45 protein-coding genes and 1 other annotated feature (1 of these 46 running past the window's edge) are annotated in these 40,911 nt (G+C 56.4%); of the genes, 24 read left to right on the top strand and 21 right to left on the bottom strand.

Going from position 1 to position 40,911, the window contains the following annotated elements; all coding sequences use genetic code 11:
- Positions 1-642 carry the start of a citrate synthase gene (locus ABWQ15_RS01435; protein WP_353907088.1) on the bottom strand. The gene continues 732 nt to the left of window position 1, outside the view, so the window shows 642 of its 1,374 coding nt (coding positions 1-642); the start codon lies at positions 640-642; the stop codon falls past the left edge of the window.
- 238 nt (positions 643-880) lie between these two features.
- Positions 881-1,600 carry an NAD-dependent protein deacylase gene (locus tag ABWQ15_RS01440; protein WP_353907041.1) on the bottom strand — a complete coding sequence of 240 codons (720 nt, stop codon included), beginning with the start codon at positions 1,598-1,600 and terminating at the stop codon, positions 881-883.
- Positions 1,601-1,648: 48 nt separating this feature from the next.
- Here ABWQ15_RS01440 and ABWQ15_RS01445 point away from each other — a divergent pair, with 48 nt between their 5' ends.
- From ABWQ15_RS01445 to ABWQ15_RS01455, 3 genes are all read left to right on the top strand, one after another.
- Positions 1,649-1,984, top strand: a complete 336-nt coding sequence (locus tag ABWQ15_RS01445; RefSeq protein ID WP_353907042.1) for an arsenate reductase family protein — start codon at positions 1,649-1,651, stop codon at positions 1,982-1,984.
- 295 nt (positions 1,985-2,279) lie between these two features.
- Positions 2,280-3,542: a putative DNA modification/repair radical SAM protein gene (locus ABWQ15_RS01450; RefSeq protein ID WP_353907043.1), complete on the top strand. Its 1,263-nt coding sequence runs from the start codon at positions 2,280-2,282 to the stop codon at positions 3,540-3,542.
- Between the two features lie 15 nt (positions 3,543-3,557).
- Positions 3,558-4,373, top strand: coding sequence for a TIGR03915 family putative DNA repair protein (locus ABWQ15_RS01455; RefSeq protein ID WP_353907044.1), 816 nt, complete (start codon positions 3,558-3,560; stop codon positions 4,371-4,373).
- Positions 4,374-4,487: 114 nt separating this feature from the next.
- On the opposite strand, the gene ABWQ15_RS01460 is transcribed toward ABWQ15_RS01455, so the two are convergent.
- From ABWQ15_RS01460 to ABWQ15_RS01470, 3 genes are read right to left on the bottom strand one after another with little or no spacing between them, the layout of a single operon-like run.
- Positions 4,488-5,198, bottom strand: coding sequence for a sigma-70 family RNA polymerase sigma factor (locus ABWQ15_RS01460; protein WP_353907045.1), 711 nt, complete (start codon positions 5,196-5,198; stop codon positions 4,488-4,490).
- Positions 5,195-5,641, bottom strand: coding sequence for an anti-sigma F factor (spoIIAB, locus tag ABWQ15_RS01465; protein WP_353907046.1), 447 nt, complete (start codon positions 5,639-5,641; stop codon positions 5,195-5,197). The genes ABWQ15_RS01460 and spoIIAB overlap by 4 nt, the downstream gene beginning before the upstream one ends.
- A complete protein-coding gene (locus ABWQ15_RS01470; RefSeq protein WP_353907047.1) occupies positions 5,638-5,958 on the bottom strand; it encodes an anti-sigma factor antagonist in 321 nt (106 codons plus the stop codon). The genes spoIIAB and ABWQ15_RS01470 overlap by 4 nt, the downstream gene beginning before the upstream one ends.
- A 635-nt stretch (positions 5,959-6,593) precedes the next feature.
- Here ABWQ15_RS01470 and ABWQ15_RS01475 point away from each other — a divergent pair.
- Positions 6,594-7,562 carry a carbohydrate kinase family protein gene (locus ABWQ15_RS01475; protein ID WP_353907048.1) on the top strand — a complete coding sequence of 323 codons (969 nt, stop codon included), beginning with the start codon at positions 6,594-6,596 and terminating at the stop codon, positions 7,560-7,562.
- Positions 7,563-7,892: 330 nt separating this feature from the next.
- Here the strand turns inward: ABWQ15_RS01475 and ABWQ15_RS01480 are convergent, their stop codons facing one another.
- The 4 genes from ABWQ15_RS01480 to ABWQ15_RS01495 all read right to left on the bottom strand — a co-directional run bounded on the left by ABWQ15_RS01480 (position 7,893) and on the right by ABWQ15_RS01495 (position 10,668).
- Entirely contained in the window at positions 7,893-8,135 is a 243-nt protein-coding gene (locus ABWQ15_RS01480) for a putative Se/S carrier protein (RefSeq protein WP_353907049.1), read from the bottom strand.
- Positions 8,132-8,335 (bottom strand): sulfurtransferase TusA family protein, encoded by a 204-nt coding sequence (locus ABWQ15_RS01485; protein ID WP_353907050.1) that lies wholly within the window; start codon positions 8,333-8,335, stop codon positions 8,132-8,134. The genes ABWQ15_RS01480 and ABWQ15_RS01485 overlap by 4 nt, the downstream gene beginning before the upstream one ends.
- A gap of 17 nt (positions 8,336-8,352) precedes the next feature.
- Positions 8,353-9,465, bottom strand: a complete 1,113-nt coding sequence (gene yedE / locus ABWQ15_RS01490) for a YedE family putative selenium transporter (RefSeq protein WP_353907051.1) — start codon at positions 9,463-9,465, stop codon at positions 8,353-8,355.
- Between the two features lie 300 nt (positions 9,466-9,765).
- Positions 9,766-10,668 (bottom strand): selenium metabolism-associated LysR family transcriptional regulator, encoded by a 903-nt coding sequence (locus tag ABWQ15_RS01495; protein WP_353907052.1) that lies wholly within the window; start codon positions 10,666-10,668, stop codon positions 9,766-9,768.
- A 392-nt stretch (positions 10,669-11,060) separates the two neighbouring features.
- On the opposite strand from ABWQ15_RS01495, the gene ABWQ15_RS01500 reads away from it, so the two are divergent.
- Entirely contained in the window at positions 11,061-11,183 is a 123-nt protein-coding gene (locus ABWQ15_RS01500) for a hypothetical protein (RefSeq protein WP_353907053.1), read from the top strand.
- A gap of 241 nt (positions 11,184-11,424) precedes the next feature.
- A complete protein-coding gene (locus ABWQ15_RS01505) occupies positions 11,425-12,123 on the top strand; it encodes a hypothetical protein (protein WP_353907054.1) in 699 nt (232 codons plus the stop codon).
- Positions 12,124-12,198: 75 nt separating this feature from the next.
- On the opposite strand, the gene ABWQ15_RS01510 is transcribed toward ABWQ15_RS01505, so the two are convergent.
- A complete protein-coding gene (locus tag ABWQ15_RS01510) occupies positions 12,199-14,547 on the bottom strand; it encodes a M13-type metalloendopeptidase (protein WP_353907089.1) in 2,349 nt (782 codons plus the stop codon).
- A gap of 260 nt (positions 14,548-14,807) precedes the next feature.
- Between ABWQ15_RS01510 and ABWQ15_RS01515 the strand changes: the two genes are divergently transcribed.
- Positions 14,808-14,987 (top strand): hypothetical protein, encoded by a 180-nt coding sequence (locus tag ABWQ15_RS01515; RefSeq protein WP_353907055.1) that lies wholly within the window; start codon positions 14,808-14,810, stop codon positions 14,985-14,987.
- Between the two features lie 9 nt (positions 14,988-14,996).
- Positions 14,997-15,254 carry a hypothetical protein gene (locus tag ABWQ15_RS01520; RefSeq protein ID WP_353907056.1) on the top strand — a complete coding sequence of 86 codons (258 nt, stop codon included), beginning with the start codon at positions 14,997-14,999 and terminating at the stop codon, positions 15,252-15,254.
- An 82-nt stretch (positions 15,255-15,336) separates the two neighbouring features.
- On the opposite strand, the gene ABWQ15_RS01525 is transcribed toward ABWQ15_RS01520, so the two are convergent.
- The 3 genes from ABWQ15_RS01525 to ABWQ15_RS01535 form a co-directional block, all read right to left on the bottom strand.
- Entirely contained in the window at positions 15,337-16,203 is an 867-nt protein-coding gene (locus ABWQ15_RS01525) for a tRNA lysidine(34) synthetase (RefSeq protein WP_353907057.1), read from the bottom strand.
- Between the two features lie 57 nt (positions 16,204-16,260).
- Positions 16,261-17,829 carry a cardiolipin synthase gene (cls, locus tag ABWQ15_RS01530; protein WP_353907058.1) on the bottom strand — a complete coding sequence of 523 codons (1,569 nt, stop codon included), beginning with the start codon at positions 17,827-17,829 and terminating at the stop codon, positions 16,261-16,263.
- 77 nt (positions 17,830-17,906) lie between these two features.
- A complete protein-coding gene (locus ABWQ15_RS01535; RefSeq protein ID WP_353907059.1) occupies positions 17,907-19,355 on the bottom strand; it encodes a nicotinate phosphoribosyltransferase in 1,449 nt (482 codons plus the stop codon).
- A 220-nt stretch (positions 19,356-19,575) separates the two neighbouring features.
- On the opposite strand from ABWQ15_RS01535, the gene ABWQ15_RS01540 reads away from it, so the two are divergent.
- The 4 genes from ABWQ15_RS01540 to ABWQ15_RS01555 all read left to right on the top strand — a co-directional run bounded on the left by ABWQ15_RS01540 (position 19,576) and on the right by ABWQ15_RS01555 (position 22,989).
- Positions 19,576-20,424, top strand: coding sequence for a BadF/BadG/BcrA/BcrD ATPase family protein (locus ABWQ15_RS01540; protein ID WP_353907060.1), 849 nt, complete (start codon positions 19,576-19,578; stop codon positions 20,422-20,424).
- 196 nt (positions 20,425-20,620) lie between these two features.
- The gene (locus ABWQ15_RS01545) at positions 20,621-20,848 is read left to right on the top strand and encodes a FeoA family protein (RefSeq protein WP_353907061.1); all 228 of its coding nucleotides are present in this window, start codon (positions 20,621-20,623) and stop codon (positions 20,846-20,848) included.
- On the top strand, positions 20,845-22,845 hold the full coding sequence (gene feoB, locus ABWQ15_RS01550; RefSeq protein ID WP_353907062.1) for a ferrous iron transport protein B: 2,001 nt from the start codon (positions 20,845-20,847) through the stop codon (positions 22,843-22,845). Before ABWQ15_RS01545 ends, feoB begins: the two co-directional genes overlap by 4 nt.
- A 12-nt stretch (positions 22,846-22,857) precedes the next feature.
- A complete protein-coding gene (locus ABWQ15_RS01555; RefSeq protein ID WP_353907063.1) occupies positions 22,858-22,989 on the top strand; it encodes a hypothetical protein in 132 nt (43 codons plus the stop codon).
- A gap of 113 nt (positions 22,990-23,102) precedes the next feature.
- Here ABWQ15_RS01555 and ABWQ15_RS01560 read toward each other — a convergent pair whose 3' ends face one another.
- The 3 genes from ABWQ15_RS01560 to ABWQ15_RS01570 all read right to left on the bottom strand — a co-directional run bounded on the left by ABWQ15_RS01560 (position 23,103) and on the right by ABWQ15_RS01570 (position 24,845).
- The gene (locus ABWQ15_RS01560) at positions 23,103-23,282 is read right to left on the bottom strand and encodes a hypothetical protein (protein ID WP_353907064.1); all 180 of its coding nucleotides are present in this window, start codon (positions 23,280-23,282) and stop codon (positions 23,103-23,105) included.
- A gap of 94 nt (positions 23,283-23,376) precedes the next feature.
- Positions 23,377-24,372 (bottom strand): tRNA dihydrouridine synthase, encoded by a 996-nt coding sequence (locus ABWQ15_RS01565; RefSeq protein ID WP_353907065.1) that lies wholly within the window; start codon positions 24,370-24,372, stop codon positions 23,377-23,379.
- Positions 24,372-24,845, bottom strand: a complete 474-nt coding sequence (locus ABWQ15_RS01570) for a pyridoxamine 5'-phosphate oxidase family protein (RefSeq protein WP_353907066.1) — start codon at positions 24,843-24,845, stop codon at positions 24,372-24,374. Before ABWQ15_RS01570 ends, ABWQ15_RS01565 begins: the two co-directional genes overlap by 1 nt.
- Positions 24,846-25,087: 242 nt before the next feature.
- Here ABWQ15_RS01570 and ABWQ15_RS01575 point away from each other — a divergent pair, with 242 nt between their 5' ends.
- From ABWQ15_RS01575 to ABWQ15_RS01605, 7 genes are all read left to right on the top strand, one after another.
- Positions 25,088-25,600, top strand: coding sequence for an RNA polymerase sigma factor (locus ABWQ15_RS01575; RefSeq protein WP_353907090.1), 513 nt, complete (start codon positions 25,088-25,090; stop codon positions 25,598-25,600).
- A complete protein-coding gene (locus ABWQ15_RS01580; protein ID WP_353907067.1) occupies positions 25,587-26,093 on the top strand; it encodes a hypothetical protein in 507 nt (168 codons plus the stop codon). Before ABWQ15_RS01575 ends, ABWQ15_RS01580 begins: the two co-directional genes overlap by 14 nt.
- A complete protein-coding gene (locus ABWQ15_RS01585) occupies positions 26,090-26,821 on the top strand; it encodes a hypothetical protein (RefSeq protein ID WP_353907068.1) in 732 nt (243 codons plus the stop codon). The genes ABWQ15_RS01580 and ABWQ15_RS01585 overlap by 4 nt, the downstream gene beginning before the upstream one ends.
- Positions 26,808-27,179: a hypothetical protein gene (locus ABWQ15_RS01590; RefSeq protein ID WP_353907069.1), complete on the top strand. Its 372-nt coding sequence runs from the start codon at positions 26,808-26,810 to the stop codon at positions 27,177-27,179. The genes ABWQ15_RS01585 and ABWQ15_RS01590 overlap by 14 nt, the downstream gene beginning before the upstream one ends.
- 158 nt (positions 27,180-27,337) lie before the next feature.
- Positions 27,338-27,784 (top strand): helix-turn-helix domain-containing protein, encoded by a 447-nt coding sequence (locus tag ABWQ15_RS01595; protein ID WP_353907070.1) that lies wholly within the window; start codon positions 27,338-27,340, stop codon positions 27,782-27,784.
- A gap of 22 nt (positions 27,785-27,806) precedes the next feature.
- Positions 27,807-28,640 carry a magnesium transporter CorA family protein gene (locus ABWQ15_RS01600; RefSeq protein WP_353907071.1) on the top strand — a complete coding sequence of 278 codons (834 nt, stop codon included), beginning with the start codon at positions 27,807-27,809 and terminating at the stop codon, positions 28,638-28,640.
- A gap of 130 nt (positions 28,641-28,770) precedes the next feature.
- Positions 28,771-29,898, top strand: a complete 1,128-nt coding sequence (locus tag ABWQ15_RS01605) for a hypothetical protein (RefSeq protein WP_353907072.1) — start codon at positions 28,771-28,773, stop codon at positions 29,896-29,898.
- Here ABWQ15_RS01605 and ABWQ15_RS01610 read toward each other — a convergent pair.
- Entirely contained in the window at positions 29,864-30,703 is an 840-nt protein-coding gene (locus tag ABWQ15_RS01610; RefSeq protein WP_353907073.1) for a DUF368 domain-containing protein, read from the bottom strand. The two genes, ABWQ15_RS01605 and ABWQ15_RS01610, sit on opposite strands and share 35 nt — an antisense overlap.
- Before the next feature lie 222 nt (positions 30,704-30,925).
- Positions 30,926-31,170: a binding site (T-box leader), on the top strand.
- Between the two features lie 64 nt (positions 31,171-31,234).
- Here ABWQ15_RS01610 and ABWQ15_RS01615 point away from each other — a divergent pair.
- From ABWQ15_RS01615 to ABWQ15_RS01630, 4 genes are all read left to right on the top strand, one after another.
- Positions 31,235-32,239 carry a methionine ABC transporter ATP-binding protein gene (locus ABWQ15_RS01615; protein WP_353907091.1) on the top strand — a complete coding sequence of 335 codons (1,005 nt, stop codon included), beginning with the start codon at positions 31,235-31,237 and terminating at the stop codon, positions 32,237-32,239.
- Positions 32,232-32,915 (top strand): methionine ABC transporter permease, encoded by a 684-nt coding sequence (locus tag ABWQ15_RS01620; RefSeq protein WP_353907074.1) that lies wholly within the window; start codon positions 32,232-32,234, stop codon positions 32,913-32,915. The genes ABWQ15_RS01615 and ABWQ15_RS01620 overlap by 8 nt, the downstream gene beginning before the upstream one ends.
- A 176-nt stretch (positions 32,916-33,091) precedes the next feature.
- Entirely contained in the window at positions 33,092-33,955 is an 864-nt protein-coding gene (locus tag ABWQ15_RS01625) for a MetQ/NlpA family ABC transporter substrate-binding protein (protein WP_353907075.1), read from the top strand.
- Between the two features lie 249 nt (positions 33,956-34,204).
- Complete coding sequence (locus ABWQ15_RS01630) at positions 34,205-34,600, top strand: thioesterase family protein (RefSeq protein WP_353907076.1); 396 nt, start codon at positions 34,205-34,207, stop codon at positions 34,598-34,600.
- Positions 34,601-34,746: 146 nt separating this feature from the next.
- Here the strand turns inward: ABWQ15_RS01630 and ABWQ15_RS01635 are convergent, their stop codons facing one another.
- The 3 genes from ABWQ15_RS01635 to ABWQ15_RS01645 form a co-directional block, all read right to left on the bottom strand.
- Positions 34,747-35,085: a histidine triad nucleotide-binding protein gene (locus ABWQ15_RS01635; RefSeq protein ID WP_353907077.1), complete on the bottom strand. Its 339-nt coding sequence runs from the start codon at positions 35,083-35,085 to the stop codon at positions 34,747-34,749.
- 110 nt (positions 35,086-35,195) lie between these two features.
- Positions 35,196-37,847, bottom strand: a complete 2,652-nt coding sequence (gene alaS, locus ABWQ15_RS01640) for an alanine--tRNA ligase (RefSeq protein ID WP_353907078.1) — start codon at positions 37,845-37,847, stop codon at positions 35,196-35,198.
- A 472-nt stretch (positions 37,848-38,319) separates the two neighbouring features.
- Positions 38,320-38,514 (bottom strand): DUF951 domain-containing protein, encoded by a 195-nt coding sequence (locus ABWQ15_RS01645; protein ID WP_353907079.1) that lies wholly within the window; start codon positions 38,512-38,514, stop codon positions 38,320-38,322.
- A gap of 95 nt (positions 38,515-38,609) precedes the next feature.
- Here ABWQ15_RS01645 and ABWQ15_RS01650 point away from each other — a divergent pair, with 95 nt between their 5' ends.
- Positions 38,610-39,545: a S1 RNA-binding domain-containing protein gene (locus tag ABWQ15_RS01650; protein WP_353907080.1), complete on the top strand. Its 936-nt coding sequence runs from the start codon at positions 38,610-38,612 to the stop codon at positions 39,543-39,545.
- Here the strand turns inward: ABWQ15_RS01650 and ABWQ15_RS01655 are convergent.
- On the bottom strand, positions 39,526-40,800 hold the full coding sequence (locus ABWQ15_RS01655) for a replication-associated recombination protein A (RefSeq protein WP_353907092.1): 1,275 nt from the start codon (positions 40,798-40,800) through the stop codon (positions 39,526-39,528). The two genes, ABWQ15_RS01650 and ABWQ15_RS01655, sit on opposite strands and share 20 nt — an antisense overlap.
- Positions 40,801-40,911 lie beyond the last annotated feature (111 nt).

Raw genomic sequence — 40,911 nt, forward strand, 5'->3', positions numbered from 1 at the left:
CTCCGGCCTTGGTTCATGGATGAACAGGCCTTCTCCCTTGTTGAATCGATACGCCTGAAAGGCGTAAATTGCCAGAAGCGGCATAATTGCAATCAGCTGCAAGCTCTGGCGCAGTACGTTTTCAAGGCCGATATCGTTGGGCCGGTCATCATAACAAAACAGAGTCAAAACCGCCCGTTGCATGGTGTTCATCAAATCCTGAGGCGGCGCTTTTAAAATCACATCCCGCAGAAAGTTGCTGGGCAGCGTCCGATAGGTGGCCAGCTGGACGCAAAAGTCCCGCAGCTGCACTTCAGAGGGCAGCTCGCCGAACAAAAGCAGATACGCCGCTTCCTCAAAGGCCAGTCTCCGGCCCTCGGACCCCCGGACAATCTCACGGCAGTCGATCCCGCGGTAATATAACACGCCGTCCTCCGGAAGGAGGCTCCCGTCCTTTTCCACTGTATAAGACTGAATCTCTCCCACGCGGGTCAGTCCCGTCAGCACGCCCTGCCCGTCTTCGTCCCGGAGGCCGCGGCGAACGTTGTACTGCTGGTATAGCTTGGGATCTATGTAATTTTTCTTCTCCCACTGCTCCTCCAGCGCCCGGATTGCGGGCGTAATCTGGGAGTAGACATTCTCTCCTTTATCCGACCATATCATTCCGCTGTCTCCTCTCGCCAGATCCAATGCCTTAGGCATGGCGGCAAACTCACTGCTCTGCCGGCGCGCATTGGCTTCCCGGCCAAGTCATAATGCAATCATACCACCTTCACATTTCATTTACAACCAATAATCCGGGTTTTCCATTGGATAATCCTCCAATTATTGAAGCGTCTTTCTTTTTGTTATTCATTTTTGTGTGAATCACTCATACTTTTTACCTAGAATTGCTTTATACTCATATCTGTGCAAGCGTCTCACCGATGGGGTCCGGAATCACCAAATCGGCGTTCAGATCGGCGGCCACAGCAGACTTATTGATCAGCACCAGCTTGTGACCCCGGTAATAACGGATCAGTCCCGCCGCCGGATAGACGTTCAGGGATGTGCCGCCTATGATAAGCATGTCCGCCTCGGAGATGAACCGAACGGCTCTTTCCATGGTCTCCATGTCCAGCCCCTCCTCGTAGAGCACTACGTCCGGTTTCACCCGGCCACCGCAGGCCGTGCAGTGGGGGACTCCCTCAGAGTGAAGCATGAAGTCGAAATCCTGGAATTTTCCGCATCGCTCGCAATAGTTTCTGTGAACGCTGCCGTGAAGTTCCAGAACCTCCCGGCTTCCCGCGGCCTGATGAAGTCCGTCGATATTTTGTGTGACAATGGCCTTGAGCTTCCCCCGTCTTTCCAATTCTGCCAACTTTACATGGGCGGCATTGGGCTTTGCGTCGGGAGCTAGGAGCTTCGTCCGGTAAAAGCGGAAAAATTCTTCCGGCTTGCTTTCATAAAACGTATGGCTTAAAATGGTTTCAGGCGGGTAATCATACTGCTGATGATACAGTCCGTCGGTACTGCGGAAATCAGGAATGCCAGACTCGGTGGACACGCCCGCTCCGCCAAAAAAAACAATGTTTTCGCTGGAATCTACCAGCTCCTTTAGCTTCCTCGCGTTCTCCGTCATAATTAGCCTCCATCCACATCAATCAATTTATAAACTAAGGAGAATCCAATGAATATTCAAATCTTCGGCTCTTCCAAATCCTTCGACAGTAAAAAAGCCGAGCGGTGGTTTAAAGAGCGCCGTATCAAATATCAGTACATCGACACTCCCACAAAAGGATTATCCCCCCGCGAATACCAGTCCGTCAAGCAAAAAGTGGGATTTGAAGCGCTGGTCAACAGCAAATGCAAAGCCTATGAAGCGCTGTTTATGGCCTATATTGCGCCGGACGCGCAGGAGGAAAAACTGCTGGAAAATCCAGAGCTGTTTCAAACGCCCATTGTCCGAAACGGAAAGGACGCCACTGTGGGCTACCACCCTGAGATTTGGGAGACCTGGGAATAATAAAAATCCGTGCTCCGCTTAATCGACGGTGCGCGGATTTTTTCTATACTCCATGTCCTCAGACTCTCGTCGTACTTTTGTTCTATTTTTTTCTTGACAAAAACATTTGTTCGATTTATAATAATTCATAATTAGAACATGAGTTCCATTGGAGGGTTTTACAATGACTGGCTGGACACTGTTTTTTATTTTCGTGGGTGTAAGTTTTCTGACACATCAGTTTTTTCGCATCATTGACGCCATTGAGCGTCCCTCTCGCAACTCCCGGCGTGCCGGGGCGCGCTGAGTCTACGCCATGGAGCTGCTGGAAAAGCTGACGATCCTCTCCGACGCCGCAAAATACGATGCTGCCTGCACCTCCTCCGGTGTTCGGCGGGGGTATCGGGAGGGCTACATCGGCAACACATCTTCCTCGCTGGCGGGTTGCTGCCACACATTTTCGGCGGATGGACGATGCGTTACGCTGTTGAAGGTCCTGCTGACCAACCGGTGCGTATACGACTGCAAATACTGCGTCAACCGCCGCAGCAACGATACAAGGCGGGCGGCGTTCACGCCGGAGGAGCTGGCGGAGCTGACGATCGGATTTTACCGGCGGAACTATATCGAGGGGCTTTTCCTGTCTTCGGGCGTCTTTCGGAGTCCCGACTACACCACGGAGCTGATGATCCAGGCGCTGCGTATTCTGCGGGAAACTTATCGGTTCAACGGCTATATTCACGCCAAGGCCATTCCGGGCACCTCCCCCGAGCTGGTGGAACAGCTGGGCTTTCTGGCAGACCGGCTGTCCGTTAATATCGAGCTGCCCTCGGAGTCCGGGCTGAAATCGCTGGCCCCAGACAAGACAAAAGGCGCGATTCTCGCGCCCATGAAGCAGATTCAGACCCGCACGGCACAGGGAAAAGAAGAGCTGGTAAAGTATCGCCATGCACCAAAGTTTGCCCCTGCCGGGCAGAGCACTCAGATGATCGTGGGAGCCACGCAGGACTCGGACCTTCACATTTTGCGCTTGACGCAGGGGCTGTACGACCGCTATCGTCTCAAACGGGTATTTTATTCCGCGTACGTTCCGGTCATCGAAAACACGCTTCTCCCCTCTCTGGACACAAAGCCCCCTCTCCTCCGGGAGCACCGGCTCTATCAGGCCGATTGGCTTTTACGGTTTTACGGATTCCGGGCGGAAGAGCTTTTGGATGAGCAGACGCCGGACTTCAACCCCCTGGTGGACCCAAAGTGCAGTTGGGCACTGGCACATCTGGACTTCTTTCCGGTTGAAGTCAATACGGCGGACTATGAAACGCTTCTCCGGGTCCCGGGCATAGGCGTCGTATCAGCCAAGCGCATTCTGGTTTCCCGGCGTGCGGGGCGTTTGCAGGTCGAAGATTTGCGGAAGCTGGGCGTGGTGATGAAGCGGGCGCAGTATTTTCTGACCTGCCGGGGCCGGATGGCGGAGGGCTTGCGCTTTACGCCGGACAGTCTGCTGCTCAATCTGGTCGCGGCGGAACGGCCTGCCCTGCCCAGTTCCGGAATGGAACAGCTCTCCCTGTTTGGCGCGTGAAAGGGCGTGAAATCGATGGAGATCATCTATCTTTACGATGGCAGCTTTGAGGGTTTCCTCTGCTGTATTTTTGACAGCTATGCCAACCGGGAAGTTCCGTCCGACATCGTACCGGAGGAAAGCGCCTCCCCTTCTCTGTTTGAGACCCGTTTCATCGTAACAGACAAAAGCCGCGCGGACCGGGTCTTCCGCAAGGTCACCGCTCTTTCCGGCGAGGCGGCACTGCTGCTGAGCCGTGGATTTCTCACTTGCATGGAGCATCGGGAAATGCATCTCTACCGACTGGTTGCGAAACTGCTCCGGGAAGGCCCCGGGTTCCTTCGGAATCTGGCGGATGAAACGCTGCTTCCGATCCTAAAGGCAGTGCGCCACTTGGAGGGAGAGGCACACCTGCTGAGAGGTTTTGTCCGTTTTTCGGATTATTCCGGCATTTTGGGCGGAGAGATTGAGCCAAAAAATCATGTTCTTCCCCTGCTCCGCTCTCACTTTTGCAGCCGCTTCCCAAATGAGCAATTTTTCATTTACGACCGCACTCACCGAGAGGCGCTTCTTTATGCTGGAGCAAAAGCGATCATCGCACCGCTGGATCGATTTGAGATGGCTCCGCCGGACGAAACGGAGACCTCCTATCGGCGGCTCTGGAAGCGATTTTACGATACCATCGCTATCAAGGAGCGTGAAAATCCCCGCTGCCGTCAGACGCATATGCCAAAACGGTATTGGAACACCATGACGGAATTCCAGAGCGAGGAATATTTTATTTCCGGGAAAAGCTCCGAAATAAGCAATCGCACCGATACCCTGCCGACTGTTTCAATTACTGCTGATTGATTCCATTGTTATCGCAGCTCAAAGCGTTTTTACGCAGCACAGCCTCTCCGCGTAAAACGCCCGGAGGAACGGCGTGCCGAGGTCACCTTCGGCATTTCTCGTTCTCTCCGGGCGCTACGGTTCAAATACCCTACGCAGTCGTTCCAGACCTCGCCGTTCCAGGCGGGAAATCTGCACCTGCGATACCTTTAGAATCTTAGCAGTCTGTTCCTGCGTGAATCCACGAAAGTAACGAAGCAGAATCGTCATTCGCTCTTTTTCCGGCAGTGCATCCACCGCCTCCCGCACAGCGATTCGTTCCACAATTCCGTCCTCCGGAGCCTCAGTCCCAAGCATCCCCTCCAGAGCAAGTCCGTCTTCCGTCTCCCGCTGGAGTGAATCCGGCAGGTCGGTGGCCAACTCGGCGCAGGCAATTTCCTCCGCAGACAGCCCTGTGATCTCCGACAGCTCAGACAGTACCGGTTCCCTTCCCAACTCACTGCGCAGCCGCTCCCGAACACTGTATAGAAGATTTGCCCGCTCCCTGATTGTTCGGCCCACCTTAATGGTGCCGTCATCCCGAAGAAAGCGGCGGATCTCTCCCGCAATTTTTGGCACCGCATATGTAGAAAAGCAGGTCCCATATGTAAAGTCAAACCCCTGCACGGCTTTCAAAAAACCCAGACATCCCAGTTGGTAGAGGTCGTCCGCCTCTACACCCCGGCCATAATATCGCCGGACGATGCTCCAGATTAGACCGCTGTTTTCCTCCACCATCTGCTCGCAGGCTTGCCGGTCACCTTCCTGTGCTGCCCGAAGCAGGTCCAGCGTTACCTGACCGCTCATCTCTGGCCGTTTACCCGGCTGGCGATCTTTTTGCGCATCGTCACGGTTGTTCCCCGCCCCGGCGTTGAGTGAACAGTCAATGCGTCCATAAAGCTCTCCATAATGGTGAACCCCATGCCACTGCGCTCCTCGCCGCCGGTGGTAAACATGGGCTGTCTGGCTTTTTCCACATTGGGGATACCCTTTCCGGCATCCTTGACCGTTATCTCCAGCACATTGCCCTCACAGATTCTAACTTTCAGACTTACCCGTCCAATGGAGTCTGGATAAGCGTGGACTATGGCATTGGTCACTGCCTCGCTGACCGCCGTCTTGATGTCCTCCAATTCGTTCAGCGTTGGATCCATCTGCGAGGCGAAACAGGCCACGGCCACCCGTGCGAATCCTTCGTTGCTGCTACGGCTTGGAAATTCCATCCGGATGTCATTCATGCTCTTCCTCATACTGTTCCCTCCCGTTTTATATGAACCAGCCGGTCGATCCCAGCGGCGTCCATAACCCGCTTTGCCTGCGGCTGCACTCGGCATACCTGCAGACTTCCGTCCAAATCATCCATGCACCGCTTCGCTCGCAGCAACAGCGCAATGCCGGAGCTATCCATAAAGGTCACACCGCTGAAATCCAGCACCAAGCGACGCGGGAGAGCGGCATCCACTGCCAATTCCAGCTCCCTGATAGCGTTTTTGGCGGCATGGTGGTCCAGTTCCCCGCTGAACTCCAGCAGCAGATTGCGGTCGACACTTTGCATTTTAATATCCATATTGCAAGTCTCCTTTGTATTAGCGTGGCAAATTTTCTGCGTGACAGCACGGCTTTTTTGCCGTTCTCGCAGAGTCAGTTCTTAAATGATAGTTAGCCTTTGCAAATAGAAACCGCCGTAGCATGTCTCTTGGGTGATCATAACATGATTCAAATTTTCTTTTCTGTCGAAAGTCTTTTGGTTACCATAAATATTTTATTATGGTAACCGCCGCATATTTTCATCCGAGGTCGTTTGGAAGTGTGCGAGCAATCGCATTTTTTATGTTAGCCCTTCGTTTTTTACTTTTCCAAAATTTTACTTTCGTATATGGGCTGAAGTTCCGCTTTTTTAAATTTTGAGAGCGGCCAGATTTTTTTAGGAACCGCTGATTAACAGCCCTGCTTGTCAAAGTCTAACCTTTTGCATGGAAAATTTTTCCCATGTCCATTTCCCGGATTATTTTCGCGATTATGTGTGCTATGCTTCTGTTTTTATCATATTTCTATGGTTTTATAGAATCAAATCATTAGTTCCTTAAATTTTTTCTCTTGATTTTTCTACGTGAAGCTGGTAAGATTACGATTATCACGTAAACGATTTACTTCCGATGGAACTCAGGTTTCGGGTCCCCGTCAGAAAATAGGGAGAAACAGATGGAAAACATACAGATCACGGCACTTGGTGAAATTCTGATTGACTACACTCCCCTGCCGGACTCCGATGCCGGTATGTCGGTATTCGAGCAAAATCCAGGCGGCGCGCCGGCAAATGTGTTGACCTGTGCTGCAAAGCTTGGACGCAGGACCGCTTTCATTGGCAAAGTGGGCGATGATATACAGGGACGCTTCCTGGTGGATACATTGAAAAAGACCGGCATTGACACCCGAGCCCTTCGCGTGGACGGGCGCTATTTTACAACGCTGGCATTTGTCAAGCTGGCAGAAAACGGAGAGCGCAGCTTCTCCTTTGCCCGGAAGCCCGGAGCAGACACACAGCTTTCATCAGAGGAGCTGGATCAGGAGTTGATTTCACATAGCGATATTCTGCATTTCGGCTCCCTCTCTTTGACGGATGAACCGGCCCGCGGCGCCACGATGGAGGCCGTGCGCCTGGCGCGGCAGTCCGGCGCGATGATTGCCTATGATCCCAATTACCGTCCATTGCTGTGGGCAAATAAGGAGGAAGCCATGGAACAGATGCGGTCTCCTCTCCCGTTAGTGGACTTTCTGAAGGTCTCAGACGATGAAGTGGAACTGCTGACGGACTGCGCCGATCCTCGGGCGGGAGCGGAGAAGCTGGTAAAGTTGGGCCTTCGGTGTGCGGTTGTGACGATCGGCAATCAGGGTGCCTTGGTTTCCACAAAAGACGGAAGCGTCATGGTTCCCGGTTTTCCCACAAAAGCCGTGGACACCACCGGCGCGGGAGACTCCTTTTGGGGCGGATTCCTGACCCGTATTTCAGAAAGCGGGAAAACGCTTGACCAGCTCACATTTCAGGATTTTCAGTCCTGTGCCCGCTTTGGCAACGCCGCCGCTTCTCTGTGCGTGGAAAAGCGGGGTGCCATGCCCGCCATGCCAAGCCGGGAGAATGTCCTCCGCCGAATGCAAGGAATTATGAACTGACAGAGAAACAGCAGTTTTGGAAAAATTCTGAAATATAGCATTCCTGTCGCCCCCAAAAGGTAAGCCCCGTAGGTTTTTGACCTACGGGGCTTACCTTTTTTGGGGTGGCACAGGGAGACAATGCCAGGGCAGCTTCAAAATTTGGCCACCTGAGAGACAGGATAATGCCACTCAGTTTGCGAGCAAACCGAAGCTTTTGAAATCAGTTGGCGGCAGGTCCGACAAAAGTACCTATAGCCCATCAGACATCGGGGATATTTTTTCAGTGTACCCGGTGAGCACAGATTCTAATGCGGGCAGGAACCCGGTGAAAAGAGAAGACAAGGATTATTACTTGTTTTCCATCAGCAAAACATATCGGTCTTCCGCTCCGATCTCGTAAACCCGCTCCACATCCGCATCCATAGCAGGAAGGCAGGCTTCCCCCGCCTCGTACCGCACACAGGTGCCGCAGGAAGAACTAAGCCTCCGGGGCACCGGCATCATTTTGGCTGGAATACCCTCCGCGCCCAGAGCGCGGGCAGTGGTCAGCGCCGCCAAATGGGTATGGAATGTGGCAATGTATTGATTCATTTTGTGAGCGTTAATCGAAAGTCATGGCCCTCCGGAACGACGCTGACCTGATAGCCGCAGCCGTTGCCAAAGCGGGTCACGTTTTCCACGGAGCACTGGTTGTCCACCAAAACCTCCAACTTGTCGGGACCACCGTTCTTCACTTCTTTCTGCACCATCACAACTGGCGTGGGGCAGGAGTATCCTCTTGCGTCAACCATTCTGTGTCCTTCCTTTCTCAGGCCGTTTTCACTGTGACGGCGGCTGTTTCCTCTTTGGGCAGGTTCATCACGGAAATCACGGCAAACACCACAAAGCCCAAAATCACAGCAACCTTACCGGCATTGGAGATCCCGCCGACCACCAATTCCTTGGCGTCGTTCAGTACGTCGGGACTGCCGGCGAGACCGAAGTTATGAGCCAGTGCCGCGCCGGAGATCATTCCAAACACAGTGACGGCGGAGTCACCGTTGCCCTCGCCGGCCAGAATCAGCTGACGCAGAGGGCAGCCGCCCAGTAGGACAGAACCCCAGCCCACCAGTGTCATCCCCAGCAGATTCCAAAGATGATTGCTATGGGCAATGGGTTGCAGCACGAATCCGAAATGGAAATTGCCTGTGACAAGATTTCCGATCAGGACTACCAGAAAGATGGCGACAAAGCCGTACAGCAGCTTGAAATCCCGAAACAGCACTGCATCGCGGATACCGCCCACCATGCACAGGCGGGCTTTCTGGGCCAGCGCGCCCACCGCCAGCGCAATCAGCAAAGCGACAGCCAGAGGCGCGTGCTTGGACCCGGGTCCCTCCTCGCTGAACTTTAATAGGGCGGGAGCCGCCAGCAGCAAAAGCAGCAGTCCAATCATGACGATGGGCAACACACCGCCCTCTAACCTGCCCACCTCATATGCCCGCTTCAAGGAGAAACCACGCTTGAGGAACTGCACGCCGATAACAATACCGATGATGAAACCCACCAGGCCCACCAAGGCATTGGCATCACCACCGCCCAGACGGATCACCATCCGCAGGGGGCAGCCCAAAAACGCCAGCGCACCGATCATCACAAACCCGCCCAAAACGAACCGCGTAGCTGGGGAGGAACCCGCCTTTGCCCGAAACTCCTTTGTGGCAACAGACATAATAAAAGCGCCCAGCACCAGTCCGATGATCTCCGGGCGGACATACTGCACCTTTGCGGCGCTGTGCATCCCCACCGCGCCTGCGATATCCCGCAGGAAACAGGCAATGCAAAAACCCATGTTGGCGGGGTTGCCGAGAGCCGTCAGCACCACCGCCGCAAGACCGACCACCGCACCGGCGGCCACCACGACCCAGTTAACCTTTCTCATTTCAACTCTCCCATTATACAAATTTTTCTTGAGTTTCCGTTATTTATTATAGAATAGTTTGAAAGGAAAAGCCAATCTTTGTTAACAATTGTGCAAAATTTATAATCGATTTCAGCGATACTATAATAGGTAACCTCTGCTTATCAGTCCGACTTTATAGCATATGACGCGTACTGTGACGTTAAAAACATCCGGAAACGGCCGATATGACGTCCAATTAAATCAGCGGCTCCCTAGCCCGTTTGATTTTTTTGCAAGTTCGAAGAATACAGCGGGCAGCCTTTGGCCGCCCGCTGCACACTATTTCTTCAACTCTGATCTGAGGTAGCTGACAAATGCCTGCTCCGTCCGGGTAAGGCTCACAGCCTTACGCCAGACAAGGTAGATCCGCCGAAAAAAGCCCTTCTCATCCAGATCGAAGGTCAGTAGCTTTCCGTCAGCCACATCCTCCCGGACGGACAGTTCGGACATCACCGAGACGCCCATTCCCTCCGCCACACTGCGTCGGATGGCCTCCGGATTATCCATGCAGGCTACTATTTGCAGCTTCTCAGGCAGGATGCCGCACTTTTTCCAGTAGCTTTCCACCGCCCGGCGAGTACCAGAGGTCTCCTCCCGGACAATAAAGGGTTCATCCAGCAAATCACACCCGAAGGCCCCCAGCGCCTTCAGTGCCCGGAATCGCTCCGTGGCGGCGGTGACCAGCACAAGCCGATCGTCGCAAAGCGTCTGATAGTTATATTCCCGCCGGTCTAGTGCCGCCCCCACTATGCCGATTCGCACCTCTCCCTGATTCAAAAGGCTGTGGACCTGAGCGCTGTCGCCCCGGCGCAGGAGGAACCGGCTGTCGCTGTTGTGTTGGAGAAAACCGGACAGTAACCCTGGCAGCAGATACTGGGCCGGAGCCGTGGATGCACCAACACTCAGTTCCCTCCGCGCAGTGGACTCCGGGTCCTGAAGAAGCTGGCAGCGATCCAGAATATCCCGCGCCGCGCCGTAGACCCGCCGCCCTTCCTCCGTCAGCGTCAACTTTCGCCGGGCGCCCCGCAGGATCAGTTGAACGCCAAGTTCCGCCTCCAGCGTGAGGATGTGGGCGCTGACGGTGGACTGCGTCAGGTAAAGCTCCTCCGCCGCTCTAGTAAAGCTGCCATACTCCGCCGTGGCTGTGAACGCTTCTAACTGCTTCAGATTGATCTTTAGCATACCCGTTCCTTCCAATCCCGTCCAATGTCCTAGGCATCGGGTAATCCCTCTGCTACACCCACGCCTGTCAACAGAACGACTCTCTATGGTAACTCTTTCTATTTATGATAGGGTATCTCGTGGGTGACTGTCAAGCCCTCGTCCACCAAATTTTACAGTTCGTGTCCACAGTCGGCGCTTCCGCAGTTATTCCGTTGTACTGCTTTCTCGGTCAAGTGGGTATGGACATCTTTCAAAAACGATGCGGGGGAGCGTCGTCGGCGCTCCCCTTGATTCAACTTTCTGTTTAAGCTTTTTCCTCTGAGGTTTCCCGCTTCGCCGGTTCCCCCAGATGGGACAGCGCTATAGAGGCCAGTACCAGCCCGCATCCCGCAAATTAAAAGGAGGCCTCTATGGATACGGAAAAGTGCAGTGGCATCCTACGCGTCATCGAAGTAGGCAGCCTGTCCGCCGCCGCTCTAGCAGAACACCGCGCAGACTTTTGCATCATCAGCCGCCGGGAGTGGGATTTTTAGGGGCTTTCACTCCGCAGCGACCCGATGGTGGCCTGGGTCCCGCTGGGCAGCGTCTGGGCCGAAACGGATGTGTTTCCCGTGGCGGCATTCGTCTCCGTGCCCTAACTGCATGGCAATGGAGAGACACCCTTCCACCAGTTTTAATAATTTGGTAATATTTTCTTAAAAGCTCTTATCTTTTTTTAAATTTCGACGATGTAGAATATGAGAGAGAATATTTTATGGTGAAGGATGCGATCATATGGCAATTTCTTCTGTGAGTAACGACACCAACACTCTGCTCCAAACCCTGCAAGCAAATCGCGCCGCAGCAGCAGCCGCAGCGGCAACCGGCAAAGCCGAAAGCAGCACCGAATCCGCTTCTTCCTCTACTGCTGCCCTGTACGATACGGTGGACATCAGTGAGGAGGGCTCGGCCTATGCCGACGCACAGGCGTCGGATTCCTCCTCTTCCGGCAGCTCCGTACGGGCGGAGAACGCCGAGTTGCTCGATTCTCTGAACACGGCGGACGACTCCGGTCTGTCCTTCGTTCAGCAGCAGGAGGCCGCCCTGCAGGCCGGTGTCTCTGCCTCAGATCTGTTGGGCGGATCAGACAGCTCCGACGACTCCAGCTCGCTTTTCTCAGACCTGACCGATCTTTTGAGCAGCTATACACAGGCGAACGCGAATAACACGGTCCTGCGCGGCGCAGGCGCTTCCGCCTTGGGTCTGGACAGCACAGACAGCGCCAACAGCACGGAGGACAGCGATTCCTCCGACACGGACACCGACCTCTCAGACTATACGGTGGAAGAACTGAGCACTATGCTCAGCAAGGGTGAGATTACCACCGCCGAGTATCTCACGGAGATCTCCTCCCGCCAGAAGACGGAGAGCGATACCGAGTCTGCCCAGACGCAGACCAATACCGCCGCCGCTCTGGGTGCGGTCAGCGAATAAGCCTTAATCCAAGATAATAAACGCCGTCCGTGCGATTTTTAATCGCACGGACGGCGTTATTTTGTCAGCGTTGAATTACCAGATCACGACCCGGTCCTCCGGAGCCAGCCACATCCCGTCGCTGGCAGTGATGCCGAAAGCGTCGTAGAACGGCTGGAAGTTCTGCAAAACCAGACTGCCCCGCAGCTTATCGGGTGCGTGGACGTCGGCCTGAGCCAGATACTGCTTCATCTCGCGAGGATAGCTGGAGCACCAGATCTCCGCCGAGGCGGTATACAGCGCCTTATAGTCCGGCTGGGCGCGCTTTCCCTCCATTTCCGTAATGCAGGCCATGGCGCCCAGGTCCGCGATGTTCTCCGACAGGGTCAGCGCCCCGTTGCAGGTGATCCCGGGCGCGGCCTCCTTCCCGTCGTACAGCTTCACGGCCCGATTGCACAGGTTTTGGAACGCGGAGTAGTCCGCAGAGGTCCACCAATCGGCGGCGTTACCTTTCTCGTCGTACTTCGCTCCGTTGTTGTCAAAGGCGTGAGTGACCTCGTGGGCGATCACATAGCCCACCCGGCCCAGATTCTGCTCGTAAGTGGCGTTCACTTCATAGAACGGCGGCTGCAAAATGGCCGCGGGGAAGGTGATGGAGTTGTTGGTCCCATCGTAGCAGGCATTCACAGTATCTGGCGTCATGGGCCACTCGGTCTTGTCCACGCCGTCCTTCTGATATTGGATCGACAGGGCCCTTTGAGTCTTGGCGATGGCGACGACATTGTTAAAAAAGCTGCCGCCCTGGGCCACGGTTAAAAACTCCGTATCCTTCAGATCGTCCCGCCAGGTATCGGGGTAGCCAATGTTCAGCTTCATGGCCTCCAGCTTCTGAACGGCCTTGGCCTTAGTCGCGTCCTGCATCCACGTCAGATTCTGGATCCGTTCCTTGTAGACGGCCAGCATCTCCTTCACCATCTTCTCCACATCTGCCTTGGCCTTGGCGGAGAAATGACGGTCCACATACGCCTTGCCCAGATAATCGCTCATCAGCGACTGAACGTACTGCGCGGCCAGCTCCTCCTGAGGGATGGACCCGGTGGAACCCATATACGCCTGCTGGAACGTGTTGGCCGCGTAGGTGAATTCCTGATTCAAAAGTGCGCCGTAGCTCATGGCCAGCTCCAGACGGCAGCAGGTTCTCAGCAGCTCCAGATGCGCCCCGTCAAAGTATGCCGCTCCGGCTTTCAGCGCCCCCTCGTCCGACACCACGATCTTGTCGGTCTGGGTATAGCCGGTCTGGGCAAAGACCGCGCTCAGGTCCACATTGGGAAACTGTTTTTGAATCTTTGCCATGGTATAGAGGTTATAGGTCTTATCCACATCCTGAAGTTCCTGATTGGTCAGGGACTTGGCGGCAATGGACGCCTCCATGTCCCAGATCTGACGGGCCTGCGTCCGTGCGTCGGCCTCGGATGTCCCCACCAGCTTGAGCAGCGTGGCGACATAGGTCAGATACGCGGTCTTCTGACTGTCAGTGGCATTTTCATAGCCGCTCTGTCCCAGAGAAGGATAGAACGCACTGAAAGCCAGATCGTACACATTGCTGTCCTTGGCGTCCACCGTCAGGCCGAAGCCCAGCAGCAGGCTGGCGCCCAGTTTCTGATAGACGAGGTTTCTGGCAGCCATCAGTTCGTCCAGCGTTTTAGCGTTGTCCACCGCGTCCAGATAGGGCCGGATGGGCGTGATACCCGCCTTATTTCGGGCGTCCGTGCTCAGAATATTGTTGTACAGGGCGGAAATTTTTTTCTCTCCCTCGGTCTTAGGGGACGCGGCGGCCTCCTTAATGATCTGCGCCACCTGCTGGTTTACAGTGATCGCCAGATCGTTGAAGCTGCCGGTTCCGGTATAGCCCGTCTTGATTACGCTGGAATCCAGCGCTTTCTTATTGACTGCGGCATAAAAGTCGTCCTTCCGGTTCGTTCCCTCCAGCGCGTAGGTCCGCTGGATGAAAAGCTCCATCTGCCGCTCCGTCACATAACTGTTGGGGGAGAAGGTGGTCGCGCTGGTACCGGCCACGATGCCGGTGGACAGCACGTCCTGAAGATCCCCCGCTGCCCATGCGGGCAGATCGGTAAAGTTGGCGCTGGAATACCCGCTGCGGGCATTATCGCCCACGGGAGCAGGCAGCTTACCGCCAAAGGCGCGGCGCAGCATCACCAGTGCCTGCGCGCGGGTGACGGACCGCTCCTCATGGAGACTGCCGTCGGAATATCCCCGCAGAATATCGGTCTTCTTCACACCGGGATTATAGTCATCCGCCGCGGCCACCAGCATATCCGCCACCTCGCCGCGGGTCAGATAATCCGGCTGTGCCGCCAGCGCCGCCTGCACCGACGACGCCAGCATGACCGCAGCCAGCAGTGCCGCCGCGGTCCGTTTCTTCATGCTCAATCTGATTTCCTCCATTCATCTCTCCAAGAGGGGGCAGCCCTCGCTGTCCACCCCTTGGATTGTACTATAAAACTAATACAATAGCGTTCAATTGTCAATCCCTTTCAGGAAAAATTTTCCGACTCTCCGCACATCGCGCAGGGCGATTTGTTTTTCTGCTGCCTTATCCGGAATTCAGCGGCTTTCGACAGATTTTGCAACGGCCTTGTCCTAAAATGAAACACGGATGCAGATCTTGCACCCGGGAGGAACTTATGAAGAAAATTTTTCAGCTGCCCCAAGGCGTAAGGATCCTGCTGGGCGCTCTTTCTCTGCTGGCGGGGCTGGGCCTGACGTGGGCGCTGTTCGGTCTGGACGGCTTTGGGCTGCTGGTTCTGCTGCCCTTCGCGGCTTTTTTCATTTGGGTCAGCCCGGAGCTCTGGCGCGGTAAATAGTAGGAGGTCGTGACAACGGCCCCGGCCTTTTCCACCTCACCGCACTTTTCTACGGCAGAGAATCGGGACTTCCTCTTTTACCTCTCCGCTGCTGACCAGATACGCGCTGTCAAACAGATCATACGTCTGGCCCATCACAGGGAATTCACCGAATACGATCTCATGGATCCGGAGCACTTCGACCTGATGCCCAGCAGCGCCATGCAGGGCGCGGACGGTACGGCGGCGATGTCGGCCGACATCGCCAGAAAACGGTTTTCGCTGTAAGCGCATAATATGCCAAAAATCCATTAAAAAGACGGTTTCGTCTTTTTAATGGATTTTTTATTAGGTAAACTGTGTTCTGCCCTCAAAACTCATGGAGCGGAAGGTCTTTTAGGTCGTAATAATCCAAAAATGAGTATTCCTTCCCTCGGAACTTCACTCCAACCATGGTGTCCAGCTGGACGCCGTGGATGGCGGCAAAAATAGACTTCTCCACATTGGGATTCGTCTTTTTCAATTCCCGGATCAGGACCTTCATCTCCTGCCGCTTGCTGTGCCCCACACCGTCATCGGAGGTGTCCCGTGCCTCTGTGAATCGGCAGGCACACTGCAAAAACTGCAAACCATTGTAATTTTTCCAGGCGATAATATCGTCCTCATGAACACAGTACAGCGGGCGGATCAGCTCCATACCGGGAAAGTTCCTGCTGTGGAGCTTCGGCGGCATAGCCTGAAGCTGCGCGCCGTATAGCAGTGCCATCAGGGTTGTTTCAATCACGTCTGAAAAATGATGCCCCAGGGCTATCTTATTGCAGCCCAGTTCCTGAGCCTTGGCATAGAGAAATCCCCGGCGCATACGGGCACAGAGGTAGCAGGGGTTCTTATCCACCTGTACCGTTACGTCAAAAATATCACTGTTAAAAATCGTCACGGGGATTTCAAGTCTGGCGGCATTTTCCTCGATCAGCCGCCGGTTCTCCGGGGCATATCCCGGGTCCATCACCATGAAAACCAGTTCAAAAGGGTGTCTCGTGTGGCGCTGCAGTTCCTGCATCAACTTTGCCAGCACCATGGAGTCCTTTCCGCCGGAAATGCACACGGCAATCTTATCTCCCGGTGCGATCAGCTCATACCGCTTTACCGCCGCGATAAAGGGGTTCCACAGCGTCTTGCGGTACTTCTTGATCAAGCTCCGCTCCGCGACCTCGCAGGGCGTCAGTTCTCTCGGCATTTCTTGTTCTCCAATACATTTCTCGTCTTTATCTTGCTTTTCAATTTTTTTCAGCGCTTAGAGCCAGATAGCGCCCAATTTTAAAATGGACGCGAACGCCCGCCGATACCAAGGCCGCTTCTTCCAGTCCTCCATCGTATAGGAAACGCTGTCCGCCATGATTCTATCCATATCTTCCAACAGCTCTTCCACCGCCGGCATATCATACAGGATCGCCGCGCACTCAAAATGCAGCTGAAAGGACCGGTAATCCATGTTGGGGCTGCCCACCAGAGCCATTTTTCGGTCCACCATAACGCTCTTTGCGTGTACAAAGCCGGGCGCGTACTTATAAATCTTTACACCGTGACTCATCAGCTCTCCCCAGTAGGTCTCCGCCACCATGTAGGCGTACCTCTTGTCCGGGACAGCCGGAACCATCAGCCGTACATCCACGCCGGAGTCCGCCGCGATACACAGCGCGCGCTGCATGGCGGCCTCCACCGCGTAATACGGCGTGGTGATATAAAGAAACTGTGTAGACTCGGCGATCAATTGCAGAAACGTGTCTTCCACCGGGTTGTCCGGATTATTCAGCGGCCCGTCGGTGAACGCCTGACAGAACCCGACGCAATCCGGCCCGTCGGTCCGGGCGCGGTAGTAGTCATCCTCGTTGGGCAGTGTTTCACCCATCATCTCCCACATCTGGATAAACTGGGCTGCAAGGCCCCAGGCCCCATCCCCCTCAATTCGGACCGCGGAGTCCTTCCACCGTCCAAACCGCTCAAAAAGGTTTGCATACTCGTCAGCCAGATTGATGCCGCCGGTATAGGCCCAGTAACCATCGATCACCGCGACTTTGCGGTGGTCACGATAATTAAAGTATATTTTGTTTACATAACGGTGAACCGGGTTGAAGACCTGCACCTCAATTCCCGCGTTTTGCACGGCTTGAAGCGCAGCGTCGGAAAAGCGGGTCAGGTTCCCAAAATCATCAAAAATAATGTGGACCTCCACACCGGCGGCGGCCCGCTCCTTCAGCGCTGCGAAGGTCTGGTCCCAGATCTTACCCTCGGCGATGATAAAATACTCCAGGAAGATGTAAGTCTCCGCCTTTTGAATGCGGCCGATCAGGTCTTTAAAAAATTCCATGCCGTCTCCAAAATATTTGGCGGCGGTGTTTTTGTACAGGAGGAAGTCCCGCTTTTGAAGATAGGCAGCCACGCGACCCATAGCCGCGTCCTGTTTTGCAAGCTTCGCCACATTGCATTCGCTCTGCCGGCGGGCGCCCTCCCGCTCGGCCGGTGGCGGAACCCTCTTTAGGTTCAGGGTCTTGGCCTGATGCGTGCCACCCCACAGAAAAAACAGCAGCATGCCGGACACCGGCAGCGCCAGCAGCAGACACATCCAGCTAAGCTTATAGCTGGGGCTGCCTGAGCGGAGAAACACACCCACAGCCATGATGATACCCAACAGTTCCAGCGCCGCATAGGCAATGTTGACATACTCCTCCAGAAAGCGCGTCAGCAGCAGCGTCACGACGATTTGGGCCAGCACCGTCAGTACGCACATGGCAATACTGGACGCGGCGGAGATTCGCCGCTCAATTCGCTGGTCCCGTGTTTGTCTGTCTCCGGCCTGACGCATGGTCCTCTCCTCTCTTCCTCAGCGCCGCTGCTGCGTGGCGCTCCGCTTCCGCCTTCCCTTCTGAAAAATGTCCGAACTCATCTGCTCTGGGTCAGCAGCTTCTGCTTGATGTCCCACAGCTTTTGAGATAGATCGACATAATACTTGTGAGGGTAGTCAAAACGCTTCACCTCATCCCAGAGGGTATCCACCTGCTGGGTGCAGTATGTTTGGACATCCTGAAGTTTCGGCTGCTGATAGACCAGCCTGCCGCCCAGATAGATCGGCACTTGCAATACCCGTGCGGTGAAATTCGACAGAGTCTTCCGCTTCCAGGTGGCCTGGGGATCGAACAGCTCCAGCGGCTTCGTATCGTCCAGCTCCTCGTCGTGGAGGCAGATATAGTCCGTCTCCGCCTTTCCGGTGGCCCGGTCGTACAGGCGGTAGGTCTTCTTGAAATGGGGAATGGTGATCTTACTCACGTTCTCGCTGACCTTGATCTTGGGGATAATGTTCCCCTGATCGTCCTCGATGGCCGACAGCTTATAAACGCCGCCGAACACCGGCTCGCTGCGGGCCGTAATCATCCGTTCGCCCACGCCGAACATGTCAATGCAGGCTCCCTGAAGCAGCAGGTCCTGAATCAGGTATTCGTCCAGCGCGTTGGACACGGAGATCTGACAACCCGGCCACCCGGCGTCGTCCAGCATCCTCCGGGCCTCCCGGGTCAGATACGCCATGTCACCGGAATCCAGGCGGATGCCGCACTTCTGGATACCCATGGGGCGCAGCACCTCGTTGAAAGCCCGGATGGCGTCCGGCACGCCGGATTTGAGGGTGTTATAGGTGTCCACCAAGAGCGTTGCATTGGTGGGATAGAGCTGACAGTAGGTCTTGAACGCCTCATACTGGCTGTCGAACATCTGTACCCAGGCGTGGGCCATAGTCCCTCCCGCGGGGACGCCGTACAGCTGATCGGAGATGGTGCAGGCCGTTCCCTTGCACCCGCCGATGTAGGCGGCCCGTGCGCCGGTAATGGCGCCGTCCGTCCCCTGGGCGCGGCGGGAGCCGAATTCAAGCACCGTACGGCCTCTGGCGGCCCGGACGATACGGTTGGCCTTTGTGGCGATCAAACTCTGGTGATTCACCGCCAGCAGCAAAAACGTCTCGATGATCTGGGCCTGAATGGCAGGAGCGCGGACCGTTATCAGCGGTTCCTGCGGAAACACCGGCGTTCCTTCCGGAATGGCGTACAGGTCGCCGGTGAATTTAAAGCTTTTCAGATAGTCCAGAAAGTTCTCAGAAAACAGGTTCCGTTCCCGGAGGTACTGGATGTCCTCCTCGGAAAAATGCAGATCTTCTATATAATCAATAATCTGGTCCAGTCCCGCGGCCAGAGCATAGCCGCCCTTGTCCGGAACATCCCGGAAAAATACGTCAAAATAGGTCACGCGGTCCTTTAATCCCGCCTCAAGATAACCGTTTCCCATGGTCAACTCGTAGAAATCACACAGCATGGACATGTTGAGTTTCTCGCGGATACCCATATCACACCTCAAAAATGTACTCCGCTTTGGACGGAGGTAATTATTATGATTATATCGCCTTCTTTCAGGAAAATCAACGCCGTCTGTATTTTTTGTCAAATATTTGTCAATTTTGGATTGACAATCCGTTTTCCCTCCCCTATGATACAACCATACTTGGAATTTCAGCGGACGTCTGGCCAGTCTGACCTCGCCCGCGGCATTGAAGGGGCCTGACACCATGGGCTTGATTTTAGGAATTGATATTGGCGGCTCTACCACGAAGATTGTGGGGCTGGACGAACAGGGGATGCCGGGCGCTATGCTCCGCGTCCGGGCGGAGGACCAGCTCACCTCTCTTTTCGGGGCTCTGGGCAACTATCTTTCAAGCAACAGGCTGTCACTGAACGACGTGCAGCGGGTGGTGCTCACCGGTGTTGGCGCAGCCTACGTGGAGGGCGATATCTACGGTCTTCCCACCTGTCGGGTGGATGAGTTTACCGCCAGCGGCACCGGGGCTTTGGCCCTTTCGGGCCAGTCGGAGGGCGTGGTGGTGACCATGGGTACCGGTACCGCTTTTCTCTGGGCCAAGGACGGCAGGGTGGAGCATCTCTGCGGCAGCGGCATCGGCGGCGGCACACTGGGCGGCCTCTGCCACAAGCTGGTGGGCATGGAACGGTTCGGCCAGATCAAGAATCTGGCTGCCAGCGGCGACCTGGGCCATGTGGACCTGACCATCGCGGACATTACCACCGGGGCCGCCAAAACCCTGAATCCCGAAATGACCGCCGCCAACTTCGGTAACCTCGCCGAGGATGCCACCCCCGCAGACCTGGCTGCCGGCGCCGTGAATCTTGTGCTGCAGGCCATCGGCACCATGACGGTGCTGGCCTGCCGCTTATGCGGTACCAAGACGGTCATTCTCACCGGGTCCATGACCACTCTGGACCAGGCGGCCCCCACGTTTCAGATTTTCGAGAAGCTCTATGGCTTCCACTACATCATTCCCGAAAACGCCACGTTTGCAACCGCCATCGGCGCGGGACTGTGCAGCTTGCATAAAACGGGGCTTAAAGGATGCTCCGATTGAACTCCTGTGCGTGGGGACCATTCGTCCCCACGCGCTTTTTTCTTCTCTGCATTTCTAGGCTCTGCTATTTTTCACAAATTTAGGCATCACGATTCTTCAAATTTTGCATGGCTCGGCATTTGACAGGAGCGCGATGTTATGCTAGACTAACTCTAGAGGTTAGATTAAACTAACTCTTTTTGGAGGGAACCTAGAGATGAGATTAGACAGCTTACCAATTGGTCAGGATGCCGTCATCACCGCTGTGGGCGGGCAGGGGGCTCTTCGCTGCCGTCTGCTGGATATGGGCCTGATTCCGAAAACCACCGTGCGGATTGACAAGATTGCGCCGCTGGGTGACCCTTTGGAATTGCAGGTACGCGGATACGCCCTGTCTCTGCGGAAAGAGGATGCCAGGAACATTGAAGTGGAGGTCCGGCCATGATTTTTGCGCTGGCGGGAAATCAAAACTGCGGAAAGACCACGCTTTTCAACCAGCTCACCGGCTCCAATCAGCATGTGGGCAACTTTCCCGGTGTGACGGTGGACCAAAAATCCGGTGTCATCCGCGGTGAAAAAGACTGCACGGTAGTGGATTTGCCGGGCATCTACTCCATCCGGCCCTACACGCCGGAGGAAATTGTCACAAGGGACTTTATCCTGAACGAGCGGCCCGACGGCATCATCAACATCGTGGACGCGTCCAACATTGAGCGGAACCTGTATCTGACCCTGCAATTGATGGAGATGCAGATTCCCATGGTGCTGGCGCTGAACATGATGGACGAGGTGCGAAAAAACGGCGGAACCATCGACGTGGCAGGCATGTCCAAGGCGCTGGGCATTCCGGTGGTCCCCATCTCCGCCGTGAAGAACGAGGGCGTGAGGGAGCTTGTGAAGGCGGCGGTGCAGACCGCGAAGAGCCGGACGCTTCCCGCCGTCAAGGATTTTTGCCCTCCTGGGCCCGTCCACCGCTGCATCCACGCGGTGGCCCACCAAATTGAAGACCATGCCCAGGCAGCCCGCGTCCCCGTCCGATTTGCCGCCACAAAGCTGATTGAAGGCGATCCGGACTTTGCAGCGCGGCTGGAGCTGGACCAGAACGAGCTGGAGCTGATTGAACACAGCGTCACGGAGATGGAGACGGAGCGCAGCATGGACCGCAACGCGGCCCTGGCCGACATGCGGTACGACTTCATTGAGCGGGTGTGCCGGGACACGGTGGTAAAGTGCTGTGAGTCCAAAGAGCGCATCAGAAGCCAGAGGATCGACCGGGTTCTCACCCACAGGATTTGGTCGCTGCCCATCTTTTTCGGCATCATGCTGGCTATCTTCTATCTCACGTTCAACGTCGTAGGCGCGTTTTTCTCGGACCTTTTGGCAGCGGGAATCGACGCGCTGACCGTTCTGGTGGACGGTGCGCTGACGGACTACGGCTTGAACCCGGTGGTCCACTCTCTGGTGATCAACGGCGTGTTCGCCGGGGTGGGCAGCGTCCTTTCCTTCCTGCCCATCATCGTGGTGCTGTTCTTCTTCCTCTCCATTCTGGAGGACACCGGCTACATGGCCCGGGTGGCCTTCGTCATGGACCAGCTGCTGCGAAAGATCGGTCTGTCGGGCCGAAGCATCGTGCCCATGCTCATCGGATTTGGCTGCTCCGTCCCCGCCATCATGTCCACCCGAACGCTGGCCTCCGAGCGGGACAGGCGAATGACGATCCTGCTGACGCCCTTTATGAGCTGCTCCGCAAAAATTCCGATTTACAGCGTGTTTGCCGCCGCGTTTTTTCCCGGGAAGGGCGGACTCGTGATGTTCTCGCTCTACCTGTTGGGCATTCTGGTGAGCATTCTGGCGGCAAAGGTTATGGGCCGCACCATATTTCGGGGCAATCCGATTCCCTTTGTCATGGAGCTGCCCAATTACCGCTTTCCCTCCCTCAAGAGCGTGGCACACCTCTGCTGGGACAAGGCAAAGGATTTTTTGACCCGTGCGTTTACCGTCATATTTATCGCCACCATTATCGTCTGGTTCCTCCAGACCTTTGACGCGCGGCTCAATCTGGTTGAGAACCGTGCAAACAGCCTTCTGGCGATGGTAGGCACGGTGCTGACTCCCCTGTTTGCCCCTCTTGGGTTTGGAGACTGGCGGGTGTCCACGGCGCTGGTCACAGGTTTTATTGCCAAGGAGTCGGTGGTATCCACACTTGGCGTCCTCACCGGAGCGTCCGGCAACGTGGCCGCGGCGCTGAGTGGATTGTTTTCCCCCATCTCCGCCGCCAGCTTCCTGACGTTCACCTTGCTTTATACGCCCTGCGTGGCCGCCATCTCCGCCGTTCGGCGGGAGCTTGGCTCCGGCTGGAAGGCCGCCGGAGTCGCGGTGGGACAGTGCGTAATCGCGTGGGCCGTGGCGTTTGTGATCTACCGAATCGCTTTATTTCTCTAAGGAGGGATTTTTATGCTGGAATTTTTGATTTTAGCCGGACTGGCGCTCTGGCTGGGGGTGGCGCTCCGTTCCTGCCGAAAGCACAAGGGAGCTTGCGGCGGCTGTGACGGCTGCTGCGAACACTGCGGGGGCTGCAAGCATTGACGCCGTTTGAATATGCATGCTTACATAGTTTTCCATCATAACACCATAACTTTAATTTCCCGAACGATAAGAGGCTCCTGTGGATGCATCCACAGGAGCCTCTTTTTCGCGTCTTACTGTGCGCTCAGGGTATTTTGCAGGTACGCCTGCATCTCCGCTTTGGAGCGGACGGCATGAGCGCCATTGATTACGGCCTGCTTCTGCGCATCAGGCAGGGAGGCAAACCTCTCCATGGCAGCGGTGTCCTGCGCCAGAGCCATCCCCATTCCCAGCGGCAAATCCGTGGGTTCCATTCGCATCACCTCAACGACAGTCTGCCCGGATTATGGGAAATCATGCGCGGCGGCAAAATCGAAAGCCTGCTGCCGGGCAGCTCAGTCAGGTCCTTTACGGCGCCGTCTTCCCGGTTCCGTCCAGAGGCTTGTGGGCCTGCGTCAAAAGATTCAGGTCCCGGAAAATTCCCGCCTCCAGATGCTCATATTCCGCCGCGTTTCCCACCCGCCGCATTTTTTTCGCGTACTTCTCCCCGTCGTCGAAAAGATTAATCAGGTAGAACCACAGCTCCTTCATCCGCTGCGCCGCCGTGCCTGCGTAGCCGTAGGCCGCCCGGTAGCCCTGATACAACGTCTGCGTATAGGTCTGCAATTCCTCGCGAGTAGCGGCTGCACCGCCCCGGAGCTTTCGCAGCAGCGCCGGGTCCGCAATCACTCCCCGACCGATCATCACTGTGTTTACTGCCGGAAATCTCTCCGAAAACGCGGTCAGATCCTCCAGCGTCACCAAATCGCCGTTATAGGTCACAGGGGCGCGGCTGGACTCCAGCGCGGCGGCGAACGCGTCCAGATGTACCGGACCTTTATAGAATTCTCCCCGCAGGCGTGGGTGGACAATCAGTTCGCGGATGGGATAACAGTTGAAAATTTCCAGCAGACGCCCAAATTCCTCCACATCATGGAAGCCGATCCGTGTCTTCACCGACACCGGCAGACAAACCTTTGAAAACACCACGTCAAAAAAGGCGTCCAACTCATCCGGTCGAAGCAGAAAACCCGCGCCCTTTCCCTTTGCGGTGACGGTACCGGAGGGGCAGCCGAGGTTCAGATTCACCTCTTCAAAGCCCAAGTCCCTGGCCTGCTCCGCGGCCCAGAGGAAATCCTCCGCCCGCTTCGTCATCACCTGCGGTACGGTGGGAATGCCCCTGTTGTTCTCCGGAGACAGATCCCGCAGATCTTTCGCGGTCAGAATATGCTCCGACACCGGAGAGAAAAAGGGCGTGAAGTATCGGTCGACTCCGCCGAACATGCTAAAGTGGGTCCGGCGGAACAGCCAGGTGGTAATCCCCTCCAGCGGCGCGGTTTCCACACGCAGGCTGCGTATTTCCATCAAACGTTTTCCTTGCAGCTCAGCTCTTCCACTTCCAGCGCGAACAGCCGCACCCGCTCCAGCGTCGCAGGGTCGTATTCCAGCTCCGCGTCGGTATAATGGGCCATCACCGTCTTCATAGCCGCCAGTTTTTCCTCCTCCGGGACCTCATAGGTCCGCCCCGTGCCGACAATGCTCTTATACTTCTCCGTATAACCGCAGGCCTTCTCCGCCTGCACCAGCTGATGGGCGCAGTCCAGCTCAAAGCCTACGCCGCCGCCCCTGCCGAACAGCTCCGCCTTACGCCCCTGACCGGCAGAGTGAAAGTAAAAGGTCAGCTTGCCGTTCTTTTCCCCGTAGCCGAAATTCAGGGGAACAATGTAGACCTCTCCCTCGTCGCAAAAGCCCACGCGGCACACGTCGCATTCTTCCAGGACCCTGTAAATTTCCGCCTTGTCCGTTACCTGCCGGTCTTTTCTCCGAATTTCACGCATAGCTGTTTCCCTCTTTCCGCGCGGCTTCGCGCCTTAAATTTGATATTTTTCAGTTTATCAGCTTCCTGCTTTGCCGTCAAGGTCCGGCCGTTCGTCTGGCGGAACGTCAGGAGCCGTGGTATGATGTTTCGTATGGAATGTTGATAAACTTTTTATAGATTCTTTTGAATAGCTGAAGCATTTCGGTGCGCTGCATCGTTTTATTGTCAGACGCAAGGGAGGTGTCCGCCGGCGTGAGTATTATGACAAATCAGGAATTTTCCGCGCTGGTGGCAAATTACGAGCGGCTGGTCTACACGGTCTGTTACCGTCTGGTGCAAAACGAGACCTCGGCGGAAGATCTGACTCAGGAAACCTTCCTCGCCGCCTACACCCATCGGGACAGCTGTCCGGCGGGATTTGAAAAGCAGTGGCTGGCGCGAATCGCCGCCAACAAGGCAAAGGACCATCTCCAAAGCGCCTACAGCCGCCATACCCTGCTCCCCGGCGACGAATCCATTCCCCCGGGGCTGTCGCCGCCCGCGGAAGAGCAGGCCGTGTCCAACAGCGAAACGGCGGCAATTACCGAAATTATTCAAAATCTCCGGGAGCCATACCGGCAGGTGTGCATCCTCCATTTTTTACAGGAGCGATCGCCGGAGGAAACGGCCCTATGTCTGGGGCGGCCGGTAAAGACCGTCCGCACGCAGATTTCCCGTGGAAAGCTTCAAATTCAGGAACAGTGGAACAGGAGGTCGTCCAATGGATCTGTTTAATACGCGCGGGCATCTGACGGACGATGCCCTGAAAAATCTTTTCGGCGGCGGATCGCTGACGGAGCTGGAGCGGCTGGAAATCGCGGAGCATCTGGATTTTTGCGATGAATGTCTGATGCGCTCCATGGAGTTTTTACCGGGGGAAACGCTTTTGACCCCGGCCCGCTCCTGCCGGGACACTCTTTGGAAGCGTATCCGTCAACGGACCGTCCGGGTTCTCACCAGCCGGTACGCCACCGCCGCGGCAGCCATTGCCATTGCCGCGGGCCTGTGGAGTTTTAACATTTTCGGCGGTCTTGTGACCGGCTCCGCCGCGCTTACGAATACCGACCGTTACGCCCAGCGGCAAGGTGCTTTTTCCGAAAAAATAGAGCAGCTGGACCGGGCCGTCAGCAGTGGGCTGAGCTGGTTTAACGGGCTGTTCGATTTCGGCAGCGGTCCCGTCAAATCCCAAACCAATCAACCTCAATTTCAAGGAGGGCTTTCATCATGACCCGTAAAAATCCGTTTCTGCTGTTCCTCTCCGCCTGTATCCCCGGCTGCGGCCAGATGTATCAGGGATATATGAAGCGGGGCGTATCCATCATGTCGTTGTTCTTCCTCATCATTGGCTTGGCCACCTGGCTCTATTTTGGGCAGCTGGCGCTGGCACTGCCGGTTTTGTGGCTGTATTCGTTTTTTGACACCTATAATATCCGCCACGCGCTGGAAAACGGAACGGCGGCGCCGGATACCTATCCCTTGGGCCTTTCCCATATGGACCAAGAGCAGCTTTCCCGTCTGCTGGCAAAACGGCACAGCCTCATTGGTTGGGCTCTGGTGATTCTGGGGCTGTATGGTCTATGGCAGGCGGTGGCAGACTATTTCTCCGACTTCCTGTCCGACCTTTTTGGCACCGACTTTTACGGGCTAGTCAACTATCAGCTGCCCAAACTGGTAACCCTCCTGCTGGTGATTGCTCTGGGCATCTGGTTCATCCGAGGACCGAAGTATCCTGCGGATGATGAATTCACCGGATTTGCCCCGCCGTCCTCCGCCGCGTCGGACGCGAAGGTCTCCTCTTCGGAAGGGTCAGCCCCCTCCGGCGCAGCCCCGGACGGTTCCCCGGAGTACCGGACCGTCTCAGAAGCGGTAACCCGAATGGCCCACGACAGCGGACCCGACGAAACCGGAAGCGCTAAGCCTACAGAAACGGAGGACCCGAGCCATGGCGGAAAATAACTCGGCGGACGCCTGCTTTGAGCGGGAACCGGCTTCCCCCGCGGAGTCCAAGCTCGTCTCCGGGCGGGAGCGCCGGGTAGGGACGTTCACCTTCGGCGTTGTGCTGGTGATCGCGGGCATCGCCATGACGGCGGCGCTGTTTTTTCCCTCGCTGGATTTCCGGCTTTTGCTGAAGCTCTCCCCCGCCGTGCTGATTCTGCTGGGGATAGAGGTCCTGCTGTCCACTCGAAAAGGCGGGCGGATCAAATACGACTGGCTCGGAATGCTCTTGTGCTTTGTGCTGGTCATGCTGGCTCTGGGCGTATTTTTCACAGCCTGGGCCATGGACCGCTTTCCGGAGGAATTCCTGCACCGGTAGGCGGCGCTTTGAAAATCTCCTGATAGGCCGGGTGTCCTCTGGAAAGGACATCCGGTCTTTTTTTCAGGTATTCGATTCGGCAATTTTGGCAAAATGATTGTCAAGGCTTGGGAAAAGTGATAAAATAATGTCCATGTTTACAAACAGGAGGCAATCGCATGATCACAATGGCACAGCGCATACAACAGCTCCGCGCCGAGCGCGGCGTCAGCAGTTCGGCGCTCTCCGCCGCTCTGGGTCTTCCCCGTACGGCTATCGAAAAATTTGAAACCGGCCGTCAGACGCCCACGCAGGAACAGCAGCAAAAGCTGGCGTCCTTTTTCGGCGTCTCAGCCTTCTATCTCCGGGGCGAAAGCGACGACCGCACCCAAATGTCTGACTGGATGGACGGCGCATTTCTGGACGAGCCGACTCCGGCCCCCGCTCCCGCGCCTGTCCGTCCGGTGAAAAAGGCGGCTGTCAGTGAGGACGGCATGGTGTTCGACGCCTTTTTAAACAGCAAAAAATTCCAAGAGACTTTACGAGCCACCGTGCTGGAAGTCCTCCGCTCTCCCGACGGACAGGCGCTGATTGAAAACGCCGTCCGCAAAGCAGGAAACAGGTAATCGGAAAGAAGGAGCGCGGACCATGCAGAAGATCATGCTGCTGGACCAGATGAAAGAGGTCCAGGCACAGATGGATGAAAAGGTGCTGAACTACCTTTGGCAGGGGAAAACGGAGACATTTGAGGAATTTGCAGACTTTTATCTGCTGGCCTTCGACTGGTACGACGTGTCCTCGCCGGAAACCGGCACCGAAAAAATCCTAATTTATCTGGACAGGGAGGATCTCTTTTTCTTTTGTGAGGATGAGCGTTCCCTGAATCGGGTCCGTGAGACGGCGGCGGAGGGGCTGGACAATGAGTCTGCCCTGTATCAGTTTTTTACGAACCTGCTGAAGTGTGACACCGACTCTCTCGACGCCTTTGAAGCCGCCGTCACAGAGGAAGAGAACAGCGTTATGGTCCGAACGGGACGGTATAATTACATGAACCATATCGTGGACTACCGAAAGGAACTGCTGCGCCGCAAGCGCTACTATGAGCAGCTGGTGGCGATTTTTGAAAATTTGGCGGACGACGACGAAAAGCTGCTGACCCGAAATGCCCAGCGCCGTTTTTTCAACCTGCAAAACCGGGCAGAGAGGTTCCGCAACACCGTATTGAGCCTCCGGGAATATGTCACCCAAATGCGGGAGGCATATCAGGCTCAGATCGATCTCCAGCAAAACGAGCTGATGCGGCTGTTCACGGTCATCACGGCGGTTTTTCTGCCCCTGACGCTGCTGGTTGGCTGGTATGGAATGAATTTTCAGGGGATGCCGGAGCTGACATGGAAATACGGTTATCCCGCCGTCATCGGACTCAGCGCGCTGATCAGCGTGGGGCTGATTCTGTGGTTCAAATGGAAGCACTGGTTCTGAGCACTTTGCCGCAGAAGGCCTGCATTTCCGCAAAGAAGACCCGGTCCAGTCGTGGCCCTTTCAATGGACACTTTTTGCCGCAGGCCAGCGGTCACTGAAAACCGCTCGGTGGTATATGGGAGGGAATTTGATGGCAGTCATGCACCACACATCTGAATTTTTACTGGACCAGTGTGCCCGCTACCCGGAGCTCCGGCCGCAGGACCTGCTGAAAGCCCTGCGCCAGGGTACATTTGGCTGCGGGAATTCCCCTGTGGACGAGGTGGAGAGACTACAATCACTCCGCGAGAAAGCCGGCGTTTCTCTCTATGCGCCAACCGGCCCGGAGATCGAGCCGCTGGACGACGATTACTGCCGGGTCCATCTGCAATACCTGCGATGCAGCACGCTGAGCATCAAAACCCTGTTTCATCTGTCTGCCCTCTCCGCTAGGGAGCCATCCGACGACGACTGGGATGCGCTGGCGGACCGTCTTGCCTGTCTGCTGGCTCTGGCAGAAGAGGGAAAGCTCCCCTTTTCCCCGGGTGAGACGGAGGATGCCGTGAAATGCTGGAGTGCGGCCGGATACCCCGCCTGCCGCCACTCGGAAGAGTTTTATCGGGCTTATGCTCCGGCCTACTGCGTTGTGCGGCGGGAATATGCCCGTCTGCTGCCGCTGCTGGCAAGGATCGACCGTCTTCTGGCGGAAAAATCCCGGATCATCGTTGCGCTGGAAGGCGGCAGCGCCGCCGGGAAATCCTCTGCGGCGGCCCTGCTGGAAAAAATTTATGATTGCAGCATCTTTCACATGGACGACTTTTTCCTTCGTCCGGAACAACGGACAAAGGCCCGGCTGACGGAGCCGGGCGGGAACGTGGATTGGGAGCGATTTCGAGAAGAGGTGCTGTCGCCCCTGACCTGCGGCGAAACCGTCCGATACCGCCGCTACAACTGCCATACCCAGACCGTTGAGGCGCCGAAGACCATCGTTCCCCGGGCGCTGAACATTGTGGAGGGCGTGTACTCCATGCGTCCGGAGCTGGCTTCGGCTTATGATCTGTCCGTATTTCTCTCTGTATCTCCCAAATTGCAGCATATTCGCATTGAAAAACGGAACGACCCGGATATGCAGGCCATGTTCTTTGTTCTTTGGATTCCCCTTGAAAATTCCTATTTTGATGCGCTGGATGTTCGCGGCCGCTGCGATTTGATTCTGGAGTCAGACGTAGACTGTCCCGGCAGAATCAAAAGCCCTGCGTCCGCCGGTCCAGCCCACTGAGGGAAAAAGCCAGCAGGAAACTCACTGCGGCGCATACCGCAGAAAGGACAACCTCCCCCGCCCCTGCGTACTCTACGGGGATGATCACCATGGTAGAGGCAATCACAACGCCCAGAATCCCATGAAACGCAGCGGAATAATGTTTTTGGAACACCCAGTTCACCAGCCTAGCCAAAAGCAGCACCGTCAGCACCATCCCCGGAAGCGTGGAGAGCAGGACGGAGAGATTCATTTCAGACAGCCCCCGCACGATGGGCTGATAAAGATCCAGCGCCATCAGCACCGAGGACGTCGCAAGTCCCGGGACCACGATGCCCAGGCCAAACAGCGCCCCGCAGAGCGTAAAGGACCAGAAGCTCGGCTCCAGATGGACGGAGAGGACACGGCTGACATAGAACAGCCCCGCGAAAATTGCTCCCGCGCAAAGAAACAGACTGACCCAGGAAGCCCTGCTCCGTCCCTCCTTCCCCGCCTCACGGTAAAGGGACGGCACCGTCCCCACGATCAGGCCGATGAACGCCCAGGTAGTCACCGACGCGGACACATTCAGCGCCGCCGAAATACCCTTTGCAAAACCAAAAAATCCAATGGCCCCGCCCAGGCCCAAAGCCGGTATGAGCCGCCAGTATTTTGGCAGGGCCCTTTTCGGGTGCGTCAGCATCTCCATAAACGGGCGGTACAAATCGAACGCCACCGCCAGCACTCCGCCGGACACACCTGGCAAAATGGCTCCCGCTCCGATCAGGATACCGCAAAGAAAGTCCCGCAGGCAGCGCATCATGAAATTATGGTTTTGTTTCCGCACGCGGCCCGCCTCCGTTTCACATGGAAAGTCTCATAGGTAATATAGCAGTTCTGCCCTGAATTTTCAATTCGATTCCCCGGTTCTTCTCTCTTTTCGTCAACTTCCTACATTTTTCGTCATTCTGTATAGTTTTAGCTTGAAAGTTCAGCTAATTTATAAGTTATTTTTCCTGTTGACAAAACGCCGGAATTTTCGTAAACTTTACCATAACAACTGAATACCGCAAAGACGATGAAGGAAAGAGTAAGCTGACAGATACGTCGCAGAGAGCCTCGGTTGGTGAGAAGAGGTACGGAAGGGTCTGCTGAACATGGTTCCGGAGTTGCGTGACCGACCGCTTATGCGCAGGTCACGACGGGAGCGCCCGTCAAAGCGCAGGAGTGTGCTTGCACTCTCAAAGGCCGCTTCCGCGAGGAAGCGTGCGAAACAAGGTGGTACCGCGGCGTTTTTTTACGTTCGTCCTTGATGCATTTGCATCGAGGGCGCTTTTTGTTGCCCAATTTACTGCAAAGGAGCGTTTTTACTGTGTCCATGATCGAAATCGAACATCTGACCAAGACCTTTCCCGGGTCCAATACGGTCACGGCGCTGGACGATGTGAGTCTGAATATTGAAAGCGGCGAAATCTTCGGTATTATCGGCCTTTCCGGCGCGGGAAAATCCACGCTTGTGCGGTGCATGAACCTGCTGGAGCGGCCCACCTCCGGTCTTGTCCGGGTAAACGGTGCGGAACTGACAAAGCTGCCGGAAAAGAAGCTGCGGAAGGTTCGCCAGTCAATCGGAATGATTTTTCAGGGCTTCAACCTGCTCTATCAGCGCACGGCGCTGGATAACGTCTGCTTTCCGCTGGAGCTTTCCGGCATGAGCCGGAGCGAGGCCCGGAAAAAAGCCCTTCCCTTTTTGAAGCTGGTGGGGCTGGAGGAGCGTGAAAATGCCTATCCCGTCCAACTCTCCGGCGGGCAGAAGCAACGGGTGGCCATCGCCCGGACGCTGGTGACAGACCCGAAGGTGATTCTCTGCGACGAGGCCACCTCCGCTCTGGACCCCACCACCACCCAGTCCATTCTGGCCCTGCTGAAGGAGCTGAATGAGAAGCTGGTAGTCACCGTGGTGGTCATCACCCACGAGATGAAGGTCGTGGAGCAGATCTGCGACCGGGTCGCCATTATCGCCGACAGCCACATTGTGGAGCAGGGCGCAGTGGCGGACGTGTTCCACCATCCCAAGACCGCGGCAGCCCGGCAGTTGATTACCCCAAAGGGCGCCATATCTGAAAAGAGCCGGATCCACGGTCCGCTGTACCGGATCACCTTCGACGGCAACACCTCCGACCAGCCGGTGGTCTCCGGCATGGTGCTCTCCAGCGGCGCTCCGGTGAATATCTGGTACGCCGACACGAAGGACATCGACGGCAAAGCCCATGGGCAGATGCTTCTGGAATTGCCCAAAGACCCGGCGCAGGTTCAAAAGATGCTGGCGTTTCTAAAAAGTCAGCATGTCACTTACGAAAAGGAGGAGGCCGAATACTATGGCTGAAATCTTTACCTCCGCATTTTGGGCGCAGTATGGTTCCCTTCTGGCAGCGGGTACCCGAGACACGCTGACCATGACCATCGTATCCACCGTCTTCGCCTATGCGCTGGGACTGCCTCTGGGCGTTCTTCTCAGCATCACCCAGCCACACGGCATCTTGCCCCGCAAGGGACTGAACCGGGTGCTTGGCTGGATCATCAACGTGGGCCGGTCCCTCCCCTTTATCATCCTGATGGTGGCCATTATGGATTTCACAAAGCTGCTGGTGGGCACCAAGATCGGCATCCGGGGTGCCATCGTCCCGCTGGTGATCTCCGCCGCTCCTTTTATCGCCCGGATGGTGGAAACCTCTCTGGCAGAGGTGGACGCCGGCGTGGTGGAGGCGGCCCAGGCCATGGGCGCTTCCCCGTTTCAGATTATCCGGAAGGTCTATCTGCCGGAGGCCCGGCCCTCTCTGCTGCTGGGCAGCTCCATTTCCATTATCACGATTCTGGCATACACCGCCATCGCCGGTGCGGTGGGAGCAGGCGGTCTGGGCGATCTGGCCATCCGATATGGCTATCAGCGCCGAGTTCCTTCCATGATGCTGGTCACGGTGGTCCTGATTATCATTCTGGTGCAGGTCATCCAATCTGTTTTCAGCTGGCTTTCGGCGAAGATCGACAAACGTCTGAAATAAGGGCTTTCTCCAGCCTCGGCAGAACACCTTGCTTGCTGAGCGGTTGGAACCCTAAAATAAATTTTTTTGTTTTTTTTTTTGACCCGTTATTTCAGCCGACGCGCGGCGGCTTGGAACACGGCCATTGAAATATAATTACTTCTACATTTATTTATTTATATTATTGGAGGAAAACCATGAAAAAGAAATTGCTTGCTCTGGCGCTGGCCTTTGGCCTGACCGCCTCTCTGGCCGCCTGCGGCTCTTCCGCCCCCGCAGCCTCCGGCTCTGCCGGTTCTGCTTCCGCGTCCGGTTCAGCCGCCGCTTCCAAGCCCGCCGAGACCGTGACTCTGAGAGTCGCCGCCTCTCCAACACCCCACGCTGAAATTCTGAACGCCGTGAAGGGTATTCTGGCCGAGCAGGGCATTGATCTGCAGGTCACCGAATACGACGACTACGTGGTTCCCAATACCGCCGTGGAGGAAGGGGACGAGGACGCCAACTACTTCCAGCATCTGCCCTATCTTGACAACTTCAACGCGGAGAACGGCACCCATCTGGTGAGTGCCGGAGGCATCCACATCGAGCCCATGGGCGTTTACGCAGGCAAGACCACCTCTTTGAAAGATCTGCCCGACGGCGCCACCATCGCTATCCCCAACGACGCCACCAACGAGGGCCGTGCGCTGCTGCTGCTGGAGGCTCAAGGACTCATCAAGCTGAAGGACAGCACCAATCTGGAGTCCACGCCCAACGATATTGCGAAAAACCCCAAGAACCTGACGTTCAAGGAGCTGGAAGCCGCCATGATCCCCAATACCGTCGAGGAGGTCGATCTGTCCGTCATCAATTGCAACTACGCGCTTCAGGCTGGCTTTAACCCTGTGAAGGACGCTTTGGCCATCGAAGACGCCAACTCCCCCTACGTGAACATCGTCGCCGTGAAGGAAGGCCATGAAAAAGATCCCGCCATCGTTGCGTTGGTGGCCGCGCTGCAATCCGAGACTGCACGGGAGTTCATCACCTCCACCTATAAGGGCGCTGTCGTCCCCGCATTCTAAGAGACACCCGGTACCGTATCCGGCAACCGCGCCCTCTTCGCCTTTGGCGGGGAGGGCGTGGTTTTACTTGCCGACAGGCCTTTTCCCGGACGTGGGAAATATAGACGCCGCAAGCGCTGAAATTTGTTCACTTGCAATACACTTTCATGAATATCGGGCGGATTTTTATGCTTTCTCCCCTTGTAAGGCCGGGCAGTTTTCCGTATAATAAAATGCAAAGGAATTTAAAACACAAAGGAGCGGACGGATATGGTAATAATTGGAGCAAGATGTCAGTTGGAGCAGGTGGTCACGGACGAGCTGACCGCCGCCGTGGTTGGGTCCGGCGCGCTGGCGGTGTTCGGCACGCCGTTTATGATCGCCATGATGGAAAACGCCGCCCTCACCTGCCTCCAGCAAGGGTTGGAGGAGGGCAAAGGCAGCGTGGGCATCCACATGGACGTGAGCCACGACGCCCCCACCCCCGTCGGCATGAAGGTCTGGGCGGAGGCGGAGATCACTGCCGTTTCCGATAATGGGAAACTTGTGGATTTCAAGGTGAAGGCCTGGGACGAAAAAGGCCCCATCGGCCAGGGCGTCCACACCCGCGCCATTATCGATAACGAACGGTTCCTGTCCAAGTGCAACGCCAAACTGGGCGGCTGATTTGAATCGTCCATTCCGTCTCCCGCAGAAATGCGCGGGAGATGGATTTCTACGGGAGGTATACTGCCCGGCACACCATATAGTTTAAAGACACCCCGGCCGCTGAAGCGGCCGGGGTGTCTTTAAACTTACGGACTTCGCGTCGATCAGCCCGGAGGCCAGGTCATATCCCGGCCGCTGAGCACGTGAAAATGCAGATGCGGCACGCTCTGCCCCGCCTGCTCTCCGATGTTGGAGACCACGCGATAGCTCTTGATCCCTTTTTCGGCGGTGATTTTGGCGATGACCTCAAAAATGTGGGCAACCACTCCGCTGTTGCTCCCTTCGATCTCCGACACGGACCCGATGTGGGTCTTCGGAATCACCAGAAAATGGGACGGCGCCTGCGGTGCAATATCGTTGAACGCATAACACACCTCATCTTCATACACCTTATCGCTGGGGATCTCTCCTGCGGCGATCTTGCAGAATAAGCAATCGGACATAAATTTTCCCCCTCTCCTAAAAATTCTGAATGAGTTTGATTCAGTCAAATGGATCATGCGCGTCTGGAGTGAGCGGCAGTCCCGCAACTCCGCATTCACCGCGCAGCGTTTTATTTCAGCTTTTCCGCCACAAAATCATCCACCTTAGCCAGCGCGTCATCCAGCTTCAAAAGGTCCTTGCCGCCGCCCATGGCGCAGTCAGGCTTACCGCCGCCGGAGCCGCCCGCGATACCGGACACCATCTTCACCAGCTCCCCCGCCTTGATGCCTTTGGCAATCGCCTCTTTGCCGCACACTGCCATGAAGGTGATCTTCTCCTCCGTGGCGCTGGCCAGAACCGCCACCACACTCGGCTCCTTGTCCCTCAGGAAATCGCCCATCTGCCGCAGAGCACCCGCGTCCGAACAGGGGCGGCTGTGCGTCACAACCTTCAAGCCGCCCACGGTCTTGGCGGACATCAAAAACTGCTGTGCGTCGCCCAAAGAGGCTTTTTCCTCAAATTTCTCCACCGTATGGCGTAGCTCCCGCATTTCGCTCATCATCTGCTCCGCGCGAGCCGCAAGATCGGCTGGGCTGGCCTTCATCATCTCCGCCACGCGGAACAGCAGCTCCTGATTGCAGCTCATAACCTCCAGAGAAGCCTTACCCACCGTGGCCTCGATCCGGCGCACGCCGGAGGCGATACCGGCTTCGGATTTGATCCGGAAGGGGCCGACCTTTGCGGTGTTGTCCAGATGGGTACCTCCGCAAAACTCCATGGAGACAGTCTCCTCACCCTCTCCCATGGAGACGACGCGGACGGTCTTGCCGTACTTCTCGCCGAAAATGGCGGTGGCGCCCAGCTTCTTCGCTTCCTCAATGGGCAGCTCCTGCGTAACAACCGGCAGGCCCGCCAGAATCTGATTATTCACAAGCCGGTCGATCTCGGTAAGCTCCGCCGGCGTGATGGCGGAGAAGTGGGTGAAGTCAAACCGCAGCCGGTCCGGCTCCACCAGAGAGCCAGCCTGATGGACGTGGTCGCCCAGGACCTTTTGCAGCGCCGCGTCCAGAAGGTGTGTGGCGCTGTGAGCGCGTCCGATGGCCTTGCGGCGGTCCGTGTCGATGGCGGCGGTGACGGTGTCTCCCATCTTCAACTCGCCGGTCTCCATCACGCCGTGATGCAGGAACTTACCCGCCTTGTCCTTCAGGACATTGTTTACGGCAAACACCGCGCCGTCCAGTGAGATTGTGCCGTGGTCGGCCACCTGACCGCCCATCTCCGCGTAAAACGGCGTCCTGTCCAGTACGAGGATGCCCTCTGCGCCCTTGACCATGGCGTCCCGCAGCTCTTCATCCACCACGATGGCCAACACCCTGCCCTCGTCCTTGCTGTGATCGTAACCGGTGAATGCGGTGGGCGTGGCGTCAAGGCCCAGATCAATTCCGGCCCAGGCCAAGTCGCCCAAGGCCTCCCGGGCCTTTCTGGCCCGGACGCGCTGCTGCTCCATCAGCTCGTCAAATCCAGCTTTGTCTACGCTCATGCCCTCTTCCTCCAGCATCTCCACCGTCAGGTCGATGGGAAAGCCGTAGGTATCGTAAAGCTTGAACGCATCCGCACCAGAGAAAACGGTCTCCCGGTTGCCCTTGTGAACCGCCAGAAGGTCCGTGTAAATGCCCATGCCCGCATCCAGCGTCTTGAGGAAATTCTCCTCCTCGGTCCGGACCACCTTGGTGATATAGGCCTCCTTCTGTTCCACGTCGGGGTAGGCCACCTTATTGACCTCCACCACCGTGGCCACCACCTTGTAAAGGAACTGCCCGTCCATTCCCAGCAGCTTTCCGTGCCGGGCGGCGCGGCGCAGCAGACGACGCAGAACGTAACCCCGGCCCTCGTTGCTGGGCAGCACACCGTCGCAGATCATCATGGCGGCGGCACGGATATGGTCCGTGATGACCCGCAGGGAAACGTCGGTCTTCGCGCTCTGCTCATAATGAGCCCCGGTGATTTCGCTGACCTTATTGGTGATGTGCATGACGGTGTCCACGTCGAACAGGGACGCCACGCCCTGACTCACCACAGCCAGACGCTCCAGTCCCATGCCGGTGTCAATGTTCTTGTTCTTCATCTCCTCGTAGTGGCCCTCGCCGTCGTTGACGAACTGGGAGAAGACGTTGTTCCATATCTCAATATACCGGTCGCACTCACAGCCCACGGTGCATCCGGGCTTGCCGCAGCCGTACTCCGGCCCGCGGTCATAATAAATCTCGGAGCAGGGACCGCAGGGTCCGGGGCCGTGCTCCCAGAAGTTGTCCTCTTTGCCGAAGCGGAAGATGCGCTCGGCGGGAATGCCCATGTCCTTGTTCCAGATCTCAAACGCCTCGTCGTCGTCCAAATAGATGGAGGGGTACAGCCGGTCCGGTTCTAACCCCACCACCTTGGTCAAAAACTCCCAGCTCATGGAAATGGCTTCCTTCTTGAAATAATCCGCGAAGGAAAAGTTTCCCAGCATTTCAAAATACGTGCCGTGGCGGGCAGTCTTTCCGATATTTTCGATATCGCCGGTGCGGATGCATTTCTGGCAGGTACACACCCGGTTCCGGGGCGGCTCCTCTTCCCGGGTGAACCAGGTCTTCATGGGCGCCATGCCGCTGTTGATCAGCAAGAGGCTTGCGTCGTTGTGGGGAATCAGGGAAAAGCTGGGCAGGCGCAGGTGGCCCTTGCCCTCAAAGTAGCTGAGGAACATCTCCCGCAGTTCGTTCAGCCCGTATACTGGATGTGACATCTTGTTATCCTCCGTCTTTCTCAAATTTGCAGTACAAAAAGAAAACGCCCCGCCCCGGCATAGGGGCGAAGCGACACTTCACGGTACCACCCTAATTATCCCCTCACGGGGCATCTTAAGCCATCCTGTATCGGGGATGATCCGCCCCGCTCAACGCGGGATGCTCGGGAGTGGCTGCTTTGCGGCGCTTACCAAGGGGCTTTCACCGTTTCCCCTCTCGCTTCGGCCCGTCCGCAAGGCTGGCTCTGTCATAGCATTTTCAGATTACTGCTTATTTTAACACTTTTTTTTACAATGTCAACGAGATTTTATAGTACGCGGCGGTTAAAATTCTGTCAGCTTCCGGTTGAATACGCTGCGCCCCAGCGATTTTCACATGTGTCTTACATCAAAAACGGCGTCACCAGTGACGCCAGCAGTGAAAACACCAGCAATCCGACGATGACAAGCGCCACAATACGGGTTCCCTTGTTCATTGGTTCTTTTCCTCCTCCGTCAGTATTTTTCGAATGCTCTTTTCCGCCCGGCTCCGTGGAAGCATCAGTTCATGCCCGCAGCCGAGACATTTCAGTTTGATATCCATCCCGACCCGCAGGACCTCCCAGCGTTTGCTGCCGCAAGGATGCTGCTTTTTCAGTTCCACATGGTCGTGAAGATGCAAGTCCATGAAATTCCTCCTGTCAATCCTCCGTCGCGAATCGCATATAGTAGCACAGATGCTGAATTTGATGCCGCGCTGCGCGGCGGATGGAGAGAGTTGCCATGCCGGAAAATAAAATTTATCTGCCGGAGGGCCTGCGCCCCTGCGTCCCTTTGACCCCCGCCTTGCTGCGGGATGCCCTGGAGCAAAACACGATTCTGGAAGCTCCCGTGGAACGGTGCGACGGGTCGCGGGCACTTCACATCTCACTGGACTCCATGGAGGGACTAATTCCCCGGGAGGAGGCGATCTCTCCATGGATCAGTGGCGCCAGCCGGGACATTGCGCTTTTGTCCTTGGTTGGCAAGCCAGTCTGCTTTACAGTCACAAGTCTCACCGCCGATGAAAAGGGCGCGCCACATGTTTTGCTCTCCCGCAGGGCCGTGCAGGAAAAGGCTCTGGAACACCTGCTGGAGGTTCTGAAACCAGGGATGCTCCTCACCTGCCGGGTCACCCACATGGAGTCCTTCGGCGCGTTCGTGGATATCGGCTGCGGAATCATCGCCATGCTGCCCATCGAGCGCATTTCCGTCTCCCGGCTCCCCCATCCGGCGGTGCGTTTCCGCACCGGGCAGAAAATTCTGGCTGCCGTGCTGTGCATTGACCGGGAGAATCGCCGGTTCACTATGACGCACCGGGAGCTGCTGGGCACCTGGATGGAAAATGCCAGCTACTTTTCTCCCGGCGAGACCGTACAGGGCATCGTCCGCTCCGTCCGGGAATACGGGGTCTTTGTGGAATTGGCCCCCAATCTCTCCGGCCTTGCCGACCCGAAAGATGGCGTGACGGAGGGGGACCGGGTCTCGGTCTATATCCGCTCCATACGACCGGAGCACATGAAGGTGAAGCTGCAGATCATTCAGAGACTGCCGCCCCTGCTCTACCCAGCGCCGCTGCGCTATCAGATCACAGACGGAAAGCTGGACCGCTGGGTCTACTCGCCTCCCGGCTATGAGAAGCCTCCCGTGGTAACGGATTTCAGCGGCTCCTGCCCGTAATCTCCTCCCAGTACCGCCGGGCGGCCTGTTCGGTCTTATTCTCTCCGTATTCGTAATACCGGGCATTTTTCAGTGCGTCGGGCAAATACTGCTGCTCCACCCAGTGGCTCGGGTAATCGTGGGGATACTTGTAATTTTGCCGGTTATCAAAGCCGGTGGTATCCGCGTGGACATTCTGGAGCTGGCGGGGAATATCACCCGTTCTCCCCGCTCTCAGATCGGCCCGGGCCGCGTTGATAGCGTCGTGGGCGGAGTTGGATTTCGGTGCGGTTGCCAGTAGGATCGCGGCTTCCGCCAGAGGAAGCTGCGCCTCCGGCAGCCCAAGCTGCACCGCTGCGTCCACGCAGGCCTTTGTCACCACTATTGCCATGGGATAGGCAAGACCGATATCCTCCGCCGCAATCACCAGCAGTCTCCGGCAGGGGGACAGCAGGTCGCCCGCCTCCAGCAGCCGCCCCAGATAGTGGACCGCCGCGTCCGGGTCGCTGCCCCGGATGGACTTTTGGAGGGCCGACAGAATGTCGTAGTGGGCGTCGCCCTCCCGGTCATAGCGCATGGCGCTGCGCTGTGATACCTGTGAAGCGTCCTCCCTTGTCAGCTTCAGCTTCCCGCTTTTGTTGGGCCGCGCGGACTGACAGAGGAGCTCCACCGCGTTGATGGCCTTGCGCACATCGCCGCCGCAGGCGGTGGCGATGTCCAGAGGCACGTCCTTTTCCCAGGAAAGGGGCAGTTCCTGCCGCATCTTCTCAATTTCCAGTGCCCGCTCCACGGCGGGCAGAACCTCTTCCGGAGAAACGGATTTGAACTCGAACACCGTGCTGCGGGAAAGCAGCGCGCCGTAGACGTAAAAATATGGGTTCTCCGTGGTGGATGCGATCAGTGTAATCTGTCCGTTTTCCATGAACTCCAACAGGCTTTGCTGCTGCTTTTTGTTGAAATACTGGATCTCATCCAGATACAGCAAAATGCCGCCGGGGGCCAGAAGAGTCCCCACGTTGGCAATAATATCCTTCACATCCTGTAAAGTAGCACTGGTTGCGTTCAGGCGATACAAGGTCTTTTGGGTCCTCTCGGCAATGATGTTGGCAACGGTGGTCTTGCCGGTCCCGGAGGGACCGTAAAACACCATGTTGGCGGAGGTTCCGCTCTCGACCAGGCGACGGAGCACCGCGCTGGGGGCTAAGAGGTGCTTTTGTCCCACCACTTCGTCCAATGTCCTGGGACGTATTTCATCTGCCAGTGGGCGCTGCTGCACGGTGTCTCCTCCCTTCCAAAGCCGCTGTGCGGCTCTGCTGCCGCTCACTTTCATAACATACCACACGTCGCGGTAAATTGCAAGATTTCCTACGGCAGCGGCGGGCAAATA

It is taken from the genome of Oscillibacter sp. (assembly GCF_040505565.1).
Taxonomy (GTDB): domain Bacteria; phylum Bacillota; class Clostridia; order Oscillospirales; family Oscillospiraceae; genus Oscillibacter.

Bases quoted from the DNA above. Each gene is read 5' to 3' on its own strand.
- ABWQ15_RS01620 (WP_353907074.1), top strand. From the start codon at position 32,232: ATGGCTGAAATCTTTACCTCCGCATTTTGGGCGCAGTATGGTTCCCTT.
- ABWQ15_RS01515 (WP_353907055.1), top strand. From the start codon at position 14,808: ATGAAGAAAATTTTTCAGCTGCCCCAAGGCGTAAGGATCCTGCTGGGC.
- alaS (WP_353907078.1), bottom strand. From the start codon at position 37,847: ATGTCACATCCAGTATACGGGCTGAACGAACTGCGGGAGATGTTCCTC.
- feoB (WP_353907062.1), top strand. From the start codon at position 20,845: ATGATTTTTGCGCTGGCGGGAAATCAAAACTGCGGAAAGACCACGCTT.
- ABWQ15_RS01570 (WP_353907066.1), bottom strand. From the start codon at position 24,845: ATGCGTGAAATTCGGAGAAAAGACCGGCAGGTAACGGACAAGGCGGAA.
- ABWQ15_RS01625 (WP_353907075.1), top strand. From the start codon at position 33,092: ATGAAAAAGAAATTGCTTGCTCTGGCGCTGGCCTTTGGCCTGACCGCC.
- ABWQ15_RS01590 (WP_353907069.1), top strand. From the start codon at position 26,808: ATGGCGGAAAATAACTCGGCGGACGCCTGCTTTGAGCGGGAACCGGCT.
- ABWQ15_RS01635 (WP_353907077.1), bottom strand. From the start codon at position 35,085: ATGTCCGATTGCTTATTCTGCAAGATCGCCGCAGGAGAGATCCCCAGC.
- ABWQ15_RS01450 (WP_353907043.1), top strand. From the start codon at position 2,280: ATGGAGCTGCTGGAAAAGCTGACGATCCTCTCCGACGCCGCAAAATAC.
- ABWQ15_RS01505 (WP_353907054.1), top strand. From the start codon at position 11,425: ATGGCAATTTCTTCTGTGAGTAACGACACCAACACTCTGCTCCAAACC.
- ABWQ15_RS01575 (WP_353907090.1), top strand. From the start codon at position 25,088: ATGACAAATCAGGAATTTTCCGCGCTGGTGGCAAATTACGAGCGGCTG.
- ABWQ15_RS01525 (WP_353907057.1), bottom strand. From the start codon at position 16,203: ATGCCGAGAGAACTGACGCCCTGCGAGGTCGCGGAGCGGAGCTTGATC.
- cls (WP_353907058.1), bottom strand. From the start codon at position 17,829: ATGCGTCAGGCCGGAGACAGACAAACACGGGACCAGCGAATTGAGCGG.
- ABWQ15_RS01565 (WP_353907065.1), bottom strand. From the start codon at position 24,372: ATGGAAATACGCAGCCTGCGTGTGGAAACCGCGCCGCTGGAGGGGATT.
- ABWQ15_RS01475 (WP_353907048.1), top strand. From the start codon at position 6,594: ATGGAAAACATACAGATCACGGCACTTGGTGAAATTCTGATTGACTAC.
- ABWQ15_RS01630 (WP_353907076.1), top strand. From the start codon at position 34,205: ATGGTAATAATTGGAGCAAGATGTCAGTTGGAGCAGGTGGTCACGGAC.
- ABWQ15_RS01585 (WP_353907068.1), top strand. From the start codon at position 26,090: ATGACCCGTAAAAATCCGTTTCTGCTGTTCCTCTCCGCCTGTATCCCC.
- ABWQ15_RS01555 (WP_353907063.1), top strand. From the start codon at position 22,858: ATGCTGGAATTTTTGATTTTAGCCGGACTGGCGCTCTGGCTGGGGGTG.
- ABWQ15_RS01595 (WP_353907070.1), top strand. From the start codon at position 27,338: ATGATCACAATGGCACAGCGCATACAACAGCTCCGCGCCGAGCGCGGC.
- ABWQ15_RS01650 (WP_353907080.1), top strand. From the start codon at position 38,610: ATGCCGGAAAATAAAATTTATCTGCCGGAGGGCCTGCGCCCCTGCGTC.
- ABWQ15_RS01500 (WP_353907053.1), top strand. From the start codon at position 11,061: ATGGATACGGAAAAGTGCAGTGGCATCCTACGCGTCATCGAAGTAGGC.
- ABWQ15_RS01560 (WP_353907064.1), bottom strand. From the start codon at position 23,282: ATGGAACCCACGGATTTGCCGCTGGGAATGGGGATGGCTCTGGCGCAG.
- ABWQ15_RS01645 (WP_353907079.1), bottom strand. From the start codon at position 38,514: ATGGACTTGCATCTTCACGACCATGTGGAACTGAAAAAGCAGCATCCT.
- ABWQ15_RS01605 (WP_353907072.1), top strand. From the start codon at position 28,771: ATGGCAGTCATGCACCACACATCTGAATTTTTACTGGACCAGTGTGCC.
- ABWQ15_RS01540 (WP_353907060.1), top strand. From the start codon at position 19,576: ATGGGCTTGATTTTAGGAATTGATATTGGCGGCTCTACCACGAAGATT.
- ABWQ15_RS01545 (WP_353907061.1), top strand. From the start codon at position 20,621: ATGAGATTAGACAGCTTACCAATTGGTCAGGATGCCGTCATCACCGCT.
- ABWQ15_RS01510 (WP_353907089.1), bottom strand. From the start codon at position 14,547: ATGAAGAAACGGACCGCGGCGGCACTGCTGGCTGCGGTCATGCTGGCG.
- ABWQ15_RS01485 (WP_353907050.1), bottom strand. From the start codon at position 8,335: ATGGTTGACGCAAGAGGATACTCCTGCCCCACGCCAGTTGTGATGGTG.
- yedE (WP_353907051.1), bottom strand. From the start codon at position 9,465: ATGAGAAAGGTTAACTGGGTCGTGGTGGCCGCCGGTGCGGTGGTCGGT.
- ABWQ15_RS01600 (WP_353907071.1), top strand. From the start codon at position 27,807: ATGCAGAAGATCATGCTGCTGGACCAGATGAAAGAGGTCCAGGCACAG.
- ABWQ15_RS01470 (WP_353907047.1), bottom strand. From the start codon at position 5,958: ATGGATATTAAAATGCAAAGTGTCGACCGCAATCTGCTGCTGGAGTTC.
- ABWQ15_RS01455 (WP_353907044.1), top strand. From the start codon at position 3,558: ATGGAGATCATCTATCTTTACGATGGCAGCTTTGAGGGTTTCCTCTGC.
- ABWQ15_RS01535 (WP_353907059.1), bottom strand. From the start codon at position 19,355: ATGGGTATCCGCGAGAAACTCAACATGTCCATGCTGTGTGATTTCTAC.
- spoIIAB (WP_353907046.1), bottom strand. From the start codon at position 5,641: ATGAGGAAGAGCATGAATGACATCCGGATGGAATTTCCAAGCCGTAGC.
- ABWQ15_RS01495 (WP_353907052.1), bottom strand. From the start codon at position 10,668: ATGCTAAAGATCAATCTGAAGCAGTTAGAAGCGTTCACAGCCACGGCG.
- ABWQ15_RS01480 (WP_353907049.1), bottom strand. From the start codon at position 8,135: ATGAATCAATACATTGCCACATTCCATACCCATTTGGCGGCGCTGACC.
- ABWQ15_RS01440 (WP_353907041.1), bottom strand. From the start codon at position 1,600: ATGACGGAGAACGCGAGGAAGCTAAAGGAGCTGGTAGATTCCAGCGAA.
- ABWQ15_RS01460 (WP_353907045.1), bottom strand. From the start codon at position 5,198: ATGAGCGGTCAGGTAACGCTGGACCTGCTTCGGGCAGCACAGGAAGGT.
- ABWQ15_RS01580 (WP_353907067.1), top strand. From the start codon at position 25,587: ATGGATCTGTTTAATACGCGCGGGCATCTGACGGACGATGCCCTGAAA.
- ABWQ15_RS01615 (WP_353907091.1), top strand. From the start codon at position 31,235: ATGATCGAAATCGAACATCTGACCAAGACCTTTCCCGGGTCCAATACG.
- ABWQ15_RS01445 (WP_353907042.1), top strand. From the start codon at position 1,649: ATGAATATTCAAATCTTCGGCTCTTCCAAATCCTTCGACAGTAAAAAA.